Here is a 55,730-nt window from a genome sequence, read left to right as displayed (position 1 = left end):
GGAAGTAGAAATGCACATACGAGGCCGTCAGCCGGCCGCAACGGTACACCGCCTCGGCGCCGCGCCCGCCGTTGGGGCTTTGCCCGCGGGCGATGGGTTCGAGCGCGGTGCTGGTCAGCGAATGGTGATAGGTATGCCCGCGCAGGGTGCCCTCGGGCAGCTCTACCGCTTGCAGGGCCAGGGCCGCCAGGCGCTTCTGCATCACCGCCTCGCCCGGCAGCAGGCCGGCCAGTTCGGCCCGTTCGCCGGCCACATCGGTCAGTGCATCGAGCAGGTAGAGCATGCCGCCGCATTCGGCCAGCAAGGGCTTGCCGGCCTGGTGATGGGCCCGGATCGCCGCCAGCATCGGCGTGTTGGCGGCCAGCGCATGGTGGTGCAGCTCAGGGTAGCCGCCGGGCAGGTACAGGCTGTCGCAGTCTGGCAGCAGGCGGTCGTGGATCGGCGAGAAGAAGCTCAGCTGTGCGCCCATCTCGCGCAACAGGTCCAGGCTGGCGCCATAGGTGAATGCGAAGGCTTCGTCGCGCGCCACGCCGATCCGCACGCCGGCCAGCAGTGGCTCGATGCTGCGCGGCTGCGGCGCATCGAAGGCCACCGCCGGCGGCAGGGCCGACTCGCAGCTGTCGCCCAGGGCGTTGGCGGCGGCGTCCAGGCGCAGGTCCAGGTCGGTCAGTTCACTGGCCTGCACCAGGCCCAGGTGGCGGCTGGGCAGTTCGATGCCGGTTTCCCGCGACAGCCCGCCGTACCAGCGCAGGCCTTCGGTCAGGCTGCCTTCGAGCAGTTGCGCGTGACGCAGCGAGCCCACACGGTTGGCCAGCACGCCGGCAAACGGCAGGTCGGGCTGGTAGCGCGCCAGGCCCAGGGCCAGCGCGCCGAAGGTCTGGGCCATGGCCGTGCCGTCGATCACCGCCAGCACCGGCACGCCGAAATGCCGCGCCAGGTCGGCGCTGGACGGCGTACCGTCGAACAGCCCCATCACCCCTTCGATCAGGATCAGGTCGGCGTCGGCGGCGGCTTCCCACAGCAGGCGCCGGCTTTCCTCGGCGCCGACCATCCACAGGTCCAGCTGGTACACCGGGGCGCCACTGGCGCGCTCCAGAATCATCGGGTCGAGAAAGTCCGGGCCACACTTGAACACCCGGACCTTGCGCCCCTGGTTGCGGTGCAGGCGCGCCAGTGCGGCCGTCACCGTGGTCTTGCCCTGGCCAGATGCAGGTGCCGCGATCAGCACCGCCGGGCAATGACGGGTTTGCCTCATAGTTCCACGCCCTTCTGGGCACGGATGCCGGCCTGGAAGGCATGCTTGACCATGCCCATCTCGGTCACGGTGTCGGCCAGCTCGATCATCTCGGGCTTGGCGCCGCGGCCGGTGACGATCACATGCTGCATCGGTGGGCGTGCCTGCAGGTCGCCGAGCACCTGGTCGAGGTCGAGGTAGCCGTGCTTGAGGGCGATGTTGAGCTCATCGAGCACTACAAAACCGATGGCCGGGTCCTGCAGCAACTGGCGCGAAACCGCCCAGGCAGCCTCGGCGGCGGCGATGTCGCGCTGGCGGTCCTGGGTTTCCCAGGTAAAGCCCTCGCCCATCACGTGGTAGCGCACCTGTTCGGGGAAGCGGCGGAAGAACAGCTCCTCGCCGGTGCTGTTGCGGCCCTTGATGAACTGCACCACGCCACATTGCATGCCGTGGCCCAGGGCCCGCGCCAGCATGCCGAAGGCCGAGCTGCTCTTGCCCTTGCCGTTGCCGCTGAGTACCAGCAGCAGGCCGCATTCGTTGGGCGAGTTGGCAATGCGTTCGTCGATTACCGCTTTTTTGCGCAGCATGCGCGCCAGATGGCGTTCGTCGCGATCGGTGGTGTCGGTCATCGGAGGCTCCGTGGGCAACTGGCGCGCACAGGGACCGGGGGGATCGAGTCGGCGCGACAGCAGGTTGGCGATGGCACACGGAAAACGCGCAGGCCCTGCCACTGGCCGGGAGAACCGCGCATCACCCTCCGTGATGCCGTTGATCTGTGACAGGCCGGTCTCCGGGCTCATGGGCGGGTCTGATCGACCCGGATCGCGCGCCTTCCCGGGCTGTTGCACCCAGTGGCCCTGCGCGATCCCGACTCATTTACCGTTGCGGGGGCAGCGCCGGAATCGCACGTTGCACGTGCCCACCGGCTTCCCTGTTTCACCCTGCCGGCACCTTGGCCGCAGAGCACCTGAAACAAGTCGCGAAGGTTAGAGGGTTGGGCCATGAGCGTCAATCAAAGGCGCTGCGAAGCGGTCTGGATCAATGGCATTTATGTCATCTTGTGTCACACTCACTGCAGTGATATCACATAGCCATTATCCGCACCTCTCCGATCCACAATAACAATGGAGCACGGCATGCAAGGTCTGATCATCAACAACCCGCGTCTGGAGTTCCTGCGCCCCGCCCTGGAACGTTGGGCCGAGTGCCTGGAGCGCTACAACCAGACCCTGGGCGACAGCGACGCCCCCTACTGGCAAGGCGTGCAAAGCAACCTTGGCGTGCTGGGCGCGGCGGCCTGGCAGGCGGAGCTGGTGACCTTGCAGGGTGCGCAGACCAAGAAGCAGCGCGACGAAGGCGAGCGTGCGGCGCACTGCGACCTGGTGATCGCCAGCAAGGAAGAGACCGCCTACCTGCAAGCCACCCAGCGCTGGCCACGGGTCGGCAAGCTCGACCTCACCGATGCCCTGCAGGAGAGCGTCGCCCAGGCTCGCCTGGTGGGCTATGCCAGCCAGCTCAAGGTCGCCGCGCTGTTCGTCAGCCCGTACAAGGCCGGGCAACACGCCAGCCCCGAAGAGCTTCAGGACCTGGTCGACGACCTGCAGAAGCACAATGCATGCGCCATCGCCTGGGTGTTCCCCTATGGCTACCGCAAGCTGCACGACGACGTGGGCCGCTACCACCCCGGCATCGCGCTGCTGCTCAAGCAGGCCTGAGCCCCTGTCGAGGGAACCTCGCCGACGTGCCCGCCTCTACCTTACTGGACACGGCCAACTTCGCGAGGGACACCGATCATGGGCAACATGCGCATTGCTGTACTGCTGGCACTCACCACCGGGCTGGTGGCCTGCGGCGAGAACGCCCGCCTGGACGTCACCGATGGCACCGGCCCGTCGCCGCGCCTGCCCGAACCGAACAAGACCCTGATCCCCACGGTAAACATCGCGCCGGCCATCGGCTGGCCAGAGGGCGGCAAACCCAAGGCTGCGGCAGGCACCCAGGTGGTGGCCTTCGCCGACAAGCTCGACCACCCGCGCTGGCTGTACGTGCTGCCCAACGGCGACGTGCTGGTGGCCGAGACCAACGCGCCGCCTAAACCCGATGACGTCAAGGGCATCAAGGGCTGGGTGATGGGCAAGGTGATGGGCCGCGCCGGTGCCGGAGTGCCCAGCCCCAACCGCATCACCCTGCTGCGTGACAGCGACAAGGACGGCGTGGCCGACACCCGCACCACCTTCATCGAGGGGCTGAACTCGCCGTTCGGCATGGCCCTGGTGGGCAACGACTTCTATGTGGCCGACACCGATCGGCTGTTGCGCTTCACCTACGAGCCAGGCGCCACCCGCCTGCAGGGCAGCGGCACCAAGGTGGTCGACCTGCCGGGCGGCACGCTCAACCACCACTGGACCAAGAACGTGATCGCCAGCCCCGACGGCAAGAAGCTGTACGTGACCGTGGGCTCCAACAGCAACGTGGCCGAGAACGGCATGGAGCAGGAGAAAGGCCGCGCCGCGATCTGGGAGGTCGACCCGGCCACCGGCAGCCAGCGCCTGTTCGCCACCGGCCTGCGCAACCCCAACGGCCTGGCCTGGGAACCCCATAGCCAGCAGCTGTGGACGGCGGTGAACGAACGTGACGAGATCGGCAGCGACCTGGTGCCGGACTACATCACGTCGGTGAAGGACGGCGCCTTCTATGGCTGGCCCTACAGCTATTACGGGCAGCATGTGGATGAGCGCGTACAGCCGCAGGATGCAAAGCTGGTGGCCAGCGCGATAGCGCCGGACTATGCGGTGGGGCCGCACACCGCCTCGCTGGGGCTGGCGTTTACCGTGCCGAACGCCTTGCCGGCGCCGTTCGACCAGGGCGCGTTCATCGGCCAGCACGGCTCATGGAACCGCAAGCCGCACAGTGGCTACAAGGTGATCTTCGTGCCGTTCAGCACGGCGGGCAAACCGTCGGGCAAGCCCATTGATCTGCTGACCGGGTTTCTCGACGAGGACGGCAAGGCCATGGGGCGCCCGGTCGGCGTGGTGAACGATCAGCGTGGCGGGGTGCTGGTGGCCGACGACGTGGGCAATGTGATCTGGCGGGTGAGCAAGGCGCAGTAGCACTGCGCTGACGTGTTCGCCGGCAAGGTCGGCTCCTGCTGGAGCCGGCTTTGCAGGCCACGCTGTCAGGGATTGCGCGCCAGGTGTGCCGGCTGCAGCACGCGCTTGGCGTTGAGGTAGGTCTTCTGCCAGTAGCTGTTGGACAGGTAGTCCAGGCGCACCGTACCGCCCGTTGACGGTGCATGCACGAAACGCCCCTCGCCCACGTAGATACCGGCATGGCTCACCTGGGTGCCGCCATTGGTGGCGAAGAACACCAGGTCGCCCGACTGCAACGCACCCTTGTCGATGTCCGGGGCACGAATGCCGATCATCTCGCGGGTTGAGCGCGGCAGGGCGATACCCGCCGCGTCCCGGTACACGTAGCCAATCAGCCCGCTGCAATCGAACCCCGAGTCCGGGGTATTGCCGCCCCAGCGGTAAGGCGTGCCCACCAGGCCCAGGGCCCGGAACAGCACATCCTCGGCCACTGGCGAGAAATACACCTGGGGCGCCATCACCTTCGGTTCGACCACCTGAGGTTTCTGCGGGGCATGGCTGGAGCAGGCACCCAGCAGGGCCGCCAGGGAAAGTACAGCAACGCGCGCGAGTATCGACATAGTCAGAACATCCTGTCTGAAGCCGCCCGACCCCAAGTCGGAAATAGGTGAGAAACTAGATTAGACGTTTTCTGTAAACACGCACGGCGGCGAGCTTTTCAGCTACGCCGCCGTGCGGGACATCACGCGCAGACTCAGTTACGCGACAGGGTAGTCGGTGCCATGGCCAGCGCGCGCTTGGCTTCGATGAAGGTCTTGCTCCAGTAGCGGTCACCGAGATTGTCGATGCGCACGCCACCGCTGCGGCGGCTGCTGGAGTGAATGAACTGATCGTCGCCCAGGTAGATGCCGGCGTGGCTGACGCGGCCGCGGCCATTGGTGCTGAAGAACAGCAGGTCGCCTGGCTTGAGCTTGTTGCGCGCAACCAGCGGGGCTTTCACGTTGATCATTTCGCGGGTGGAGCGCGGCAGGTTCATGCCGGCCTCTTCGCGGAACAGGTAGCCGATGAAGCCGCTGCAGTCGAAGCCGGACTTCTCCGAGGTGCCGCCGAAACGGTAGCGGGTACCGATCAGGGACATGCCACGTTCGAGAATGTTGTCGGCCAGGGCTGGCAGTTCGTAGGGCTTGGTGCTGGAGGAGAACGCTTCCAGGTCCTGCTCGGTGGCCAGCTCTTCTTCGAACACCGACGCGGCGGTGGAAGGCTTGGCGGCAGCCTGGGCAGCAACTGGAGCGGGAGCCTGCTGGTGGGTGACAGGACCGGTGGTCGCGCAGCCGAACAGCAAGGTCACAAGTGCGAGGGGCACGAGGGGTGCGAAGCGATTTAGCATGGGCACGACCGTGGCTTGAATTTGATGAAGCCGAGACTATGCCTTCTATCGGATCGATTTGCAAATTCAATCGAAAAAAATGTGACTTTTATGTGCCGAGGCTCTGGGCCGGCCCTACCAGCCCAATGTCTCTTTCAAAAACGGGATGGTCAGCTTGCGCTGCGCCTGCAGTGAAGCCTGGTCGAGGCGTTCGAGCAGGTCGAACAGTGCGCTCATGCTGCGCGTGCCTCGGGTCAGGATGAAATGCCCCACTTCGTCGGTGAGGTGCAGGCCCCGGCGCGAAGCGCGCAATTGCAGGGCACGCAGTTTGTCTTCATCCGACAGGGCGCGCATCTGGAAGATCAGCGCCAGGGTCAGGCGCGACTTCAGGTCGGCCAGCTTGATCGGCAATTCCCGTGGGGAGCTGGACGCTGCCAGCAGCAAGCGGCGGCCGCTGTCGCGCAGGCGGTTGAACAGGTGGAACATGGCCTCTTCCCAGTCCGGCTTGCCGGCAATCACATGCAGGTCGTCCAGGCACACCAGTTCGTACTGTTCCAGGTTGTCGAGCAGTTCCACGCCGCGATCGAGCAGTTGCGCCAGAGGCAGGTACACCGCAGGCTCGCCCAGTTGCTCGAAGCGCAGGCACGCGGCCTGCAGCAGGTGGGTACGCCCTACGCCCTGCTTGCCCCACAGGTAGATCAGGCTTTCGGTCCAGCCGGCGTCGGCTTCGCAGAGTCGCTCGACGTAGCCCAATGCGGCGGCGTTGGCACCCGGATAGTAGTTGATGAAGGTGGCGTCATCACGCAGACGCACACCCAGGGGCAACTGGATCGGTTTCATGCTGGCTGGGCAGTCCCGAGGAACCGCAAGGGGCCTTTGGTGAAAAGTCCGCAAAGTCTATACCCGTGACGCCAACCGCACAATGCGTTAGCAAAATCAAAGGCTTGCGCGGCATATGGGGCAGGCATGGGTCAATCCTCCAGCAGTTCCTCTGCACTCAGGCGAAACAGCTCCACGGTGTTGATGCTCGCCCCTTCGAGCGAGCCTTCCTTATCCAGTACCTGGTTGGCCGCGTTCATCTCCGAACTGCGCCCGGCAACGCGCTGGAAGGTGCTGCGCGGTAGTGCGGCGCTCCAGCCATTCTCGAAGGTGTTGTAGGCCAGGGTCAGCGCCGCGGTGAAGTAGTGCTGATTGGCGACCGGGATCCGCACCGCATTGTCGTCCTGGTCATAGGCCGTGAAATGACTGGGCAGCGCCTTGAGCCCCAGACGCTTGAGCACCACCCAGGAAAACGCCGAGGGTACGAACATCGTGAGCTTCTCGGCCGCGTGCCGCGAGTAGCCCTGCTGCTGCAGGGCCGCTGCCACCTCATCCTCGTCGAGGTCATCGGCCAGCAGCGGCAATGCATCCATCACGCCTGCCAATGCACAGGCGTGGTCGGTTTCATGTTCCATCACTCAGGGTGTCCTTCAAAGGTCCGGGTCGATTTCACCAGCATACATGTCCGACTCTTTATAGAGGTCGTGCATGTGCCGCAGCAACACCATGATCACCGCCGCCACCGGCAGCGCCAGCAACACCCCGGTGAACCCGAACAGCTCGCCGCCGGCCAGGATCGCGAAGATCACCGCCACCGGATGCAGACCGATGCGGTCGCCCACCAGCAACGGCGTGAGCACCATGCCTTCAAGGGCCTGGCCCACCATGAACACCGCGACGATGCCCAGCATCGGGTACAGGTCGCCGCCGAACTGGAACATGCCGGCGATCAATGCCGCGCCGATGCCGATGATGAAACCCATGTACGGCACGATGGCCGCAAGCCCGGCCATGATACCGATCAGCAGGCCCAGTTCGAGGCCCACCAGCATCAACCCGGCGGCGTAGATCACCCCCAGCGCCAGCATCACCAGCAACTGCCCGCGCACGAACGCACCGAGCACCTCGTGGCATTCCAGGGCCAGCGACACCACCTGCTCTTCGCGCTGGCGCGGCAACAGGCGGCGCAGCTTGGCCATCATCAGGTCCCAGTCGCGCAGCAGGTAGAAGCCCACCACGGGGATCAGCACCATGTTGGCCAACCAGCCGATCAGCGCCAGCCCGGACGCGGTAGCCTGGCTGAGCACGATGCCGACGATGTCGGTGGTCTGGCCCATGTGCTCGCTGATCGCCGACTTGATCTTGTCGAACTTCCAGAAGCCATCGGCCAGCCCCAGGCGCGTCTGCACCCACGGCAGCGCCACGTGCTGCAACCAGTCGAGCATCTGTGGTGCCAGCTCGTACAGGCGCACCAACTGCTTGGCCAGCATCGGGATCAGCACCAGCAGCATCGCCATGAACACCAGGGTGAACAGGGCGAACACCACCACCACGCCCCAGGTGCGTGACAGCCCGGCGCGCTCCAGCCGGTCCACCAGCGGGTCGGCCAGGTACGCCAGGCCGATACCTATAAGGAAGGGCGAGAGGATCCCGTGCAAGAAGTACAGCAGCGTGCCGATTACCAGCCCCCCCAACACCCATACCCAACGGCGTGTATCCATCATTCAGTCACGCTCCCTGCCAACGAAACCGCAAACCGGTGAACGGTGCGGGCGCAGCCACCTGGGCCTCGCCTGGGGCTGCGGGTGCGACCGGCGCTGGGGCGGCGGCCTCTGCCGGCACCTCCTGCAGCCTGGCCAGGCCCAGTTGCGCACGCACCTGTTCGGGGGTGCCGCTGACGGTGTAGGTCAGGGTATCGCCGTCCACATAGGTCAGGCGCCCGCCCAGCGGCTCAAGGGTCTGCAAAAGCTGCGCATAGCGCTCCAGGGTCATGCCCTGCACCTGTATCTGGTTTTCGCCACCGGTGCCCGGCCGCGCGACAAAGCGCGGCGCCAGGCGCGTGCTGACGGCCAGCATCACCGCATCGGCCAGGGCGGCCTGATCGGCGCCTTCGACCTTGCCCTGCTCGCGCTGGTCGCCCAGCCACAGGCGCCAGGTGCCCTGCCATTTGCCCTCGCCCTCGGTGGCATGCACCGCCAGCAACGCATCGGCCGCGTAGCGCTCGGAGGCCTCGCGCAGGGGCGCGGGGTCGGTGCCTTCGAGGTTCTTGGCAGTGGCCACCAGTTGCTCGTTCAGGTCGCCCATGGGCAGGCGCAGCGGCAAGCCACGGTGTTGCGCGGCGCGGCGCAGCGGTTCGGCGCTGCTCTGGCCATCGCCCACCAGGCTCGAACCGCCCACGCTGTCGTTCAACCACCAGCCGAGGATGGCCGGCCGGTTGCTGCCCCACAGGGCCAGCCCGGCCTGGCGCAGCGCCCGGTCGGTGCTGCCGGGGTCGAAATCCACCAGCACGGTTTCCGGCGGGCCGGCCTCGAAACCGAACTGGCTGATGACTTGCTGCGGGTCCTTGCGTAGCCCTGCCAGGCCCGCACTCTGCGGCGCCTTGGGGTCGCCCGTGAGGCGCACCACCAGGGTGCTCAGGGCATTCTGGGTGGCCTGGGCGCGGGCTTCGGTGCCCTCGCCGCTGACCGGCTCGCGCACCTGATAAAGGCCAGTGAGGGTTTCGGCCTGAACGCTCAGGCCAAACAGGGCAAGGCAGCCAACGGCCAGGTATGAACGCAAACGCATGGAGGATTCCTGTCCAGGTAAATAGAAAGCGCGGTCAGTGAAAAGTGAAGCTCTGACCACCCCCGCGGGTAAAACATTCAGCCCTGCGGTCAAATTTCATTACCTATACCTTATACAGCCCATGGCGCGGCAACCAGCGGCCATACCGAATCAATGTTTTTATGTCGAATGAGGCCCTGCCCGTCGGCCTGAGGATGGCCGCTACCGGGTAACCCTGATAAAATCGCGCGCCTTCGCAGACCGGCGACGCTCAGGCAGCAGGAAAACCCTCGCAATGCCTGGCAGGTGCCGGTCGATTCCCCCGAATCCCTCCCCCTAAAGGCCTGGATCATGAGCAAGCAACCCTCCCTGAGCTACAAGGACGCCGGTGTAGACATCGACGCCGGTGAAGCATTGGTCGAACGCATCAAAGGCGTCGCCAAGCGCACGGCGCGCCCGGAAGTCATGGGCGGCCTGGGGGGCTTCGGCGCCCTCTGCGAAATTCCGGCCGGCTACAAGCAGCCGGTGCTGGTTTCGGGCACCGACGGCGTGGGCACCAAGCTGCGCCTGGCACTGAACCTGAACAAGCACGACACCATCGGCCAGGACCTGGTCGCCATGTGCGTCAACGACCTGGTGGTGTGCGGCGCCGAGCCGCTGTTCTTCCTCGACTACTACGCCACCGGCAAGCTCAACGTCGACACCGCGGCTGACGTGGTCACCGGCATCGGCGCCGGCTGCGAACTGGCAGGCTGCTCGCTGGTAGGCGGCGAAACCGCTGAAATGCCGGGCATGTACGAAGGCGAAGACTACGACCTGGCCGGCTTCTGCGTCGGCGTGGTGGAAAAGGCCGAGATCATCGACGGCTCCAAGGTGGCTGCCGGTGACGCCCTGATCGCCCTGCCATCGTCGGGCCCGCACTCCAACGGTTACTCGCTGATCCGCAAGATCATCGAAGTGGCCGGCGCCGACATCCAGAACGTCCAGCTCGACGGCAAGCCGCTGACCGAACTGCTGATGGCCCCGACCCGCATCTACGTCAAGCCGCTGCTCAAGCTGATCAAGGACACCGGCGCGGTCAAGGCCATGGCCCACATCACCGGTGGCGGCCTGCTCGACAACATCCCGCGCGTGCTGCCAAAAGGCGCCCAGGCCGTGGTCGACGTGGCCAGCTGGCAGCGCCCGGCGGTATTCGACTGGCTGCAGCAGCAGGGCAACGTCGACGAGACCGAAATGCACCGCGTACTCAACTGCGGCGTGGGCATGGTGATCTGCGTGGGTCAGGATCAGGTCGACAACGCCCTGAACGTGCTGCGCGAAGCCGGCGAGCAGCCTTGGGTGATCGGCCAGATCGCCACCGCTGCCGAAGGCGCCGCCCAGGTCGAGCTGAAGAACCTCAAGGCGCACTGATGCCGAGCACGTCTTGTGATGTAGTGGTGCTGCTGTCCGGCACCGGCAGCAACCTGCAGGCCCTGATCGACAGTACCCGCACCGGCGACAGCCCGGTGCGGATCCGCGCGGTGATCTCCAACCGCGCCGATGCCTACGGCCTGCAGCGCGCCCGCGATGCGGGCATCGACACCGCCGTGCTCGACCACAAGGCCTTCGACGGCCGCGAGGCCTTCGACGCGGCGCTGGTCGAGCTGATCGACGGCTTTGCCCCGCAGCTGGTGGTGCTGGCCGGCTTCATGCGTATCCTCAGTGCCGGTTTCGTGCGCCATTACCACGGCCGCCTGCTCAATATCCACCCTTCCCTGCTGCCCAAGTACAAGGGCCTGCATACCCACCAGCGGGCGCTGGAAGCCGGGGATGCCGAGCATGGCTGCAGTGTGCACTTCGTCACCGAGGAACTCGATGGCGGGCCACTGGTCGTACAGGCTGTGATACCGGTAGTCTCGGATGACACGCCGGCGCAACTGGCCCAGAGGGTTCACAGCCAGGAACACCTGATTTATCCGCTGGCGGTGCGCTGGTTCGCCGAAGGCCGTTTGCGCCTTGGCGAGCACGGTGCTCTACTGGATGGCCAGCCCTTGGCGGCCAGCGGCCACTTGATTCGACCCTAGGAGATTTTATGCGTCGTGCCCTGCTCTTCGCACTTGCCGTGCTTGCACTGCCGCTTCAGGCAGCCGATCTGAAGCCTTTTTCGGCCAGCTACACCGCCGACTGGAAGCAACTGCCCATGAGCGGCACCGCCGAGCGCAGCCTGGCCAAGAACGCCAACGGGACCTGGAGCCTCAACTTCAAGGCCTCGATGATGATTGCCAGCCTGACCGAACAAAGTACCCTGCGCCTGGACAAGGACACCCTGCTGCCGCAGACCTACCACTTCGAACGTGGCGGCCTGGGCAAGGCCAAGAAGGTCGACCTGGACTTCGACTGGTCGAGCAAGAAGATCACCGGCTCCGACCGTGGCGACGCGGTCAACCTGCCGCTCAACCGCGGCGTGCTGGACAAGTCGTCCTACCAGCTGGCCCTGCAGCATGACGTGGCAGCCGGCAAGAAGAGCATGACCTACCAGGTGGTGGATGGCGACGAGATCGACACCTACGACTTCCGCGTGCTGGGTACCGAAAAGGTCAGCACCAAGACCGGCCAGGTCGATGCGATCAAGGTCGAGCGCGTGCGCGACCCGAGCCAGAGCAAGCGCGTCACCGAGCTGTGGTTCGCCAAGGACTGGGACTACCTGCTGGTGCAACTGCGCCAGGTCGAGACCGACGGCAAGGAGTACGTGATCGTGCTGCAGGACGGCACGGTCGACGGCAAGTCGGTCAAGGGCAGCTGACAGGCCGCTAGCGTGCATTACCCGAAACCCCGCCTTGTGCGGGGTTTTGTTTTTGTGGCGTGGCCCTCCCTGCAGACACCAGCCTTGCTGGCGAAGGAGTAGCCTCGACCGTGCGGCATGAAAGATGTTTCATGCGCCAAGCATTTACTTAGGCTGCTAACAAATTCTATAAAAGAGGCCTGCGACACGGTGCCGCAGTTAACTGGATTTGGAGTTAGCAGATGACTGTCAAAGTAACTGAGCGCGATGAATCGAAACTGTCCCACGAAGGCCTGGCCGCAGGCGTGCGTATCTGGGATGTGCATCAGCAGGACCAGCTGGTCGGCATGTTCCACAACGAACAGGAAGCCCACAGCTACCGGATCGAACTGGAGTACCTCGAAGCCAAGCGCCAACCCCAGTAATTCCCCGTCTTCAGAAACAGCAAACCCCGCCGAGGCGGGGTTTGTCGTGTCTAGCCCAGCAGGCTTACCACATCAGGTCATCCGGGATGACGTAGGCGGCGTACGGGTCGTCCGCATCCGGCGCTTCGACCTGGGTGTTGAGCAGCACGATGCGCTGCGGGTCGCGCTCCTGGATCTTCAGCGCGGCCTCACGCGGGATCACCTCGTAGCCACCGCCATGCTGCACGATCGCCAGCGAGCCGCTGCTCAGCTTGCTGCGCATCAACGCGTTGACCGACAGGCGCTTGACCTTCTTGTCGTCGACGAAGTTGTAGTAGTCCTCGGTGGTCAGCTTGGGCAGGCGCGACACCTCGATCAACTGCTTGACCTGGGCGGCACGGGCCTTCTGCTCGGCCTTTTCCTGCTGCTGGCGGTTGAGCTCCTGGTCACGCTTGGCCTTCTCGGCCATGGCTTCCTTGGCCAGGCGCTGCTGGGTGTCGTCGACTTCGACCTGGCCTTTGTGCTCCAGGCGTTTCTGTTTCTTCTGTTCTTTGCTGACCTGCTTGACCTGCTTCTGGTTGACCAGGCCGGCTTTGAGCAGTTGGTCACGAAGGGAAAGGCTCATCGGTGTTCACTCACTTATGCAACAGCTCAGCCGCAGCTGGGCAGGTTCTTTTCCTGACGTTTGGCTTCGCCCCAGAGCGCGTCCAAGTCTTCGAGGGTGCAATCTTCAATCGGACGCCCCATGTCGCGCAATGCCTGTTCGATAAAACGGAAACGTCGTTCGAACTTGCGATTGGCGCCACGCAGGGCGTTTTCCGGGTCCAGCTTGAGGTGACGGGCCAGGTTGACGGTGGCGAACAGCAAATCGCCCACCTCGTCGGCCAGCGCCGCCGGGTCGTTGTCGGCCATGGCCTGGAGTACTTCGTCCAGCTCCTCGCGCACCTTGTCCAGCACCGGCAACGGGTCGTCCCAGTCGAATCCGACCTGGGCCGCACGCTTTTGCAGTTTGGCCGCACGCGACAGGGCCGGCAAGGCCGCCGGCACGTCGTCGAGCAGCGACAGTTGTTCGGGCTCGCCCTTTTCGGCGCGCTCCTGGGCCTTGATCTCTTCCCAGCGCTGCTTGACCTGTTCTTCATCGAGCCGTGGCAGGTCCAGCGGCGCATGGAGCTCGCCGGTGGGGAATACGTGCGGGTGGCGACGGATCAGCTTGCGGGTGATGCTGTCGATCACCCCGGCGAATTCGAAACGGCCCTCTTCACGGGCCAGCTGGGCGTAATACACCACCTGGAACAGCAGGTCGCCCAGTTCGCCCTGCAAGTGCTCGAAGTCGCTGCGCTCGATGGCGTCGGCCACCTCGTAGGCTTCTTCGAGGGTGTGCGGGATGATCGTGGCGTAGGTCTGCTTGAGGTCCCACGGGCAGCCGTACTGCGGGTCGCGCAGGCGGGCCATGAGGTGGAGCAGGTCGTCTAGGGTGTACATCGTGTGCTCTCTGTTCGGCAGGTCTGGCCTCATCGCGGGTCAAACCCGCTCCCACAAGGATCCTGCAGGAGCGGGCCTGCCCGCAATGGCGCCCTCAAGGCGTACGGTTGCGACGCGTCTCGATGATGTTGGGCAACTGCGAAATGCGCCCCAGCAAGCGCCCCAGGGCGTCCAGGCCCGGGATCTCGATGGTCAGCGACATCAGCGCAGTGTTGTCCTCCTTGTTCGAACGGGTGTTCACCGCCAGCACGTTGATGCGCTCGTTGAGCAGCACCTGCGACACGTCGCGCAGCAGGCCCGGGCGGTCATACGCACGCACGATGATGTCCACCGGGTAGGTCTGCACCGGCACCGGGCCCCAGCTGACCTGGATGATGCGCTCCGGCTCGCGACCGGCCAGTTGCAGCACCGAGGCGCAGTCCTGGCGGTGAATGGTCACCCCACGACCCACGGTGATGTAGCCGACGATGGCATCGCCCGGCAGCGGCTGGCAGCACCCGGCCATCTGCGTCAGCAGGTTGCCCACGCCCTGGATCTGGATATCCCCGCGCTTGCCCGGCTTGTAGCCGGTGGCCTTGCGCGGCACCAGCTCGATGTGGTCGATGCGGTCCGGCTCCACCAGTTGCTGCGCGGCGTTGACCAGGTGCGCCAGGCGCAGGTCGCCGGCGCCCAGCGAGGCGAACATGTCTTCGGCAGTCTTGAGGTTGGCCTTTTCGGCCAGGCGCTCGAAGTCCACCTGCGGCAGGCCCAGGCGGTTGAGTTCGCGCTCGAGCAGGGTCTTGCCGGCGGCGACGTTCTGGTCGCGGGCCTGCAGCTTGAACCAGTGCACGATCTTGGCCCGCGCCCGCGAGGTGGTGACGTAGCCCAGGTTCGAGTTCAGCCAGTCGCGGCTCGGGTTGCCGTGCTTGCTGGTGATGATCTCCACCTGCTCGCCGGTCTGCAGGCTGTAGTTGAGCGGCACGATGCGCCCGTTGATCTTGGCGCCCCGGCAGTTGTGGCCGATCTCGGTGTGCACGCGGTAGGCGAAGTCCAGCGGCGTGGCGCCCTTGGGCAGGTCGATGGCGTGGCCGTCGGGGGTGAACACGTACACCCGGTCCGGCTCGATATCCACGCGCAGCTGTTCGGCCAGGCCGCCGATGTCCCCCAGTTCCTCGTGCCATTCCAGCACCTGGCGCAGCCACGAGATCTTCTCCTCGTAGTGGTTGGAGCTGGGCTTGACGTCGGTGCCCTTGTAGCGCCAGTGCGCGCAAACGCCCAGTTCGGCCTCCTCGTGCATGGCATGGGTGCGGATCTGCACCTCCAGCACCTTGCCCTCGGGGCCGATCACCGCGGTGTGCAGCGAGCGGTAGCCGTTCTCCTTGGGGTTGGCGATGTAGTCGTCGAACTCCTTGGGGATGTGCCGCCACAGGGTATGCACGATGCCCAGCGCGGTGTAGCAGTCGCGCATCTCGGGCACCAGCACGCGCACGGCGCGCACGTCGTAGATCTGGCTGAACTCCAGGCCCTTGCGCTGCATCTTGCGCCAGATCGAATAGATATGTTTGGCCCGGCCGCTGATGTCGGCCTTGACGCCCGTGGCCAGCAGCTCGTTCTGCAGCTGGTTCATCACGTCGCTGATGAAGCGCTCGCGGTCGAGCCGGCGCTCGTGCAGCAGCTTGGCGATCTGTTTGTACTGGTCGGGTTCCAGGTAGCGGAACGAGAGGTCTTCGAGCTCCCACTTGATGTGGCCGATGCCCAGGCGGTGGGCCAGCGGCGCGTAGATGTCGAACACCTCGCGGGCCACGCGGTTGCGCTTCTCGTCGTCGGCGCCCTTCACCGCACGAATGGCGCAGGTTCGTTCGGCCAGCTTGATCAGCGCCACGCGCACGTCGTCGACCATCGCCACGAGCATCTTGCGCAGGTTCTCGACCTGCGCCTGCGAGCCCAGCACCAGCGAATGGCGCGGACTGAGGCTGGCACTGATGGCCGCCATGCGCAGCACGCCGTCGATCAGCTTGGACACCACCGGGCCGAAACGCTGGCCCACCTCGGCCAGGGTCACCTTGCCTTCACGCACCGCACGGTAGATGACCGCCGCCACGAGGGAGTCCTGGTCGAGCTTGAGGTCGGCGAGAATCTCGGCGATCTCCAGGCCCGCCTGGAAGCTCGAGGTACCGTCGGCCCAGGAATGCTTGGCCGGGTTACCTTTTTTCTCTATGTCCTGAGCGAACTCGCAGGCCGCCTTGAGGGCTTCCCGGTCCAGCGCCAGGTCGACGCTGACCACATGATCCAGCCATGCTTCGAGATTGATACTGCCGTCGGTGTTGACCGGCTGGTGCACTCTCACCTGTACCATCTTTGTTTACCTTTCCCTACAGCGCATGCTCATGCGCTTGAAAACACGGGTGTCGCCCCTGCCAGATCGAAGGGGCTACACCGGGCGGGCCAGCGTCGCTAACCCACCTCGAATAACGCCATGGCCTCGACATGCGCAGTCTGCGGAAACATGTCGAGGATCCCGGCACATTTTAACCGGTACCCCTGCTTGACCAGCTCGACGGTGTCGCGGGCCAGCGTCGCCGGGTTGCACGACACGTAGACCAGACGTCGGGCGCCAAGTGCGGCGATGTTGCGCACCACCTCGAAGGCACCGTCGCGCGGTGGGTCCAAGAGTACCGCACAAAAGCCTCCTGCCGCCCAGCCTGAAGTCGCCAGAGGCTGGGATAAATCGGCCTGAAAAAACTGCGTGTTATGCAGTTTGTTGCGTTGGGCATTGGCCGCGGCCCGATCGACCATGGCCTGCACCCCTTCCACCGCCACCACTTCGCGGGCCTGCCGGGCCAGCGGCAGGGCAAAGTTGCCAAGGCCGCAGAACAGGTCCAGCACACGCTCGTCGGCCTGTGGCGCAAGCCATGCCAGGGCCTGCTCGATCATCGCGGTGTTGACCTGGGCATTGACCTGCACGAAGTCACCTGGCCTGTAGGCCAATTCCAGGTTCCACGGCTCCAGGGTAAACCCTAGCGTGTCCGCTGGATTGGCCGGGGCCGGTTGCCCCTCACCTTGTAACCAGAGTTGTACACCCGCCTCGCTGCAGAACGCCTGCAAACGTGCCAGGTCGGCCTCGACCAGTGGCCCGGTATGGCGCAGCAGCAGTGCCAGGGCGGTGCCGCTGAACAGCTCCACGTGCCCCACCACCTGTGGCTTGCTCAGGCTCTGCAACAGCAGCGGCAGGTGACGCAGTATCGACTGCAAGGGTTGTACCAGCACCGGGCAGTCGTCGATGGCGACGATGTCCTGGCTGGCTTCGGCGCGAAAGCCCACGTCGAGCTTCCGGGCCTTGGCGTCCCAGCGCACCGCCACGCGGGCGCGCCGGCGGTAACCGAATTCGGGGCCGGACAACGGCGCGGCCCACTGCTCGGGCACCACGCCGGCCACCCGCTGCAACTGCTCGGCCAGCAGGCGCTGCTTGAGTTCGAGCTGAGCGGTATGGGGCAGGTGCTGCAGGTTGCAGCCGCCACAGCGATCGAAGTGCTTGCACGGCGCCGGGCGCCGCGCCTCGCTGGCGCTGAACACACGCTCCAGGCGTGCCTCGACCACCTTGCCGTGGGCATTGAGCACCCGTGCCTCGACCTCTTCACCGGCCAGGGCGCCGCTGACGAACCAGGTGCGCCCTTCGAAGAAGGCGATGCCGCGGCCGTCACCGGCCAGGCGCTCGATGCTCAGGCGCTGTTTCTTGCCCGTTGGCACCTGGGGCGCACGGGTACCACCGGTCGGCTGGAAGCGCAGACCGCCATTGCGTTTGGCCTTGGACATCAGTTGGCCGCGTCGAAGATGCCGGTCGACAGGTAACGGTCGCCACGGTCACAGATGATCGCCACCATTACCGCGTTTTCCAGCTCGCGCGACAGGCGCAGCATGGCCGCCACCGCACCACCGGAGGACACGCCACAGAAAATGCCCTCTTCGCGGGCCAGCCGGCGGGTAGTTTCTTCGGCTTCGCTCTGGGCCATGTCGACCACACGGTCGACGCGGCTGGCGTCGAAGATCTTCGGCAGGTACTCGTGGGGCCAGCGGCGGATCCCGGGGATCGCCGAGCCTTCCATCGGTTGCAGGCCGACGATCTGCACGTTGGGGTTCTGCTCCTTGAGGTAGCGCGAGCAGCCCATGATGGTGCCCGTGGTGCCCATGGAGCTGACGAAATGGGTGATGCTGCCGCCGGTCTGCTGCCAGATTTCCGGGCCGGTGCTGACGTAGTGGGCTTCGGGGTTGTCACCGTTGCCGAACTGGTCGAGCACCTGGCCACGGCCTTCGGCCTGCAGGCGCTCGGCGAGGTCGCGGGCGCCCTCCATGCCTTCTTCCTTGCTGACCAGGATCAGCTCGGCGCCGTAGGCGGTCATGGCGGCCTTGCGTTCGGCGCTGGAGTTGTCGGGCATGATCAGGATCATCTTGTAGCCCTTGATCGCCGCTGCCATCGCCAGTGCGATACCGGTGTTGCCGGAGGTCGCCTCGATCAGCGTGGCGCCTGGCTTGATCTGCCCGCGCAGTTCGGCACGGGTGATCATCGACAACGCCGGCCGGTCCTTGACCGAGCCTGCCGGATTGTTGCCTTCGAGCTTGAGCAGGAGGGTATTGCTGGTCTCGCCGGCCATGCGCTGCAGGCGAACCAGGGGCGTGTTGCCGACGCAATCGGCGATGGTAGGGTACTGCAAGGTCATGGCGTATTTCGCAATCCAGACTGCGGGGGCGCCTATCATACCGGCAAACGGCTTTGGCCCATATCACGCAATGGTTGAGGGTTATAGCCGAGGGATATAAGCAGCCCGCGCGCAGCAACTTGAAACGGTGGTGGTGCATTGGCCGGCAAGGCCGGCGCCTACAGCCGAAGCGGTGCTAGATCACCGCCGGCAGCTGCATGTTCACCCGCAAGCCCTTGGCATTGTTCTGCGCCCACAGCTGCCCGCTCTGACGCTGCAGGGCATTGCGCGCAATGCTCAGGCCCAGGCCGAAGCCGCCGTTCCCCGGCCGCGAGTCGTCCAGGCGGGTGAACGGCGCGAAGATGTGTTCCAGCTGCGCCTCGTCCACGCCTCCGCCTTCGTCCTCCAGCCACAGCAGCCACTGGCCCCCCTGGCGGCTTCCCGCCAGGCGTATCACCCCGCCCGGCGGCGAGTGGCGAATGGCATTGCGCAGAATGTTCTCCAACGCCTGGGCCAGGCTGTTGAGGTTGCCCTGCACCCAGCAGTCGGCCCCCAGCGTGCACACCAGTTGCTCCCGCGGCCAGCCACTTTCGAAGCAGGCATCCTCCGCCAGCATCTCCCACAACGCCTGCACCTGGATCGGTTCGCTGACCAACTGCGTGCGCTCGGCGTCCAGCCAGGCCAGTTGCAGGGCGTCTTCCACCAGGCGCTGCATGTTGTCCACTTCCCGGCCCAGGCGTTCGCGCAGCGCCTCCAGGTCGGTCTCGCCCTCGCTGGCCACCCGCAGGCGGCTCAGCGGCGTGCGCATTTCATGGGACAGGTCGCGCAGCAACTGCTGCTGCAGGGCCACCGTGCCCTGCAGGCGCTCGGCCATGTCGTCGAAGGCGCGCCCCAGCTCGCCGAACTCGTCCTTGCGGCTGGTGGTGTCGCTGGCCACCCGCGCGGTGAGCCGGTCGGCGCGCCAGGCATTGGCCTGCTCGCGCAACTGGCTCAGCGGGCGAATCAGCATGCGATACAGGCCCACGCAGAACACCAGGGTCAGCAAGCCGGGGATCAGGCCGTTGGTGACCATGCGCCAGAACAGCATGTTCAGGCGCCCCGGCATCAGCCGCTGCGGCAGTTCGATCACCAGGCTGCCCAGGCTGGAGTCGTCCGGGAACGGCACGAGCATCCACGGCGAGCGCGCCGAATGCCGGCTTACCGGCCAGTCGGTGCCGCGCAGAAACGTCAGGCGCTGGCTCTGGGCGTCGGTCAGCGGCACGCTGCCCAGCGATTGCAGATCGCTGCCGATCACGCCCACGAAACCGCGCTCGCGCTCGTGCATCTGCGTCAGCCACGCATCCACGCCGGCCTGCCCGCCACGGCGCACGGCGTTTTCGGCCTCGCGGGCGTAGTCTTCGAGGGTGGCGCGCGCCTTGGGCGACAGGTAGGCGTTGCGGATCTCCATGTGCCGGCCCCACTGCCAGCTCAGGGCAATCATCAGCAGGCAGAACACCACCAGCAGCAAGGCCAGCTTCCAGAACAGGGAATGACGGCTGAGCACCTACAGGTCCTCGCTGGCGCTGAGCACATAGCCCTTGCCCCACACCGTGCGCACCTGGCGCTCCAGGTAACCGATGGCCTTGAGCTTGCGGCGGATCTGGCTCACGTGCATGTCCAGGCTGCGGTCATGCCGGGCATAGCCGCGCTGCAATACGTGCTGATAAAGGAATGCCTTGCTCAACACCTCTTCATGGCTGCGGTGCAGGGTGTCGAGCAGGCGGTACTCGCTTAAGGTCAGGCCGGCCCGCTGCTGCCCGTGGAGCACATCGCAGGCCAGTTCATCGAACACCAGTTCGCCCGCGGGCGTGCCCTCCCCCGGCTGGTGCCGGCGCTCCAGCGCCACCCGCCGCAGGATAGCCTCGATGCGCACGCGCAGCTCGACCATGCTGAACGGTTTGGGCAGGTAGTCGTCGGCGCCGCGCTGGAAGCCGGTGATGCGATCGCCTTCGGCGCCCAGCGCCGACATCAGGATCACCGGTATCGAGCTCTTCTCGCGCAGCCGCGCCAGGGCATCCAGCCCGTTCAGGCCGGGCAGCAGGATATCCATCAGCACCACATCGAAGCTGCGCTGGCGAGCCATCTGCAGCCCTTCGCGGCCATCGCGGCACCAGGTCACCAGAAACCCGCTGCGCTCGAGCTGCTCGTGCAGGTGGGCACCCAGGACCGGATCGTCCTCGATGGCAAGTATGTTTGAGGCGTTAATGGCGACGGGATTCATTGGCGGGTGCTAGCAATTCTCAATCGCTCGATTATTGAGCATTCCCCCCATGCAAGCAACACGCGCCGACAAAAGCACCTGCGCCTCCTACAATCGACAAAAACAGATACAAATGAGTGCATTAGATACACAGTCGCGGTAGTTTTCAGAGTTGGGTCGTCGGAACATGCCGACGAAGGTCCTACAGCGCTAACCGAGCACAGGAGAGTGGGCGTGCTGAATCGATTGGGAATCAGAAGCCGCGTACTGCTGCTCGCCCTGCTCCCGGCCAGCATGATGGCACTGGTGCTGGGTGGTTACTTCACCTGGTTGCAGCAAAGCGAACTGCAGGCCCAGCTGCTGCAACGCGGTCGCATGATCGCCGAGCAACTGGCGCCCCTGGTGGCCCCGGTGCTGGCCCGCAACGATTCGGCGCAGCTCGAGCGCATCGCCGCCGAGGCGCTGGAGCAGGCCGACGTGCGCGCCGTGTCGTTTCTGCACCCCGACCGCAGCCACCTGGCCCACGCCGGCCCGAGCATGCTCAACCAGCAGCCCAGCGGTGGCGGCACCCAGTTGCTGCAACGCAGCGGCAACGATGCCACGCGCTACCTGTTGCCGGTGTTCGGCCGCCATCGCGAGCTGGCCGGCGAACGGGTTCCCGGTGAAGCCGACCGCCTGCTGGGCTGGGTCGAGATCGAGCTGTCCCACGATGGCACGCTGCTGCGCGGCTACCGCAGCCTGTTCGCCAGCCTGCTGCTGATTCTGGTGGGCCTGGGCGCGACCGCCCTGCTGGCGCTGCGCATGAGCCGCACCATCAACGGCCCCATCGGGCAGATCAAGTTCGCGGTCAACCAGCTCAAGGACGGCAACCTCGAACAGCGCCTGCCGAGCCTGGGCAGCCATGAGCTGGATGAACTGGCCAATGGCATCAACCGCATGGCCGAAACCCTGCACAACGCCCATGAAGAGCTGCAGCACAGCATCGACCAGGCCACCGAGGACGTGCGCCAGAACCTTGAGACCATCGAGATCCAGAACATCGAGCTGGACATGGCGCGCAAGGAAGCCCTGGAAGCCAGCCGCATCAAGTCCGAATTCCTGGCCAACATGAGCCACGAGATCCGCACGCCGCTCAACGGCATCCTGGGCTTTACCCACCTGCTGCAGAAAAGCGAACTGACCCCGCGCCAGCTCGACTACCTGGGTACCATCGAAAAATCCGCCGACAGCCTGCTGGGAATCATCAACGAGATCCTCGACTTCTCCAAGATCGAGGCCGGCAAGCTGGTGCTCGACAGCATCCCGTTCAACCTGCGCGACCTGATCCAGGACACCCTGACCATCCTCGCCCCGGCGGCCCACGCCAAGCAGCTCGAACTGGTCAGCCTGGTGTACCGCGACACCCCGCTGTCGCTGGTGGGCGACCCGCTGCGGCTCAAGCAGATCCTCACCAACCTGGTGAGCAACGCGATCAAGTTCACTCGCGAAGGCACCATCGTTGCCCGCGCCATGCTCGATGACGAAACCGAAGACAGCGTGCAGTTGCGCATCTGCGTGCAGGACACCGGCATCGGCCTGTCCAGCCAGGATGTGCGTGCCCTGTTCCAGGCCTTCAGTCAGGCCGACAACTCGCTGTCGCGCCAGCCCGGCGGCACCGGCCTGGGGCTGGTGATCTCCAAGCGCCTGATCGAACAGATGGGCGGCGAGATCGGCGTCGACAGTACCCCGGGCGAGGGTTCGCAGTTCTGGATCAGCCTCAACCTGCCCAAGGCCCGCGACGACGCCGAGGACCTGCCACCCCAGGCGCTGCAAGGCCGGCGCATGGCAATCGTGGACGACCACGAACTGGCCCGCCAGGCACTGGCGCACCAGATGCAGGACTGCGGCCTGGACGTGACCACCTTCACCACCAGCGAGCAGTTGCTCAAGGGCATCGAGGCCGCCTTCCTTGCCGGCCAGCCGTTCGAGCTGGCGATCATGGGGGTCAACCTGCAATCGCTGGCGCCCGAGCGCCTGGGCCAGTACATCCAGCGCCTGGAGCACTTTGCCTGTCAGGCCCTGGTGCTGTGCCCCACCACCGAACAGGCGCTGTACCACCCGCACCTGCCCAATGCCCACGGCCAGCTGCACGCCAAGCCTGCGTGTACGCGCAAGGTGCGCCGGGCCCTGCTCGAGCTGGTGCAGCCCAGGCGTACCAGCGGCGAATACAAGGTGCCCAGCGGCCAGCGCCAGCCCCGCGTGCTGTGCGTGGACGACAACCCGGCCAACCTGCTGCTGGTGCAGACCCTGCTCGAAGACCTCGGCGCCGATGTGCTGGCGGTGGACAGCGGCCATGCGGCGATCAGCGCAGTGCAGGACGAGCACTTCGACCTGGTGCTGATGGACGTGCAGATGCCGGTGATGGACGGGCGCGAATGCACCGAACAGATCCGCCAGTGGGAGGCCACGCGCAGCGCCCCGGCCTTGCCGATCGTGGCCTTGACCGCGCATGCCATGGCCAACGAGAAGCGCGCCCTGCTGCACAGCGGCATGGACGACTACCTGACCAAGCCGATCAGTGAGCGCCAGCTGGCCCAGGTGGTGCTGAAGTGGACCGGCCTGCAACTGGGCAGCCCGACCAACGAGCGCGGCGCCGAACTGCCGGTCGACGGCAACGACCTGAAGGTGCTGGACCCTGAGGAAGGCCTGCGCCTGGCGGCAGGCAAGCCGGACCTGGCCGCCGACATGCTGGCCATGCTGCTGGCTTCGCTGGATGCCGACCGCGACGCGATCCGCTGCGCCCGCGAGGCCGACGACCGCCACGCCACCATCGAGCGCGTGCACCGACTCAATGGCGCCACGCGCTATTGCGGCGTACCGCAGCTGCGCGCCGCCTGCCAGCGCAGCGAAACCCTCCTCAAGCAGGACGACCCCGAGGCCCAGCGTGCCCTCGACGAACTGGACCAGGCCATCAACCGCCTGACGACCGTGGCCCGCCAGAGCGCCTGATCTCTGGCAAGGCCCGGGCCTTGCCGGTTGGTTACACTGACGGCATCCGACCCTTGGGAACCATGCCATGCAAGCCTTGCTCTTCAGCAGCCAACACTATGACCAGGACAGCTTCAGCAGCGCGCCAGGGGCCACGCAACTGGCGCTGCACTTTCAAGGCGCGCGCCTGACCGAAGACACCGCGGCACTGGCCGAAGGCTACGAGGTGGTGTGCGCGTTCATCAACGACGACCTCTCGGCGCCGGTGCTGAGCCGCCTCAAGGCCGGCGGCACGCGCCTGATCGCGCTGCGCTCGGCCGGCTACAACCATGTCGACCTGGCCGCCGCCAAGCGCCTTGGGCTGACGGTGGTGCGGGTGCCGGCCTACTCGCCGCATGCGGTGGCCGAACACGCCGTGGCCCTGATTCTTGCCCTCAATCGCCGCCTGCATCGTGCCTACAACCGCACTCGCGAGGGCGATTTCAGCCTGCACGGGCTGACCGGTTTCGACCTGCACGGCAAGACCGTCGGCGTGGTCGGCACCGGCCAGATCGGCCTGGCGTTTGCGCGGATCATGGCAGGCTTCGGCTGCCAGTTGCTGGCGTACGACCCCTACCCCAACCCCGAGGTGGAGGCGCTGGGTGCACGTTACCTGGACCTGCCGGAGCTGCTGCGCGAATCGCGCATCATCAGCCTGCACTGCCCGCTCACGCCGCAGACCAGGCACCTGATCAACCCACAGAGCCTGGCCAGCCTGCAGCCGGGCGCCATGCTGATCAATACCGGGCGCGGCGCGCTGGTCGACACACCGGCGCTGATCGACGCGCTCAAGAGCGGCCAGCTCGGCTACCTGGGGCTGGACGTGTACGAGGAGGAGGCGCAGATCTTTTTCGAGGACCGCTCCGACCTGCCGTTGCAGGACGACGTGCTGGCGCGGCTGCTGACCTTCCCCAACGTGATCGTGACCGCGCACCAGGCCTTCCTGACCCGCGAGGCACTGGCGGCGATCGCCGCCACCACGCTGGAGAACATTGCCCGCTGGGCGGCAGGCAATCCGCAGAATCTGGTCGAGGGATGATGCTAGGATACGCGCCATATTTGGAGGACCCATGGTCGAACACGATTTCCGCTACACCCTGTTCAATCCGCAACACACCCTGATCGAATGCCGCTCGCTGGTACCCGGTCGCTATCAGGTCACCGGCAACGGTGGCTCGATCCAGAAAGGCGACGTACTGCTGGTGACCCTCAAGGGCAGCAAGACCCTGTCGATGCGCCTGACGGTCGAGACCGTGCGCCACCTGATCAACCCCACCGGCCAGTGGGTGGCGGTAGCGGCGGGCCCGGTGTTCGGCGAGCTGGCGATTCATGCATGGCAGGTCAACTGCGATGGCTGCCAGGCCACCCTGGACTTCGAATTCGCCGTGGATGCCAAGCTGGGCACCAAGGCGCAGAAGCCGGCGGCCGTGGCGCGCATCGCCGAATTGGGTTGGCGCACACAGGGCGACAAGCACCTGTGCCCGAAATGCCAGGAGGCTGCAAAGTGAAACCCGTGATGGTCTGTGCAGCGGTGGTCGCGACCCTGGCCGGTTGTGCAGCCGAGCCGATGAAGCTGCAACAGGAGCAGAGCTACGTGCTGGAGTGGATTGGCGAACGTCCGCTGATCGACTACAGCCACCTGACCCTGACGCTGGCCGAGGATGGCCGGGCGTATGGCAATGCCGGCTGCAACCACTGGTTTGCGCCGTATACGCTGGACGGCGAGAAACTCAGCTTTGGCCCGGTGGGCAGCACGCGCAAGCAGTGCGCGCCGGCGCTGATGGAGCAGGAAAAGCGCTTTCTGAAGGCGCTGGAGACCGTGCAGCGCTGGGACATCTCGCCGATCGAGCAGGTGCGCTTCTGGCCCGAACAGGGCAAGCCGCTGCGCTTCTGGCCTGAGGAAGGCTGACAGACCGCATCGCCTGCATCGCGGGCCAGGCCCGCCCCCACAACGCTGTGGGAGCGGGCTTGACCCGCGATGGGCGCACCGCCGATCAGGCGCCCTTGAGCACCTTGATCTTCTCGGCCAGCCCCTCGGCCGTCTGCTCGCCCATCAACTGCTCACGCACCTTGCCCTTGTCGTCGATGATGTAGGTCACCGGCAGCGCCTCGCTGCGCGGCAGGTCGTAGCGCTCGGCCGGGTCGTCGGCGAGCACGGTGAAGTCGATGCCCAGCGCCTGGCTGGCCTTTTTCAGCTCATCGCCGCGCAAGCCGTCGAAATTCACCCCCAGTACGGTGATCCCCTGCGCCTGCCAGTCCTTGGCGGCTGCGTTCAGTTCGGGGATCTCGGTGCGGCACGGCCCGCACCATTCGGCCCAGTAGTTGAGCACCACCCAGCGCCCTTCGATCTGCTCGGCTTTCACCGCATTGCCGTTCTGGTCGAGGCCGTAGTCCACACCGCATCCGCCGAGCAACAGGCTCGCGGTGATGGCCAGGGCTGCTGCCAATCGCCTTGTCATGGGTCAATCCTTCTTCAAGATTCAGGCAAAATGCCAATTCGCTGCGGTTAGAATAGCCGCCACCCCCTGCCGGATGCGACCCCGAACATGACCGAACTGACCCTGTATCACAACCCGCGCTGCTCCAAGTCCCGTGGCGCGCTGGAATTGCTCGAAGCCCGTGGCCTGACCCCGGAGGTGGTGCGCTACCTGGAAACCCCACCCGACGCCGCCACCCTCAAGGCCCTGCTCGGCAAGCTGGGCATCGGCGCACGCCAGCTGCTGCGCAGTGGCGAAGACGAATACAAGACCCTGGGCCTGGCCGACCCGGCCCTGAGCGACGACCAGTTGATCGACGCCATGGCCCGGCACCCCAAGCTGATCGAACGCCCGATCCTGGTGGCGGGCAACAAGGCCGTGATTGGCCGGCCGCCCGAGAAGGTGCTGGAGATTCTGCCGTGAGCGCGCCCTATATCCTGATCCTGTTCTACAGCCGCCACGGCTCCACCAGCGAAATGGCCCGGCAGATTGCCCGTGGCGTCGAACTGGGTGGGCTGGAGGCGCGCCTGCGCACGGTGCCAGCGATTTCCACCGAGTGTGAAGCGGTGGCCCCCGACATCCCCGAGAACGGCGCGCTGTATGCCACCCTCGACGACCTGCGCCATTGCTCGGGCCTGGCCCTGGGCAGCCCGACGCGCTTCGGCAACATGGCCGCGCCGCTCAAGTATTTCATCGACGGCACCAGCAGCCTGTGGCTGAGCGGCGGGCTGGTGGGCAAGCCGGCGGCGGCGTTCACCTCCACGGCCAGCCTGCATGGCGGCCAGGAGTCGACCCTGCTGTCGATGCTGCTGCCGCTGATGCACCACGGCATGCTGATCATGGGGCTGCCCTACAGCGAATCGGCGTTGCTCGACACCCGGGGCGGCGGCACGCCGTATGGCGCCAGCCACCATGCCGGGGCCGATGGCAAGCGCGACCTGGACGCCGACGAGATCGCCCTGTGCCGTGCCCTGGGCCAGCGCCTGGCGAGCACTGCCAAACTGCTGGAGAACGGCCGTGGCTAAGAAGCCCAAGGTGCTGCCGCCGCTGGAGTGGCTGGAGCCACGTGTGCGCGCTACCCGGGTGCTGAGCCTGGTGGCGTTTTTCAGCCTGATGGCGTTGCTGACGGTGAACAACCTGTGGTTCGCCAACCTGCACGGCGCGCGCGTGGGGGTGATCCTGGCCATCGAGCTGGTGCCGTTGCTGCTGGTGCTGCCGGGCATGCTGATGGGCAGTGCACGGGCCCATGCGTGGACGTGCTTCGTGGTGAACCTGTACTTCATCAAGGGCGTGCTGGCCGCGTTCGACCCGGCGCGGGCGCTGCTGGGGTGGCTGGAAGTGGGGATCAGCCTGGTGCTGTTCGTGAGTGCGCTGCTGTTTGTGCGCTGGCGCTTTCAGTATGAGCGGCGGGTGGCGGGGGAAGGCGTCTGATAGGCGGCGCGCCTATCGCGGGTCAAGCCCGCTCCCACAGGATTACCACGGTCCTTGTGGGAGCGGGCTTGACCCGCGATTGCGACACCGTCGATCTCAATGGTTGACGGTATACGCCAGCATCATCGACAACTGGCACATCGGCCGCCCGCTCTGGGCATGCCACTGGTTGAACGCCTGCTGCACGGTGGCCAGGTCGCGCTGGCTGGTCGGCTGCCGGTCGATCACATCCTGCGCCACCAGCGCCGCCACCACGTCATTGCTCGGCACGAAGGTGTCCTTGCCGACCATGCGCAGAAAACGCGGCGCCGACAGCCCGCCCATCTGGTTGCCCTGCTTGGCCAGGTACTTCCACAGGCCGACGATGTCGGTCACCGGCCAGTCGGCGATCAACGCACCGAAACTGCCCTTCTCCCTGGCCACGTCGAGCATGAACTGCGCATTGCGCGGCACGCTCTTGAGCTTGCCCAGGTGGCGGATGATGCGGGTGTCCTGCATCAGCCGCTCCAGGTGCTCGGCGCCCATCAGCACCACCTTCTCTGGGTCGAAGCCAAAGAACACCTGCTCGAACGCCGGCCACTTGGCGTCCACCAGGCTGTGCTTGAGCCCGGCGCGAAACACCCGCAGGGCCATGGTCGAGAGGTAGCGGTCGTCGCTGATCTGGCGCAGCTGCGCCGGGCTCAACGGCTCGGGCAGGTGCGCCTCGAGCGCCGCCGCCGAACCGAAGCGGTTCAGGCAGAATTCATGCAGCCACTGATAATCGCGCATGCCGGTCAGAGGTTCAGAACATCGACGAACCGTGGGGTGGCGGTCTCATCGATGCGCAGGTTGGTGAAGTCGAACAGGTTGCGGTCCGCCAGCTGCGACGGCACCACGTTCTGCAGGCCGCGGAAGATGCTCTCGGTGCGGCCCGGGGTCTTGCGCTCCCACTCCACCAGCATGTCCTTGACCACCTGGCGCTGCAGGTTTTCCTGCGAGCCGCACAGGTTGCACGGGATGATCGGGAATTGCTTCATGTCCGAGTAGGCCTGGATGTCCTTCTCGGCGCAGTAGGCCAGCGGACGGATCACCACGTTGCGACCGTCGTCGGCGCGCAGCTTGGGCGGCATGGCCTTGAGCGTGCCGTTGAAGAACATGTTGAGGAAGAAGGTCTCGACGATATCGTCGCGGTGATGCCCCAGGGCCATCTTGGTCGCACCGATCTCGTCGGCGAAGGTGTACAGCGTGCCGCGACGCAGGCGCGAGCACAGCGAGCAGGTGGTCTTGCCTTCCGGGATCAGTTCCTTGACCACCGAATAGGTGTCTTTCTCGACGATGTGGTACTCGATGCCCAGGGTCGCGAGGTAGGCCGGCAGGATGTGCTCGGGGAAGCCTGGCTGCTTCTGGTCCATGTTGACCGCGACGATGTCGAACTTGATCGGCGCCACTTTCTGCAGGTGCAGCAGAACATCGAGCATGGTGTAGCTGTCTTTGCCGCCCGACAGGCAGACCATGACCTTGTCGCCCTCTTCGATCATGTTGAAGTCGGCGACGGCTTCGCCGGCAAGGCGACGCAGGCGTTTTTGCAGTTTGTTCTGGTTGACCGAAAGGGTGCCCATGGCGATTGAATCCGCAAGGTGTGACAAAAGCGGCACATTTTACGCACAAACCTGACGCTCGCGTAGCCCATCCGATAAAGACTGCAAGGAAATGAAGCGCCGCGCTTACAGCGCAATTTGCTCTAAAAAAGCGGATTTGTGCAGCGAACCCCTTCCTATACTGCGTCATAAGGCCACAGCAAGCGTGACCTGATCCCGTCAGGCCCAGCCACTGGGCCGCGCAAGCGCTCCGCTGGGGGGCGATGGCAACAACGAGGGAGTGACTGGCATGATCCATCACGTTCTGGGGCTGTTCACCCATCCTGACCAGGAATGGAAAGAAATCCGTGGCGAAGACGAAACCATCAGCCACATGTACCTGACCCACACCTTGATACTGGCGGCGATACCCGCCGTTTCCGCGTTCATCGGCACCACCCAGGTGGGCTGGGTGATCGGCAACCGCGCACCGGTCATGCTCACCGTCGACAGCGCGATCTGGATGACCGTGATGTCCTACCTGGCCATGCTGGGCGGCGTCGCGGTGATGGGCGCCTTCATCCACTGGATGGCGCGCACCTACGACGCCACCCCGAGCATGGCCCAATGCATCGCGTTCGCCACCTACACCGCCACCCCGCTGTTCATCGGCGGCCTGGCGGCGCTGTACCCGCACCTGTGGCTGGGAATGATCGTCGGCACGGCAGCCATCTGCTACACGGTGTACCTGCTGTACGTGGGCCTGCCGACCTTCATGAACATCCCGTCCGACGAGGGCTTTCTGTTCTCGAGTTCGGTGCTGGCGGTGGGGCTGGTGGTGCTGGTTGCCATCATGGCCTTCACCGTGATCGTCTGGGGACTGGGCGTGGGGCCCGTCTACACCAGCTAGACAATACGCCAACCTAGGGGCTGTACCCATCAGGCCGCCGCAAGGCGGCTTGATGCTGTGCGGACCAGCGGTCTCGGCAGCGCCGCCCGGGTTGCGGCATAATTGCCGGCCAGGAGTGTCCAACCGATATGCCAGAGCTGCTCAATTCCCGCGTCGAAAGCTGTTACCAGCAAGCCGAAAGTTTTTTCAAGCGCCCCTTCCTGCGTCCCGAGGTGAGCTTCAAGCTGCGCGGGCAGAAGGCCGGTGTCGCGCACCTGCACGAAAACCTGCTGCGCTTCAACCTGCAGCTGTACCGCGAGAACAGTGAAGACTTCCTGCGCCAGACCGTGCCCCACGAAGTCGCGCACCTGGTGGCGCATCAACTGTTCGGCGACCGCATCCAGCCCCATGGCGAGGAGTGGCAGCTGATCATGCGCGGGGTGTACGAGCTGCCACCCAACCGCTGCCACAACTATGCAGTCAAGCGCCGCAGCGTGACCCGCTACATCTACAAGTGCCCATGTGCGGGCAGTGACTTTCCGTTCTCGGCGCAGCGCCACGGGCTGGTGCGTCAGGGGCGGCGGTATCTGTGCCGGCGGTGTCGGCAGACGCTGGTGTTCACCGGCGAGACGCGGGTGGAGTAGACGCTTCGCCGGCAAGCCAGCGCCCTGCAGGAGCCGGCCTTGCGGCGAAGACGCCTGCACAGGCACAAAAAAAAGCCCATCCGAAGATGGGCTTTTTGCGTTTGGCTAACCTCAGCCCTGGCGTACCGCACCTTCGGCGACACCCAGGTCGTCGGTAGGACGGGTGTCGACCAGCGGCGAACCACCCGAAGCCAGCTCGGCTTGCAGCTTGTCTTCGTCCAGCTCGTTGACCCACTTGGCCACCACCACGGTTGCCACCGCGTTGCCGATCAGGTTGGTCAGGGCGCGGGCTTCGGACATGAAGCGGTCGATACCCAGGATCAGCGCCAGGCCGGCAACCGGCAGGTGGCCGACCGCCGACAGGGTCGCGGCCAGCACGATGAAGCCGCTGCCGGTAACGCCTGCAGCACCCTTGGAGGCCACCAGCAGCACCAGCAGCAGGGTGATCTGGTGGGTGATGTCCATGGTGGTGTCGGTGGCCTGGGCGATGAACACCGCAGCCATGGTCAGGTAGATCGAGGTGCCGTCCAGGTTGAACGAGTAGCCGGTCGGGATCACCAGGCCAACCACCGATTTCTTCGCGCCCAGACGCTCCATCTTGGCCAGCATGCGTGGCAGGGCCGACTCGGACGACGAGGTGCCGAGCACGATCATCAGCTCTTCACGGATGTAGCGGATCAGCTTGAGTACGCTGAAGCCGTGGGCACGGGCGATACCGCCCAGAATCACCAGGATGAACAGCAGGCAGGTGATGTAGAAGCAGGCCATCAGGTAGCCCAGCTGCACCAGCGAACCCACGCCGTACTGGCCGATGGTGAAGGCCATGGCACCGAAGGCACCGATCGGGGCCAGCTTCATGATCATGTTGATGATGTTGAACATGACGTGGGCGAAGCGGTCGATCAGGTCCAGCAGCGGCTTGCCGTAGGCACCCAGGCGGTGCAGGGCGAAACCGAAGATCACCGAGAACATCAGCACCTGCAGGATGTCGCCGTTGGCGAAGGCACCGACCACGGTGTTGGGGATGATGTTGAGCAGGAAGCCGACGGTGGTCTGCTGCGCACCGGCGGCGGCATAGGCAGCCACGCTGCTGGCGTTGAGGGTGGTCACGTCGATGTGCATGCCGGCACCCGGCTTGACCACGTTGACCACGACCAGGCCGATGATCAGCGCGATGGTCGAGACGATTTCGAAGTAGAGCAGCGCGTAGCCGCCGGTCTTGCCGACCGATTTCATGCTCTGCATGCCGGCGATGCCGCTGACCACGGTGCAGAAGATGATGGGGGCGATGACCATCTTGATCAGTTTGACGAAACCGTCACCCAGCGGCTTGAGCGCCACACCGGTGTCGGGATAGAAGTGACCCAGCAAGATACCGATGGTGATGGCGATGATCACCTGGATATACAGCGATTTGTACAGCGGCTGACGCGTCGTCATGGCTATTTTCCTCAATGTGCCGGCCCATCCTTCCCAGGAGGCGATCGGCACCTAAAGCGCGAACCCTCCTGCATTGGAGGGATTTGTTGTGTCGAGCTGCGTGGCAATGCTCTGCGGAGTCAATAGCAAGGCTGATGCCAGGATGTGCCAAGGCGGTGCAAACACCCTGTTTCAGGGCATTTCGTGCACCGCAAGGCAGCAAGGCAGGACGCGCCAGTTGGCGGATTTCCGCCCGGCACTCAAAGAATAGACCCGATGATGGCGGTAATCCGCCCACTGGGCGGAATGTGGCAGGCGCTCAGTCGAGCGGAAAGCGGATACGGAAGGCAGCGCCGCCCAGGGGCGAATCGTCGAGAGTGAGGGTGGCGTCGTAGCTCTCGATGATGTCCTTGACCACCGCCAGGCCGATGCCCTGCCCCGGGTACTGGCGATCGAGGCGCTCGCCCCGCTGCAGGATACGCTCGCGCTGGTGCACCGGTACGCCGGGGCCGTCGTCCTCGACACACAGCTCCAGCGCCGTGTCGCTGACCCGCAGGCTGATGCGGATCTGCCCCAGGCACAGACGGTAGGCGTTTTCCAGCAGGTTGCCGAGCAGTTCGAGCAATGCGCCCTGCTCCATGGGTACCAGTGCCTGGTCGGGCACTGCATAGGTGATGTGCACCTGCTTGTCGCGGTAGACCTTGGCCAGGGTGCTGCACAGGCTGTCGAGCAGCGGGTGCAAGGCCACCTGGTGGCGCACCAGGCCGCTCTTGCGCAGGCTGGCGCGCTGCAACTGGTAGTCGATCTGCTGGCTCATGCGCTCGATCTGGCTCTGCAGCACCCGCGCCTGCTCGCGCTCGCCTTCGCGCTGGGCCATGCTTTCGCTGACCCCTTGCAGCACCGCCAGCGGGGTCTTGAGGCTGTGCGCCAGGTCATCCAGCGAGTCGCGGTAGCGCCCGCGCTGCTCGCGCTCGCTGCGCAGCAGGCGGTTGAGCGAGCCGGTCAGGCGCAACAGCTCGCGTGGGTGTTCGGCACTGAGGCCCTCGCGGGCGCCGGACTCCACGTCGTCCAGCTCCACGCTCATGCGCCGCAGCGAGCGCAGGCCCCAGGTCAGCCCGGCCCAGAGCAGCAGCATCAGGGCCAGCAGCGCCGCGCCAAAGCCCAGGTAGAGCTTCTCTTGCAGGCCGTTGAGGGTTTGCTGGTACTCGCGCACCGGTTGCAGGGCAACGATGCTGAAGGCCGCGCTCTTGCCGCCCAGCAGCTTGACCTCCACGTCATAGACGAAGAACTCCTCGCCGTGGTCCTGGCGGATGCGCGCGAACTCGTTGCCGCGCCCGTCGTAGCGGGGTGTGTAGTTGATGTTCTCGTCGTTGGTGGCACGCGAACGCCACACCAGGTTGCCCTGGCGGTCGTAGATGTAGCCGAGCAGGCGGCTGTCGGGCAGGTTGAATTTCTCGTCCGGCAGCAGATCGGGCATCTGCAGCTTGCCGCCGTCTATGCGCGCCGCCGAGATCAGCGTGGTCACGTCCGAGGCCAGGCGCTGCTCGATGGACTCCTGCAGGGCCAGGCTGAAGGCCTTCTGCAGGGCCGGCAACAGGGCCAGCATGAACAGCAGCGCCAGCACCGCTGCGGCCAGCATCAGGCGCAGGCGCAGCGAACGAATCACAGGCAGCGCTCGGTGAACAGGTAGCCCAGGCCACGTACCGTGTCGATGGGCTTGAAGCCGTTGTCGCCCTCGAGCTTGCGGCGCAGGCGGCCGATCAGCACTTCTATCACGTTGGGGTCACGCTCGCCGTCGTCGGGGTACAGCTGCTCCATCAGACGGTCCTTGGCCACCACCTGCTGGTGATGGCGCATCAGGTATTCGAGGATGCGGTATTCGTAGGCGGTCAATGCCAGGGGCTGGTCATCGAGCAGCGCCTGCTTGCGGTTGAGGTCCAGGCGCAGGGGGCCGGCGATGATGGTCGACTGGGTGAAGCCGCTGGAGCGGCGCAGCAGCGCATTCAGGCGCGCCTCCAGCTCTTCGAACTGGAACGGCTTGACCACGTAGTCGTCGGCACCGGCGGCCAGGCCTTCGACCTTGTCCTGCCAGTTGCCACGGGCGGTGAGAATCAGGATAGGAAATGTCTTGCCCTGGCTGCGCAGTTGGCGGATCAGGTCCAGCCCGCTCATGCCCGGCAGGCCCAGGTCGACGATGGCCAGGTCGTGATTGAACTGTTCGGCCTGGTACAGCGCCTCCTCGGCATTGGCCACCGCTTCGACCACATGCCCGCTTTCGCTCAGACGGCTGAACAGGTGATGCCGCAACAGGGCTTCATCCTCGACCACCAGCAGTTTCATACGCTCCTCCATAACCAGGCCCGGCCTGTTTGGCCGGGCATCTCGCTACATAACGGCAGAATAACAGCGAACCGGCCAGAGTGAAGGCCGGTTCGGGTATTGCGCGGGGGTTCAGAACAGGTAGTTGGCCGACAGGTAGGTTTGCGCGCTGCTTTTCAGGCGCAGGGCACCGAGCTTGTCGCCGTCGTGCTCGGACAGTTCGGTGGTGGCGTTGCTGCGCAGGTAGCGGTAGCCCAGCTCGACCGAAGCATTGCTGCTGACCTGTTGCAGTACGCCGGCCTGCAGGCCGTAGGCGTAGCCGGTGTCGGTGTCGCGGCTGTAGCCGGAGGATTCCTGGCTGAGCTTGGTCACGCCCAGGCTCGCACCGCCGAATGCCTTGGTGCTGCTACCCAGCGGATAGAACACGTCGTAGCTGCCCAGCAGGTTTTCCTGGCGCATTTTCAGGCCGCTGTGGTTGTTGGAGACGTTGTCATAGGTGAGGTAGTAGCGGCCCTGGTCGTTCTGCTGACCAATGCGCGCACCCCAGGTGCCGTCCTTGCTGATGATGCCGTCGGTGTTGAGGTGGTCGGTGTTGCTGCTGAGCAGGCCGGACTTCTTGATCTTGTCGCTGGTCTGGCCGTAGGTGAGGCCGGCGAAGGTGGTGTCGGCAGCCTGTACCAGGGAGCTGGCACCCAGCATGGTGATGGCGATCAGTACGGTATTGAGTCTTTTCATGAGTGTGTACTCCAGAGTGATGCGCGGTGTTTGTGTGGGAGCTAGAGTAAGCAGGGCGCCCTGAACCGCCGCTGAATGCTGGCTGAACCCCGGCTGAACGAGCGGGCATCAACGGAAAAAAGGAGACTGACCATACCTGCTCGCACTTGCCCTGATCGGCGCCACTGGCCTGGCCCAGGCTGCGGTGCAAACCCGCCAGATCGACTACCAGGACGCCGACGGCAAGCGCCTGGTGGGCTACTACGCCTATGACGACGCCGTGAAGGGCGAACGTCCCGGGGTGGTGGTGGTGCACGAATGGTGGGGGCTGAACGACTATGCCAAGCGCCGCGCCCGCGACCTGGCCGGGCTGGGCTACAGCGCGCTGGCCATCGACATGTATGGCGACGGCAAGAACACCGAGCACCCGGCCGATGCGCAGGCGTTCATGGCGGCGGCCCTGAAAGACCCGAAGACGGCGGCAATACGCTTCGATGCCGGGGTCGAGTTGCTGAAGATCCAGCCGCAGACCAACCCCGACAAGATCGCCGCCATCGGCTACTGCTTCGGCGGCAAGGTGGTGCTGGACGCTGCGCGGCGCAGTGAGCCGCTGGCGGGGGTGGCGAGCTTTCACGGAGCGCTGGTGACGGCCACGCCGGCAACCAGCGGCAGTGTGAAGGCGCCGTTGCTGGTGGAGCATGGCGCCAGCGACAGCATGGTCACGCCCGAGCAGGTGGCTGCGTTCAGGAAGGAGATGGAGGCAGCGGGCGCCGACCTGAAGTTCGTGAGCATCCCGGGTGCCAAGCATGGCTTCACCAACCCGGATGCCGACCGCCTGAGCCACGGCGAGCACGGCGGGCCGGATATCGGCTATGACAAGGCCGCCGATGAAAGCTCGTGGGCAGACCTGCAGGTGTTCTTGAAGAAGGTGTTTCACTGAAGCCCGCTTCGCCAGCAACGCTGGCTCCTGCGGCAGGCCGCGTGAACCTGTAGGTGCCAGCGTTGCTGGCGAAGGCTCGTGGGCCACGGCACAATAGCGCCCATGAATCGACTCCCGCACTGCTGCGCCCCGCTCCAGCACCACTGGCCCCTGCCCCACCCGGTCCCCGGTGCGGTGCTGGTCAGCTGCGCCTTCGACCCGGCCAACCTCGCCGCCGATGACTTCCGGCGCGCCGCCATCGAACCCACCCCCAGCCTGCAACGCTCGGTGGCCAAGCGCCAGGCCGAGTACCTGGCCGGCCGCGTGTGCGCCCGCGCCGCCCTGCAGCGCCTGGACGGGCGCGACTACCTGCCCGCCACCGGCGACGACCGCGCCCCCCTATGGCCGGCCGGCATCAGCGGCTCGATCACCCACGGCAAGGGCTGGGCGGCCGCCGTGGTGGCCCGCAGCAGCGACTGCCAGGGCCTGGGCCTGGACCAGGAAAACCTGCTGCAGGCCGAACGCGCCGAACGCCTGATGGGCGAAATCCTCACTGCCGATGAGCTGCAGCGCATGGACCGCAGCCAGCTGAGCCTGACCACCACGCTGACCTTCTCCCTCAAGGAAAGCCTGTTCAAGGCGCTGTACCCCATCGTGCACAAGCGCTTCTATTTCGAGCACGCCGAACTGCTGGAATGGTCCGCCGATGGCCACGCCCGCCTGCGCCTGCTCACCGACCTGTCGCCGCTGTGGTGCCACGGCCGGGAAATCCAGGGGCAGTTCAGCCTGCAGGGCGATCAGTTGCTGAGCCTGGTCAGCGTGTGAGCCGCAGGCTTACAGCGGGCACTGCGCGCAGCGCCCTACCCACTCGACCTTGTAGCTCAGGCAACAGGTGCGCCTGACCCGCCGCCCGTCAGGGGTGTAGCGCACCGCGCCGTACAGCGGGTTGCCGGGCGTACCGAGCAACCGCTGGACCTCGGGCCGCTCACCTGCAATCTGCTCCAGGCAGTCACCGGCATTGCCCCACAACACCGCCGCCGGCACGCTGCCCAGCACGGCCAGTTGCTCGACGATGGCTGGCAGGTGCCGTTCCAGTACCGCCGCCACACCGCCCACCGCCGCGGACGTCGACAGGTCGGTTGGCAGGCCGCGCCCATCCAGCATCACCGCCAGCGCCTGAACCTGCAACGGGGCGCGCCCGACCAGGGCCGCACGCCACAGCACGGCGAAGTAGTACTTGGACCATTGCGACACCAGCACCGGCCGTTGCGCCGGCATCAGCTCGGGGCCGTACAGCCCCAGCAGCAGGGCATCGAAGGCGTCGGGGCGCAACAGCTCAGCGAGCCTCAAGGCCGTCCTCCTGCGCCTGCTCCGCGTCATGCGCGCGTGGCCAGCTCAGGCTGAAGCAGGCACCACCCAGGCGCTCGCTCTTGCCGATCAGGGCGCGCCCGGCATGCCAGTAGATGATCCGCCGCACGATCGACAAGCCCAGCCCGTGCCCGCCAGAGGCGCGGGTACGGCTGTCGTCCAGGCGGGTAAAGGGCGTGAAGATGCGCGACCAGGCGCTTTGCGGCACCCCCGGCCCATCGTCCTCGACGTCGATGCGACAGCGCTGGGCGCCCAGTTGATAGCTCAGGCTGACCTGCGACTCGGCGTGGCGCATCGCATTGCTCACCAGGTTCTGCAGGGCGCGGTGCAGGTAGCGCGGCTCGGCCTCGACCCACGCCCCCTGCTCGCCGCCCTGGCACGGCCCGCGCAGCACCCGCACCTCGCGGCGCAGCGGCGCCAGTTCGGCAATCACCTGGTCGAGCAAGGCATCCAGGTCGATACGCTGGAAGTTCAAGGCCGGCGCCCCTTGCTCAAGGCGTGCGTAGGTGAGCATCTCGTCGACCAGTCGGTCGAGGTCCTGAATGTCGTTGTCCATGCCCAGCAGGTATTTCTCGCGGGCGTGCTCGCTGCTGGCGTTCTCGACCATCTCCAGGCCAAAGCGCAGGCGCGCCACCGGGGTGCGCAGCTCATGGGACACCGCCCGCACCAGTTCGCGCTGCATGTTCAGCGATTGCTGCAGGTGCCCGGCCATATGGTTGAACGCCGCGGCCAGGCGCCCCACCGAGTCGGCGTCGTCCGCTGCCACGCGCACGTCCAGGCTACCCTGGGCAATCTGCGTGGCCGCCGCCTCCAGGCCCGACAGACGCCGCTCCAACTGGCGCACCAGCAGGTACACGATCAGGCCGATCAGGCACAGCCCCAGCGCCGCGATCACCAGCAGCATCTGCGGTGGATACGGGTTCATCTGATACAGCGGCCCGATCTCCAGCACCCAGGGCGTGGCCACCATGCCGGCGAACACGCGGATCGAGTTGCCGTCCTTGCCCAGCGCCATCACGGTGTCGCCTTCGTCGACGCGACGGCGCTGGTCGCCGTCCATGTCGGTCTGGTCGAGGCTGAGCAGGCGCAGGTCGAAGCCGAACCCCTTGCTCTGCTTGAGTTCGGCCAGGCGCTGCGGCTGCTCGCCCACCGGGTAACGCACCAGTTCGTCGGCCAGCAGGTAGATGGTGGCGCGGGCCAGTTGCTCGCTGATCTGCTGCACCTCGCCGGTCAGCAACAGGTTCTGCCCGCGCACCTGGCGCAGCACCCGCGCCGCATGGGGGCCGGTGCGCTGCACCAGCACATGCCCGCGTTGCAGGCGGGTGCGCTGGCTGCCGTCGAGGGCGGCCTGATCGATCGAGGCGAGGGCCAGCGGAATGCCCAGCAGGCGCCCCCATATCGCCAGCGCCCGGGTACGCTCCACATCGCTCATGGGGGCCAGGTTGTCGGCCATCAGGGTAAAGGTGCCGTGGGCCAGGCGCTCGCGGTACTGCTCGGCACGCACCTCGTTGAGCAGGTGCAGGCTGAGCGCGCCCAGCAACGCCACCAGCACCAGGGCGGCCAGCATGCCGCCGTAGATGCGCAGGAATATCGAGTTCATTCAACCAGGCCCAGCGCCTGGGCAGCCTCGCCCACGAACAGGTAGCCTTTGCTGCGCACCGTCTTGATCATGCGCGGGTGGTCGGGGTCGTCGCCTATCTTGGGGCGGATGCGCGAGATGCGCACATCGATGGAGCGGTCCTGGCCGTCATAGCCCACCCCGCGCAGGGAGGTAAAGATCTCTTCGCGGGACAGGATGCGCCCCGCGTTGCTCACCAGCAGCCACAGCAGGTCGAACTCGGCAGCGGTCAGCTCGATGCCGTTGTCGCCAAGCCAGGCTTCGCGCAGGGTGTTGTCCACCCGCAGCGGGCCGAACTGCAGGCTCTGGCGCTCGCCCGTGGTGGCCGGCACCTCGGTGCGACGCAGCAAGGCGTTGATCCGCGCCAGCAACAGGCGCGGGCGCACCGGCTTGCACACGTAATCGTCGGCGCCCAGGTCCAGGCCCTGCACCTGGTCCAGGTCCTCGCTGCGCGCGGTGAGCATCAGGATGACCCCGTTGTACTGCGTGCGCACCTTGCGGCAGATGCTCAGGCCGTCCTCGCCGGGCAGCATCAGGTCGAGGATCACCAGGTCTGGCTGCTCGGCCACGATGCGCGCCGCCGCCTTCGCCCCATCGCCCTCCACCGCCACGTCGAAGCCATTGGCTTGCAGGTAGTCACGGGTCAGCTCGGCTAGACGCTCGTCATCCTCGACGATCAACACCTGACTGTTGGGCTGCTGCACGGATCACCTCGGCTGGGCTTTTTATTGTTGGAGTGAAGCCCTTCAATAAAGGGCAACATTGGCCCGCGATACTACCACTGCCGGGCGCCGGAAAAAGCCGCGCCAAAGTCGCTGGACAAGTGCGTTTTTTGTGATAGGGTTCGCGCCCTCAAAAATGCCCCTGCGACGCTTTGCCCGGGCAAAAAAAGAGTGACGAGCGGCGGAATGGCGGTGGGACGCGGCCTACAAGGCTTTGCCCATAATCACGCACAATCTACCCACACGTTATCCACAGGCCACTGCCTTGCAATACCCCCGATACCGCATTATCTTGTATCCCCAGCGCGACAAAACACTACATGTTGGGTTTTGAACAAAAATCCAAGCACAAGTGGAGCAGAGAACTCAAGCCTTCAAAGGCGCTTTTTTTGCTTGAACTTTGATTGAAATTCGCAGCCAAACCGCTCCTGCGGAAGGCGACCGGTGCAAGCCCGCGACGGGCCTTGTTTCGGGTACGGGTGTTGCAAGTGCAACCCCGTCAGCAACAGTTTTTGGGCCGTGGCCCAGAACCTTTGACTTCGGCCAGGGAGCGGCAAGCGATTGCCCCTTTTTTTCCTGATCTGTCCCGAAGTCGGTAGACCCTGCCCGGCCAGGCGCGCATGCGCCGGTGGGCAAGTTGGCGAGCTTTCGGACGGAACGGTAGGTGCCCAAAAGGCATCTGAACAAACATAGAGAACGTGGAGACACCCATGCAAACCGACACAACTCGCGAGAACCCGCAGGCGCTGGCGCCGCAGGCCGCTGATTCGAACCAGGATCTGGCTGCCACCGCCCCCGGCCAACTGCGCGTGATCAAGCGTAACGGCACTGTCGTCGCCTACACCGACGACAAGATCACCGTGGCCATCACCAAAGCGTTCCTCGCAGTTGAAGGCGGCACCGCTGCCGCCTCGTCGCGCATCCACGACACCGTCGCCCGCCTGACCGAGCAGGTCACCGCCACCTTCAAGCGTCGCATGCCTTCGGGCGGCACCATCCATATCGAAGAGATCCAGGACCAGGTCGAACTGGCCCTGATGCGCGCCGGCGAGCAGAAAGTCGCCCGTGACTACGTGATCTACCGTGACCAGCGTGCCAAGGAGCGTGCCACCCGCACTCCGGCCGACGCCTCAGTACAGCCGCACCCGAGCATCCGCATCAGCCTGGCCGACGGCAGCTTCGCGCCGCTGGACATGAACCGCCTGAACACCATCATCACCGAGGCCTGCGAAGGCCTGGCCGAAGTCGATGGCGAGCTGATCCAGCGCGAAACCTTGAAGAACCTGTACGACGGCGTGGCCATCAAGGACGTCAACACCGCCCTGGTGATGACCGCCCGTACCCTGGTAGAGCGCGAGCCGAACTACTCGTTCGTCACCGCCCGCCTGCTGATGGACACCCTGCGTGCCGAAGGCCTGAGCTTCCTCGAAGTGGCCGACAGCGCCACCCACCACGAAATGGCCGAGCTGTACGCCAAGGCGCTGCCTGCCTACGTGGCCAAGGGCGTGCAGTTCGAACTGCTCAACCCTGCCCTGGCCGACTTCGACCTGGAGCGTCTGGGCAAGGCGATCAACCACGAGCGCGACCAGCAGTTCACCTACCTGGGCCTGCAGACCCTCTACGACCGCTACTTCATCCACAAGGATGGCGTGCGCTTCGAGCTGCCACAGGTGTTCTTCATGCGCGTGGCCATGGGCCTGGCGCTGGAAGAGAAAGACAAGGAAGCCCGTGCGATCGAGTTCTACAACCTGTTGTCGTCGTTCGACTACATGGCCTCGACCCCGACCCTGTTCAACGCCGGCACCCTGCGTCCGCAGCTGTCGAGCTGCTACCTGACCACCGTGCCGGACGACCTGTCGGGCATCTACCACGCGATCCACGACAACGCCATGCTGTCGAAATTCGCCGGTGGCCTGGGCAACGACTGGACCCCTGTGCGTGCACTGGGCTCCTACATCAAGGGCACCAACGGCAAGTCCCAGGGCGTCGTGCCCTTCCTCAAGGTGGTCAACGACACCGCTGTTGCGGTCAACCAGGGCGGCAAGCGCAAGGGCGCGGTCTGTGCCTACCTGGAAACCTGGCACCTGGATATCGAAGAATTCATCGAGCTGCGCAAGAACACCGGTGATGACCGTCGTCGTACCCACGACATGAACACCGCCAACTGGATCCCCGACCTGTTCATGAAGCGTGTCTTCGATGACGGCAAGTGGACCCTGTTCTCGCCAAGCGAAGTACCAGACCTGCACGACCTGACCGGCAAGGCCTTCGAAGAGCGCTACGAGTACTACGAAGCCCTGACCGAGTACAACAAGATCAAGGTGTTCAAGACCGTCCAGGCCAAAGACCTGTGGCGCAAGATGCTGTCGATGCTGTTCGAGACCGGCCACCCGTGGCTGACCTTCAAGGACCCGTGCAACCTGCGTTCGCCGCAGCAGCACGTGGGCGTGGTCCACAGCTCGAACCTGTGCACCGAGATCACCCTGAACACCAACAAGGACGAGATCGCGGTCTGCAACCTGGGCTCGATCAACCTGCCGAACCACATCGTCGACGGCAAGCTGGACACCGCCAAGCTGCAACGCACCGTGAACACTGCCGTGCGCATGCTCGACAACGTGATCGACATCAACTACTACTCCGTGCCGCAGGCGCGCAACTCGAACCTCAAGCACCGCCCTGTGGGCCTGGGCATCATGGGCTTCCAGGACGCGCTGTACCTGCAGCACATCCCGTACGGTTCGGACGCTGCGGTCGAGTTCGCCGACAAGTCGATGGAAGCGGTCAGCTACTACGCGATCCAGGCCTCCTGCGACCTGGCCGATGAGCGTGGCGCCTACGAGACGTTCCAGGGCTCGCTGTGGTCCAAGGGCATCCTGCCGCTGGACTCGCAACAGATCCTGATCGAGCAACGTGGCCAGCAGTACATCGATGTCGACCTGAACGAGAGCCTGGACTGGGCACCGGTACGTGCCCGTGTGCAGAAAGGCATTCGCAACTCGAACATCATGGCCATCGCACCGACCGCGACCATCGCCAACATCACCGGCGTTTCGCAGTCGATCGAGCCGACCTACCAGAACCTGTACGTGAAATCGAACCTGTCGGGCGAGTTCACCGTGATCAACCCGTACCTGGTCCACGACCTGAAGGCCCGCGGCCTGTGGGACTCGGTCATGATCAACGACCTGAAGTACTACGATGGTTCGGTGCAGCAGATCGAGCGTATTCCGCAGGAGCTCAAGGACCTGTACGCCACCGCGTTCGAAGTCGAGACCAAATGGATCGTCGATGCAGCCAGCCGTCGCCAGAAGTGGATCGACCAGGCCCAGTCGCTGAACCTGTACATTGCCGGCGCTTCGGGCAAGAAGCTGGACGTGACCTACCGCATGGCCTGGTACCGTGGCCTGAAAACCACCTACTACCTCCGTGCCCTGGCCGCCACCAGCACCGAGAAGTCGACCATCAGCACCGGCAAGCTCAACGCCGTGTCCAGCGGTGGTGACAGCGCCCCGGTCCAGGCGGCAGCGCCAGCCGGCCCTGCCCCGGTGCCAAAAGCCTGCGCGATCGACGAGCCAGACTGCGAAGCCTGCCAGTAAGGCCTGAAGGCGCCGCTTGCAAGCGGCGCCTTGCGCCTACCCTGTAGGCGCTGGCCTTGCCAGCGAAGAGGTCGGCACAACCACCGGCCTCTATCGCCGAACACCCAGGTGCGGGTCACCCCGCCCTCCCCGAGGGGCTGCGCCCCCGGAAGCATTCCAAGATTTTGCGTGCACACCTTAACCGCGAGCAGCGCAACCCTAGATCCAACCGGCCATACTCTTTCATGGCCCTCAAGCAGGAGACCCATCATGCTGAGCTGGGACGAATTCGAAAACGAAGACGGCGAAGTCGCCGCCAAAGGTCAAACCGCCTCTCAGGTGGCTGAAGCGGGCATCGACAAGCTCGACAGCGCTGGCGGTGTGGCCGCACAGGAAGCCCGTGCAGTGACCGCCGCCGACTCCGACGCGGTCAAGCGCGCCAAGGCGGCCCTGGACGATCTCGACATCGCCGAAGGCCTGGCCGAGCTGGAAGGCTCAGCTGCCCGTGTAGCGGTCGACGAGAAGCGCATGATCAACTGCCGCGCCGACCTCAACCAGCTGGTACCGTTCAAGTACGACTGGGCCTGGCAGAAGTACCTGGATGGCTGTGCCAACCACTGGATGCCGCAAGAGGTCAACATGACCGCGGACATCGCCCTGTGGAAGACCCCCGAGGGCCTGACCGACGACGAGCGTCGCATCGTCATGCGCAACCTGGGCTTCTTCTCCACCGCCGACTCGCTGGTTGCCAACAACCTGGCACTGGCCGTGTACCGCTTGATCACCAACCCCGAGTGCCGCCAGTACATCCTGCGCCAGGCGTTCGAAGAGGCGATCCACACCCACGCGTACCAGTACTGCATCGAATCGCTGGGCATGGATGAAGGCGAGATCTTCAACATGTACCACGAGATCCCTTCGGTCGCGAAAAAGGCCGCCTGGGGCCTGCGCTACACCCGTGCCATCTCGGACCCGGAGTTCGACACCGGCACCGTCGAGACCGACAAGGAGCTGCTGCGCAACCTGATCGCCTACTACTGCGTACTCGAAGGCATCTTCTTCTACTGCGGCTTCACCCAGATCCTGTCGATGGGTCGTCGCAACAAGATGACCGGCGTTGCCGAGCAGTTCCAGTACATCCTGCGTGACGAGTCGATGCACCTGAACTTCGGTATCGACGTGATCAACCAGATCAAGATCGAAAACCCGCACCTGTGGGATGCCGAGATGAAGGAAGAGGCCTCGCAGATGATCCTGCAGGGTACCCAGCTGGAAATCGAATACGCACGCGACACCATGCCACGCGGCGTGCTGGGCATGAACGCGGCGATGATGGAGGACTACCTCAAGTTCATCGCCAACCGTCGCCTGTCGCAGATCGGCCTGAAGGAAGAGTACCCAGGTACCACCAACCCGTTCCCATGGATGAGCGAAATCATGGACTTGAAGAAAGAGAAGAACTTCTTCGAGACGCGGGTTATCGAGTATCAGACTGGCGGCGCGTTGAGCTGGGATTGATTCCCGCGCGTGGATGCTGCAAAAAGAGGCTGCCGCAAGGCAGCCTTTTTTGTGCCTGGCTTTTTTCAGAGGTGGTGAGCGGATATCGGAAACTGATCTAAAGACTGCCAGACCATTCTTTCAGTAATTCCGGAATTGCCCCTCAAGTCTCATCATTGACTGCCTTTTCGCATACCCGTAAGTTTGTTTTCACGTCTAAGAAGCGTATGCAGCGGCGAACCGTTCCCGATAGAAGCGGCTCTACCCATGATGCTGGAACCCGACGATGCCCCATCACAAGGCTACGCTTTTTCTACGCCACAACCGCCCTCTCCACGCCCTCTGGCTCGAATCCCAAGCCTGGTTCAGCGCACGCGAACTTGGCCGACTGATCGGCCGTTATCTCGACGAGCAGATCATTCGCAGGCTCGATGCGGATCAGCATCGCACCGTCATGCTTTTGCGATACGGCGAGTACCGGAACACCGTGATGATCAGTGAGTCGGGCGCGTACACCGTATTGGCACACCACTACATTCCAGAGAATCGCAGCCTGCGACGTTGGCTGACCTATGAGGTGATTGCTGTGATGCGTGACGCACAAGGTCCAACACAGCACGATGCTCCGCAGACCAGCCTGATGACCTGGACCGGGCGGTCGTTGTGCTTGCTGCATTGGCAGAGCGAACCGTGGATACGGTTGCGGGATATGCCGGAGGTGCTTGGTAAGTCATCGATTCATACACCCTCGACTAATGCCAAACTTGCACAACCTTGGAGACAAGCCGCTGCTCGGCTGTTCAGAGGGTGATCCGCGCGCTGGCGTTGTAGCGAGCGAAGCGGATTATGCCTATACAACCAATGAGTGCAGCGTCAGACCGATGCATGTCAGACCTCACTCCGAAAAACCGGACCTGGGCCAGGATTTGTCTACATCAAACTTGGCGCGTGCAACTCCATTGGCGTTTTTGATGGAGTTCAGTGGACATGCTGCATATCCGCCGCCTAGTTAAATGCGCAGTTGCCGAGTAGTTAATATCGCTGCGCCTACCAGCGTCTGGCGCCGTGGCTCCATGTTCCAGGCTGCTTTGCAGCCCTTCGCCGGCAAGGCCGGCTCCTACAGGGTCACGCTGGAACCCGGTAGGAGCCAGCCTTGCTGGCGAAGAGGCCAGCAGACCTTGCGCACTACTACAGTTGATCCGGCAAAAACTGCGGCACCCTGGCCTTCAACAGTTCAACCAACTCCGGCGCCATGAACCCATAGTCGTCCGGGATGCCCAGGCAAACGATGCGCTTGTCGCCCAGCACCGAGCGGAATCGCGCCGACAGTTTCTTGCGGTGCGCCTGTTCCATCACGATCACCAGGTCTGCCCACGCCAGCAACTCGTTGCCCACCGGCACGTCCGCATCATTGCCCACACCGGCAGAGGCCGTCTCCACCCCCGGCCAGTCGGCAAATACCTGTTCAGCCGTAGGGCTGCGCAAGCGGTTCTGAGTACACACGAACAGTACATGCAGTGTCATTGATTACCTGGAATTACAACAAGATTAGGGTTGGCAGACAGCCCATCGCGGGGCAAGCCCGCTCCCACAGGAGGGCGCAAACACTTTGTGGGAGCGGGCTTGCCCCGCGATGGCGTCGGCAAATCAGAGGGTCGCGCGATGGCTACCCGCGCTGCGAATCGAAAAACCGATACAACGCCCGCAAACCGATCACGACGGCCTCGACCGAAGCCGCATGCTCCTGCGGCTGCAACGCCTCGACTTTTTCGATGTTCTCGTCCAGCCCATGCAGCGCAATCGCCTCCAGGTGCCGTACCTGCACCGGCGGCAGCGCCGGCCAGCGCGCTACCTGCACACCCCGCAAATAGCCGAAGCACCACTCCTCGACCACCAGCTGCGGATCAGGCTCGGACTCGTCTTCGAGAAACAACGGCTCGAAGGCATCACACGCCTCACTGAGCTCGCCCGCCACGTTGTTCATGTAGCGCATCAACAATGCCGAAAACGCCTCGGCCTCGGCCGGCTTCTTGAACCGCGGCGCTCTGCCGCCGGTCACTTCGGGCAGCCATTCGTTGGGCGTCAACAACACGGGCGAACTGGCCAGCGCCACCAGAAAGCCATCCAGCTCCGAGAGCGTGAGGATGGCTTCATCGTTACCGTACTTGAGCAGAAAACCATCAAGACGGGTCATTTCCTTATCGTTCAAAGGCTGTACAAAAGCTGTCATGGCATAGCCTCAAGGCGGGATCCTGCCGTAACACTACATCACCCCGCCCTTCAGCGCTTACCCGGCGCCCGTCAGCCACGCCACAGATGGCAGGATCATCAGCGTGCAGGCAGCCATCGACAGCACGTTGCCAATGTACCCATGCAGATGGCTGGGCAGGCGCTGGCTGATTGCGACCGCCAATGGCGGTGCCATCACCGCGCCCAGGCCGGCGCTGAGCACCACCACCTCCCACGTGCCACCCAATGTCAGCACCGCCGCCGGCACCACGGACACGATCGGGATGTAGGTCGGGTACCACCCCCGCTGCATCCATTGCCTGCGCCACAACAGCACGCCGATCAGCGACGCCAGCGCCTGCCCGCCCACCATCTCCAGCACCAGCTGGGAGCCGTAGGCCGGCCCGGCCGGCGACAGCAGGTAGGCCGCCAGCACGCCGAGCAACAAGCCCAGGCTGGCCAGCTCATTGCCGAAGAACGGCGCCTCGCTGAAGTCGGCCAGCACCCGTCGCAGCGTCCAGCCAACGCCGTGGTGCGGTGTCGCTCTCTCGACGACCGGTGCCGGTGGCGGCGCATCGACAGGCGGCGTCGAGCGCACCAGGCCTGCAAACCGCCGGCACAGCATGAACGCCAGCACGCTCGCCACGGCCATGCCGCCAACATTGCCGATCACCACCGGCAAGCCCAGTGGGTAGCACAGGTAGTTGACCAGCAGCAGGCTCGCTGGCGTCACCAGCAGTGCACCCAGCAACGCGCCATTGATCGCGACCTTCCAGCCGCCGCCGAACAGCAGCACCATCGCCGCCGGCAGCGAGACGAACGCGACGAAGGTGGGTTGCCAGGTGCTGGCGCTGAGCGTCCAGCCCCACAGCACATGGCTGAACACCAGCCCCAGCAGCGAACTGGTCACCAGCCAGGGCCACAACCCGGTGCCATAGCAGATCGCAAAGCCTTGCCATGCCCGGCCCGTGCGGTGCGCCCAATGGGCCAGCGCGGCGCCCAGCAGCAACCCGATCGCCGGCAGCTCATGCTTGTAGAACGCTACCTCGCTGATATCGCCGACGATCCAGCGCAACCGCGCCAGCGGCTCGTGCAGGTTGGCGACCATGTGCGCGTAGTCGGGCCATACCCCGACCCAGGATGCCGCACGCCCGCTGATGACCTCGATGAACACCCCGGTGCCCAGCGACACGCACACGCACATCAGCAGCAAAGGCAGAAAGCCCGCCTCCACCTTGTCGATTGACTTGTCCATGGCGACTCCTCAGCGCGGCAGCGCTGGATGCTGGTCATAACCCAGCATCGCGCCATAGCAATCGGTGCGACGGTCCCGTGGCAGGTCATTCAGGCTGTTCCAGACCGGCGCGCTGCGTGCAGTGCTGAGGTCGACATCGGCATACAGGATGCACTCGTCCTCGGCGCCCCCCACCTTGCCCAACGGCCAGCCATTGGTGCCCGCGATCAGCGAACACCCCAGAAAACGCCCGCCACGCTCGCTGCCGATGCGGTTGGCGGCGGCAATGTAGACATTGTTGACGTGGGCCGCGGTGATGGTGAGGTACGAGGCCATGCACCTGCCGCTGGCATCGAACAGCGGGGGCGGTGTCCACACCCAGTTGTTCAGGCTGCAGATGATGTCTGCACCCTGCAACGCAAGCAGGCGTGGCACCTCGGGAAACCATACGTCCCAGCAGATCATCAGGCCGATCCGGCCGATCGGGGTTTCAAACACCGGAAAGCCCAGATCACCGGGGCTGAACCAGAGCTTTTCCTGGTTCCACAGGTGTGCCTTGCGGTAATGCCCCAGCAGGCCGTCGGGGCCGAACAGCACCGCGCTGTCATACAGCTTGAGGCCATCGCGCTCGGCAAATCCTGCCACCAGGTACACCTGATGCTCCCGGGCGAAGGCGCGCCAGGTCTTGATGCTGGGACCTTCATCGAGGGTTTCGGCATGCGCATAGGCTTCTGCTCGGGTCTCGAAGGTGTAGCCGGTGTTGGCAAGCTCGGGCAGCACGATCAGGTTGGCGCCGTCATGCACCGCCTCTTCGGCGAGCTGCAGACCTTTGCACAAGTTGTTGTCGCACTGGTCCAGCCCGACCTGAGGGTCGAACTGGATTACGGCAATACGCACGGGGCTGACCGGGACAGAGGGTGCAGGCATGGAAGTGTCCTTTTTGTTGTTCGAGTTGTCGTTTGGAGGCTTTCCAGTGGACAAAACAACCCTCAAGAGGGACAAGTCGGCCCCTTCCGACAATGCTGCAAGGCCGCTCTGCGCCTGTAGGAAAGGCCTACCGGGACGCCTGGGGCTGAATGCGATAGTGCGGATAGACCGCCATGCTGAAACCGCCGTTGAACAGCGCCCCGGTGTCGTTGCACAGGTTGATCACGGCATCGATCGCGGTACGCAGGCAGGGCTCGGTCCAGCCTGCATCCACCGAGGCATAGCGGTCGTTGTAGCGACAGGCATAAACACCGTGGATAAAGCTGTCAGTAACCAGAACTTGCGTGATGGCCTGATTACGTTGCAAAAAATTTTCTGCAACGGCTTATACGCCTTGCAACGGGTTCCCCTGGCGCCGTCCTTTACGCATCGCTGCCGGCTGCAGCGGTGCTACATAGTTGAACGCCCTCACTCCGGCAGTTCGAGCGCCACCCCGCCTGCATGCTGCCTCACTATCCGATACGGCAGCACCGCCCACCCCACCCCACGGCAATGGCGCTGCACGCTGTCGAACACCGGGTCGAACTGGATGCCTTCGGGGGTAAAGCGCCATGTGGGCATCTGCCACACCTGCGCCTGTGCGTAATCGCAGCCGTCCTCGCCCACCTCGCCCAACATGTGCTGCGGATAAAGCTGCTTGAGCTGGCCCAGCAACCACGGCGCAAAGGTGCGCGAGCGGTAGTCCACATAGGCACCGAAACTCACGGTGGCGAACTGCTCGGGGTTGGGGCCAGGCTGGTACTCGTAGTGAAACGGCTTGCCTTCGCCCACCCACAGCACATCGTCCAGGGTCAGCTCCTTGCCCGACTCCACCGCCAGGTTGAACGGCGCATCGGTGGGCAGCATCGGCGTGCCGTCGCAGCTGTAGTCCTGCACGATGCTGACACTGAGCAGCGCATTGCTCATGAACCGTGGCGTCACCGTCTGCCGGTAGTACCCGCCAGGGCGCCCCAGCAGCATGCACTGGTGGTAGGCCACCACATCACTGGACAGGCGCGCGCGCAGCAACTGGTTGAGGCGTGTGAGCTGCTGCGCAGGGTAACCGTCCTCGATCACGAACAGGCTTATTCCCGAGGACGGCTCGCTCAGCCAGCGCAGCGGGTAGCCTTGAAAGTGTTCAAGCTCGCCCGGCTTCAACGGCAGTTGCATCAGCCTCAGGTATTCATAGGGTGAGTCGGTGTACTGGCGGGCCAGGAACGGATCGGCACCCGACGGTACCTGCGGCAGTCGTGCCGGCAGCAGCGTGATCGGCAGGCGTTTGCCCTGGGGGCTTTGCCACTCACCTTGCAGGCCGCCCTGGGCAGCCGGCCACAGCGCGAGTGTTGGCAGCGAGTCGATGCCTGCCTCCGGGGCCGGCTCATGCCCCTCCACCAGTTGAATCCGCGTGCCCTGGATGCTGCCGGTGAGCTGCAGGTCGTGGTGATGCTTCACGTAGAAGTAACGCCCGCTGACATCCTCGGGCACGGCGCGGTCGAGCTCCAGCACGATCGACTGGGTACCCAGGGTACCGGTGAACACGTCGCTGTCCAAGCCCGCCTGGGCGGGCATGGCTGCGGTCAAGGCCTGCGCGGCCAGCAGTGCGACGCAACATCCATGTTTCATGGGAAAAACGTCCGCTATTCAAGAGGGGTGAATTATGCCGACAAAGCCTGCGGCACAAGGCAACTAATTGAACGGCGGCGGATCTTTACTCAGAGCCCCCCACGGAAACCTCCCCCATGAACGAGCAGAAAAGCGGCAAGACCCCGGGCCTGTCAGCGGACGAAGAGCAGGAGGTCAGCCACAACCAGCCGCCACGTGCCGCTGTGCTCCACGAGATCATCCGCGCCCAGGGCGACAAGGAACTGCAGCGCACCATCGCGGCGCTGTGGTGGTCGGCACTGGCGGCCGGCTTGAGCATGGGCCTGTCGCTGATGGCGATGGGGCTGTTCTATTCCCGCCTGCCCGAGGGCGACAGCAGCCAGGTGATCGCCAGCCTGGGCTATTCGGCGGGCTTTCTGGCGGTGATTCTCGCGCGCCAGCAACTGTTTACCGAAAATACCCTGACCGCCGTGCTGCCGGTGATGACCAAACCCACGTTCAACAATGTGGGGCGCCTGTTGCGCCTGTGGGGCGTGGTGCTGTTCGGCAACCTGGTGGGCACCGTGCTGGTGTCATACGTGATGCTGCACCTGCCGATCTTCGACACCAAGACCGATCTCGCCTTTCTCGAAGTGGGGCGCAAGGTCATGGAAAACGAGGTGGGCCAGATGTTTGCCAAGGGCATCATCTCGGGCTGGATGATCGCGACCATGGTGTGGATGATCCCGTCGATGGAGAACGCCAAGATCTGGATCATCCTGCTGATCACCTATCTCATGGCGCTGGGTGACTTCACCCATATCGTGGTTGGCTCGGTCGAGGTGTCGTACCTGGTGTGGGCCGGGGAAGTGAGCTGGCAGCAGTTCTGGCTGCACTTTGCCGCGCCGACCCTGGCGGGCAACATCGTGGGCGGCAGCTTCATCTTCGCGCTGATCAGCCATGCGCAGATTCGCAGCGACGCCGGCCTGCCCGATGAAACCCTGAGCAAGGGCCGCGAGCGCCCCTTGCCCGGCCGGCGCGACCCTAGCGACGCACCTTAACGCTGCCCGGAGGCCAACACGGCCGCCTGGGCCTGCTGTTGCTCCAGTGGAAGCCACCACGCGGTACCCCGCTGCGGTTGCACCAGGCTGACCCGCTCCCCCATCTGCGGGGTGCTCAGCGGTACCCGTGCGTTGGCCGCCAGGGCCATGATGCGGTCGAAGGGTTCATGCCAGGCGTGGGTGGACAGGTCGAAGGTGCCGTTGTGGATCGGCAGCAACCAGCGCCCGCGCAGGTCCAGGTGCGCCTGCAGGCTCTGCTCGGGCTGCATATGCACATTGGGCCAGTTGACGTTGTAGGCGCCGGTTTCCATCAGGGTCACGTCGAATGGCCCATAGCGTTCGCCGATCTGCCTGAAGCCCTCGAAATAGCCTGTATCGCCGCTGAAGAACAGGCGCAGGTCCTCATCGAGCACCACCCATGACGCCCACAGGGTGCGGTTGCTGTCGAACAGCCCGCGCCCGGAGAAGTGCTGCGCCGGGGTGGCGACGAACTGGATGCCCGCAACCTCCGTGGCCTGCCACCAGTCGAGCTGGCGCACCTTGGCCGCAGGCACGCCCCACCCGACCAGGGTGTCGCCCACCCCAAGCGGGGCAAGGAACACCTCGGTGCGCTCGGCCAGGGCCAGCACCGCCCGTTCATCCAGATGGTCGTAATGGTCGTGGGACAGTATCACCGCCGTGATCGGCGGCAGTTGCTCCAGCGCCAGCGGCGGCTGGTGAAAGCGCTGCGGGCCGGCCCACTGCACCGGCGAGGCGCGCTCGGCGAACACCGGGTCGGTGATGAAGAAACGATCGCGCAGCTTGAGCAGCACCGTGGAATGGCCCAGGCGCCACAGGCTGCGGTCCGACGCGGCCAGCACCTGGGCCTGGCTCAGGGGGTGCACCGGTATCGGCAGGGTTGGCCGGGTGTCGGCCGGCTTGCTCAGAAACAGGAACTTGAAACCGATGCGCAGTTTTTTCAGCACCCCGTCGCGGGGCAACTGGGCCTGGTTGCGGTACCGCCCGTCCTGCTGCAGCGAAGGCTGCGCGGGGGTTTCGGTGGCTTGTGCTGCAAGGGAAGCCATGAATGCAAATACTCCGACTAACCGTTTCAGGTGCATGCCCATTGCCCGTACCAACTGTGAAATGGCCTGCAAGGCCATTCTTGAACAGCCCGGCTTTGTTCAACAATATTCACGCAAATTATGCGATGAACGGCGTCAGGCAGATCGGCAAATCATGACTCAAATCAGCAACGGCAAGGGACTATCATTTGTCAGAAGAATTTACCTGCCGCGTATCATCGGCTCGGGTATCGGCCTGTTCAGCGTGCTCTCCGGCGTGCTGCCCCTGCAGCTGCCGTACTGGGTCGTAGCGCTGCTGGTATTCAACGGCCTGGGCTGGCCGCACCTGGCCTACCAGCTCGGCCTGCGCTCGCAAGCCCCCTATCGCGCCGAACAGCGCAACCTGATGGTCGACTCGCTGATGGGCGGCTTCTGGGCCGGCACCGTGCAGTTCAACCCGCTGATCAGCGTCACCATCCTGGCCATGATGGGCATGAACAACGTCGCCGCCGGTGGTCAGCGCCTGTTTGTGCAAGGGCTGCTGGCCATGGGGCTGGGCATGGTGGCGGCGGTGGCGCTGTTCGGGCCGAGCCTGCAACTGGACGTCAGCACCGTGCAGGTGTACGCCTGCCTGCCGATGCTGACCCTCTATCCGCTGGCGCTGGGCTGGGTGTGCTACCGCCTGGCGATCAAGCTGGCCGAGCACAAGCGCAGCCTCAGTGCGCTGAGCCGCACCGACAGCCTCACCGGCCTGTTCAACCACGGCTCATGGAAAGACCTGCTGCAACTGCGCTTTCAGCTGTGCCAGCAGGCCCCGGCCCAGGCCGTGATCGCGATCATCGACATCGACCACTTCAAGACCATCAACGATGTGTATGGCCATGTGGTGGGTGACTGCGTGCTGCGCCAGCTGAGCGTCGAGCTCAAGCGCAACCTGCGCGAGGACGACGTGCCGGGGCGCTACGGCGGGGATGAATTCGGCGTGATCCTGCCCGGGTGCAGCCTGGAGCATGCCAGCCAGGTCATGGAGCGCCTGCGCCAGCGGGTCAACGAGTACCGCAACGAGCAGCTCCCGCAATTGCGCATCAGCCTGAGCATCGGCCTGGCCAGCTTCCAGCCAGGCTTCGCAGACTCCATGGTGTGGCTGAACGAGGCGGACAAGGCGCTGTATGCGGCCAAGCAGAGTGGCCGCAACAAGGTCAATGTGGCCCGCGGCGAGGTGGTGCCGCTGCGCCTGGCCTACCCGGACTGAAATGCAGGCACCACGTTCCGGCGCCTTCGCCGGCATGGCCGGCTCCTGCAGCTAGGGCTTGCGGCCCTGTGTCACGCCCGCAAGCGGCGCTGGGCCGCGATCTCCGGCAGGTCGTTGCGACGCAGGTACACCCGCAACGGCTCGGTGATGTTCAACCGCTCGTCGACATTCTGCGCCAGCAGCACCTCGATCAGTTCGCGGCGCAAGGTCATCACCTCGCCGCCACTCGCCTGCCACACGAATTCATGGCTGGGGATGATGCTGTCGTCGGCTACGTCCATGCCGAACGAGTCTTCGCTGAAGCGCACGATATGCCGGCCCAGCTTGTGGTTGAAGCCTACGAAGCCCTTGAGCTGGTCGGCCGCGGCGCAGATATCCTGGGAAGTGATGTGCATGTCAAACCTCACTGAAGCATCGTCGAAGATGCGGGGTGAATGGAATTGGCACGCGGGGCGGGTCGTCTGCGGCCCTCTCTGACGGAGAAGCTCGACAGGCAGAGGTTACTAAAAACCCGCCTGCGCCTGACACCCTTTTTTTCGCTAAACTGCCAGACATCCTCACCTTGCCGCCAGCCACGTGGACGTTCCATGAGTACTGCCATCACCGCCGACCTTGCCACGATTGCGCGGATCAACGCCGTGCCGGCCATCCTCCAGGTGATCTGCGAAACCACCGGCATGCGCTTTGCGGCCGTGGCCCGTGTCACCGAGAACAACTGGACCGCCTGCGCCGTGCTCGACAACCTGGGCTTTGGCCTGGGAGTGGGCGGCGAGCTGGACGTGGCCACCACGCTATGCCACGAGATTCGCGGCAGCCACCAGACCATCGTGATCGACAAGGCCAGCGAGGACGCCCGCTACTGCCACCACCCCACCCCGCGCCTGTACCGCTTCGAAAGCTATATCTCGGTGCCGGTGTTCCGTACCAACGGCAGCTTTTTCGGCACCATCTGCGCGCTCGATCCGGCCCCGGCCGCCCTCACCGGCAGCGCCATCCAGCCGATGATGGAGTCCTTCGCGCGGCTGTTGACGATCCAGATCGAGAGCGAGGAAGCCGCCCAGCAGACCGAGGCGGCGCTGAAGAAGGAGCTGGCCATCGCCGAGCTGCGCGAACAGTTCATCGCGGTGCTCGGCCACGACCTGCGCAACCCGCTGTTCGCCATCACCGCCGGCGCCGAGCTGCTGGTCAAGCGCCTGGGTGATGCACGCTCGCGAACCATCGCCGAGCACATCCTCGCCTCCGGACGCCGTGCCAGCGAACTGGTGCGCGATGTGCTGGATTTCGCCCGCGGGCGCCTGGGCAACGGCATCATGGTGAACATCCAGCCCTGCCCCGACCTGGACACCGCCCTGCGTCAGGTGGCCTCCGAGCTGCAAC

Annotated in this window: 56 protein-coding genes and 1 riboswitch (2 of these 57 cut by a window edge); of the genes, 23 read left to right on the top strand and 33 right to left on the bottom strand. The window is 64.9% G+C overall.

Annotated elements, in window-relative coordinates:
* Together DN387_RS02545 and cobO are read right to left on the bottom strand one after the other, a co-directional pair.
* Positions 1–1,255: the 5' portion of a cobyrinate a,c-diamide synthase gene (locus DN387_RS02545; RefSeq protein WP_043862540.1), read on the bottom strand. 41 nt of this gene lie to the left of the window's left edge; 1,255 of the gene's 1,296 nt are visible here — the first part of the coding sequence; it begins with the start codon at positions 1,253–1,255; the stop codon falls past the left edge of the window.
* Complete coding sequence (cobO, locus tag DN387_RS02540; protein ID WP_054914693.1) at positions 1,252–1,863, bottom strand: cob(I)yrinic acid a,c-diamide adenosyltransferase; 612 nt, start codon at positions 1,861–1,863, stop codon at positions 1,252–1,254. Before cobO ends, DN387_RS02545 begins: the two co-directional genes overlap by 4 nt.
* A 134-nt stretch (positions 1,864–1,997) precedes the next feature.
* Positions 1,998–2,220: riboswitch (cobalamin riboswitch) on the bottom strand.
* A gap of 150 nt (positions 2,221–2,370) precedes the next feature.
* Between cobO and DN387_RS02535 the strand changes: the two genes are divergently transcribed.
* Positions 2,371–2,949, top strand: coding sequence for a hypothetical protein (locus DN387_RS02535; RefSeq protein WP_043862542.1), 579 nt, complete (start codon positions 2,371–2,373; stop codon positions 2,947–2,949).
* A 78-nt stretch (positions 2,950–3,027) separates the two neighbouring features.
* The gene (locus DN387_RS02530) at positions 3,028–4,344 is read left to right on the top strand and encodes a sorbosone dehydrogenase family protein (protein WP_054914694.1); all 1,317 of its coding nucleotides are present in this window, start codon (positions 3,028–3,030) and stop codon (positions 4,342–4,344) included.
* A gap of 65 nt (positions 4,345–4,409) precedes the next feature.
* On the opposite strand, the gene DN387_RS02525 is transcribed toward DN387_RS02530, so the two are convergent.
* The 6 genes from DN387_RS02525 to DN387_RS02500 all read right to left on the bottom strand — a co-directional run bounded on the left by DN387_RS02525 (position 4,410) and on the right by DN387_RS02500 (position 9,292).
* On the bottom strand, positions 4,410–4,943 hold the full coding sequence (locus DN387_RS02525) for a C40 family peptidase (RefSeq protein ID WP_054914695.1): 534 nt from the start codon (positions 4,941–4,943) through the stop codon (positions 4,410–4,412).
* A gap of 134 nt (positions 4,944–5,077) precedes the next feature.
* Positions 5,078–5,710 carry a C40 family peptidase gene (locus tag DN387_RS02520; RefSeq protein ID WP_043862545.1) on the bottom strand — a complete coding sequence of 211 codons (633 nt, stop codon included), beginning with the start codon at positions 5,708–5,710 and terminating at the stop codon, positions 5,078–5,080.
* Positions 5,711–5,824: 114 nt separating this feature from the next.
* On the bottom strand, positions 5,825–6,529 hold the full coding sequence (hda, locus tag DN387_RS02515; protein WP_043862546.1) for a DnaA regulatory inactivator Hda: 705 nt from the start codon (positions 6,527–6,529) through the stop codon (positions 5,825–5,827).
* A gap of 131 nt (positions 6,530–6,660) precedes the next feature.
* Positions 6,661–7,143: a hypothetical protein gene (locus tag DN387_RS02510; protein WP_043862547.1), complete on the bottom strand. Its 483-nt coding sequence runs from the start codon at positions 7,141–7,143 to the stop codon at positions 6,661–6,663.
* Positions 7,144–7,158: 15 nt separating this feature from the next.
* Positions 7,159–8,232, bottom strand: a complete 1,074-nt coding sequence (locus tag DN387_RS02505; RefSeq protein WP_054914696.1) for an AI-2E family transporter — start codon at positions 8,230–8,232, stop codon at positions 7,159–7,161.
* A 4-nt stretch (positions 8,233–8,236) separates the two neighbouring features.
* Complete coding sequence (locus tag DN387_RS02500; protein ID WP_054914697.1) at positions 8,237–9,292, bottom strand: DUF2066 domain-containing protein; 1,056 nt, start codon at positions 9,290–9,292, stop codon at positions 8,237–8,239.
* A gap of 330 nt (positions 9,293–9,622) precedes the next feature.
* On the opposite strand from DN387_RS02500, the gene purM reads away from it, so the two are divergent.
* The 4 genes from purM (at position 9,623) to DN387_RS02480 (ending at position 12,457) form a co-directional block, all read left to right on the top strand.
* Positions 9,623–10,681: a phosphoribosylformylglycinamidine cyclo-ligase gene (purM, locus tag DN387_RS02495; protein WP_043862550.1), complete on the top strand. Its 1,059-nt coding sequence runs from the start codon at positions 9,623–9,625 to the stop codon at positions 10,679–10,681.
* Positions 10,681–11,334, top strand: a complete 654-nt coding sequence (gene purN / locus DN387_RS02490) for a phosphoribosylglycinamide formyltransferase (RefSeq protein ID WP_054914698.1) — start codon at positions 10,681–10,683, stop codon at positions 11,332–11,334. Before purM ends, purN begins: the two co-directional genes overlap by 1 nt.
* An 8-nt stretch (positions 11,335–11,342) precedes the next feature.
* Positions 11,343–12,053, top strand: coding sequence for a DUF3108 domain-containing protein (locus DN387_RS02485; RefSeq protein WP_043862552.1), 711 nt, complete (start codon positions 11,343–11,345; stop codon positions 12,051–12,053).
* Between the two features lie 221 nt (positions 12,054–12,274).
* Positions 12,275–12,457, top strand: a complete 183-nt coding sequence (locus DN387_RS02480; protein WP_043862553.1) for a hypothetical protein — start codon at positions 12,275–12,277, stop codon at positions 12,455–12,457.
* Between the two features lie 64 nt (positions 12,458–12,521).
* On the opposite strand, the gene DN387_RS02475 is transcribed toward DN387_RS02480, so the two are convergent.
* The 7 genes from DN387_RS02475 to DN387_RS02445 form a co-directional block, all read right to left on the bottom strand.
* Positions 12,522–13,061, bottom strand: coding sequence for a DUF2058 domain-containing protein (locus tag DN387_RS02475; RefSeq protein WP_043862554.1), 540 nt, complete (start codon positions 13,059–13,061; stop codon positions 12,522–12,524).
* Between the two features lie 26 nt (positions 13,062–13,087).
* Positions 13,088–13,918, bottom strand: coding sequence for a nucleoside triphosphate pyrophosphohydrolase (gene mazG / locus DN387_RS02470; protein WP_054914699.1), 831 nt, complete (start codon positions 13,916–13,918; stop codon positions 13,088–13,090).
* 94 nt (positions 13,919–14,012) lie between these two features.
* Positions 14,013–16,253: a GTP diphosphokinase gene (gene relA, locus DN387_RS02465; RefSeq protein ID WP_054914700.1), complete on the bottom strand. Its 2,241-nt coding sequence runs from the start codon at positions 16,251–16,253 to the stop codon at positions 14,013–14,015.
* 98 nt (positions 16,254–16,351) lie between these two features.
* On the bottom strand, positions 16,352–17,710 hold the full coding sequence (gene rlmD, locus DN387_RS02460) for a 23S rRNA (uracil(1939)-C(5))-methyltransferase RlmD (RefSeq protein WP_054914701.1): 1,359 nt from the start codon (positions 17,708–17,710) through the stop codon (positions 16,352–16,354).
* The gene (gene cysM / locus DN387_RS02455) at positions 17,710–18,612 is read right to left on the bottom strand and encodes a cysteine synthase CysM (RefSeq protein WP_162484876.1); all 903 of its coding nucleotides are present in this window, start codon (positions 18,610–18,612) and stop codon (positions 17,710–17,712) included. Before cysM ends, rlmD begins: the two co-directional genes overlap by 1 nt.
* A 175-nt stretch (positions 18,613–18,787) precedes the next feature.
* Positions 18,788–20,134 carry a sensor histidine kinase gene (locus DN387_RS02450; protein ID WP_043862559.1) on the bottom strand — a complete coding sequence of 449 codons (1,347 nt, stop codon included), beginning with the start codon at positions 20,132–20,134 and terminating at the stop codon, positions 18,788–18,790.
* Positions 20,135–20,851, bottom strand: a complete 717-nt coding sequence (locus tag DN387_RS02445; protein ID WP_043862560.1) for a response regulator transcription factor — start codon at positions 20,849–20,851, stop codon at positions 20,135–20,137.
* A 213-nt stretch (positions 20,852–21,064) separates the two neighbouring features.
* On the opposite strand from DN387_RS02445, the gene DN387_RS02440 reads away from it, so the two are divergent.
* From DN387_RS02440 to DN387_RS02425, 4 genes are all read left to right on the top strand, one after another.
* Positions 21,065–23,818, top strand: coding sequence for a response regulator (locus tag DN387_RS02440; protein WP_043862561.1), 2,754 nt, complete (start codon positions 21,065–21,067; stop codon positions 23,816–23,818).
* A gap of 67 nt (positions 23,819–23,885) precedes the next feature.
* Entirely contained in the window at positions 23,886–24,875 is a 990-nt protein-coding gene (locus DN387_RS02435) for a 2-hydroxyacid dehydrogenase (protein WP_043862562.1), read from the top strand.
* Positions 24,876–24,906: 31 nt separating this feature from the next.
* Positions 24,907–25,344, top strand: a complete 438-nt coding sequence (locus DN387_RS02430) for a hypothetical protein (RefSeq protein ID WP_043862563.1) — start codon at positions 24,907–24,909, stop codon at positions 25,342–25,344.
* Positions 25,345–25,352: 8 nt separating this feature from the next.
* Positions 25,353–25,745 carry an META domain-containing protein gene (locus DN387_RS02425; RefSeq protein WP_078479811.1) on the top strand — a complete coding sequence of 131 codons (393 nt, stop codon included), beginning with the start codon at positions 25,353–25,355 and terminating at the stop codon, positions 25,743–25,745.
* A gap of 85 nt (positions 25,746–25,830) precedes the next feature.
* Here DN387_RS02425 and DN387_RS02420 read toward each other — a convergent pair whose 3' ends face one another.
* Positions 25,831–26,295, bottom strand: a complete 465-nt coding sequence (locus DN387_RS02420; RefSeq protein WP_043862565.1) for a TlpA disulfide reductase family protein — start codon at positions 26,293–26,295, stop codon at positions 25,831–25,833.
* A gap of 87 nt (positions 26,296–26,382) precedes the next feature.
* Here DN387_RS02420 and arsC point away from each other — a divergent pair, with 87 nt between their 5' ends.
* From arsC to DN387_RS02405, 3 genes are read left to right on the top strand one after another with little or no spacing between them, the layout of a single operon-like run.
* Complete coding sequence (gene arsC / locus DN387_RS02415; RefSeq protein ID WP_054914702.1) at positions 26,383–26,736, top strand: arsenate reductase (glutaredoxin); 354 nt, start codon at positions 26,383–26,385, stop codon at positions 26,734–26,736.
* Positions 26,733–27,338, top strand: a complete 606-nt coding sequence (gene wrbA / locus DN387_RS02410; RefSeq protein WP_043862567.1) for an NAD(P)H:quinone oxidoreductase — start codon at positions 26,733–26,735, stop codon at positions 27,336–27,338. The genes arsC and wrbA overlap by 4 nt, the downstream gene beginning before the upstream one ends.
* The gene (locus DN387_RS02405; protein WP_043862568.1) at positions 27,331–27,744 is read left to right on the top strand and encodes a DUF2069 domain-containing protein; all 414 of its coding nucleotides are present in this window, start codon (positions 27,331–27,333) and stop codon (positions 27,742–27,744) included. The genes wrbA and DN387_RS02405 overlap by 8 nt, the downstream gene beginning before the upstream one ends.
* 96 nt (positions 27,745–27,840) lie before the next feature.
* Here the strand turns inward: DN387_RS02405 and DN387_RS02400 are convergent, their stop codons facing one another.
* Both DN387_RS02400 and ttcA read right to left on the bottom strand, forming a co-directional pair.
* The gene (locus DN387_RS02400) at positions 27,841–28,512 is read right to left on the bottom strand and encodes a DNA-3-methyladenine glycosylase I (RefSeq protein ID WP_054914703.1); all 672 of its coding nucleotides are present in this window, start codon (positions 28,510–28,512) and stop codon (positions 27,841–27,843) included.
* A gap of 5 nt (positions 28,513–28,517) precedes the next feature.
* Positions 28,518–29,342: a tRNA 2-thiocytidine(32) synthetase TtcA gene (ttcA, locus tag DN387_RS02395; RefSeq protein WP_054914704.1), complete on the bottom strand. Its 825-nt coding sequence runs from the start codon at positions 29,340–29,342 to the stop codon at positions 28,518–28,520.
* Between the two features lie 268 nt (positions 29,343–29,610).
* On the opposite strand from ttcA, the gene DN387_RS02390 reads away from it, so the two are divergent.
* On the top strand, positions 29,611–30,210 hold the full coding sequence (locus DN387_RS02390) for a Yip1 family protein (protein WP_043862571.1): 600 nt from the start codon (positions 29,611–29,613) through the stop codon (positions 30,208–30,210).
* Positions 30,211–30,338: 128 nt separating this feature from the next.
* On the top strand, positions 30,339–30,833 hold the full coding sequence (locus tag DN387_RS02385) for a SprT family zinc-dependent metalloprotease (RefSeq protein ID WP_043862572.1): 495 nt from the start codon (positions 30,339–30,341) through the stop codon (positions 30,831–30,833).
* A 111-nt stretch (positions 30,834–30,944) separates the two neighbouring features.
* On the opposite strand, the gene DN387_RS02380 is transcribed toward DN387_RS02385, so the two are convergent.
* The 4 genes from DN387_RS02380 to DN387_RS02365 form a co-directional block, all read right to left on the bottom strand.
* Positions 30,945–32,273 (bottom strand): dicarboxylate/amino acid:cation symporter, encoded by a 1,329-nt coding sequence (locus DN387_RS02380; RefSeq protein WP_054914705.1) that lies wholly within the window; start codon positions 32,271–32,273, stop codon positions 30,945–30,947.
* Between the two features lie 298 nt (positions 32,274–32,571).
* Positions 32,572–33,918, bottom strand: coding sequence for an ATP-binding protein (locus DN387_RS02375; protein WP_043862574.1), 1,347 nt, complete (start codon positions 33,916–33,918; stop codon positions 32,572–32,574).
* Entirely contained in the window at positions 33,915–34,592 is a 678-nt protein-coding gene (locus DN387_RS02370) for a response regulator (protein ID WP_043862575.1), read from the bottom strand. The genes DN387_RS02375 and DN387_RS02370 overlap by 4 nt, the downstream gene beginning before the upstream one ends.
* Before the next feature lie 111 nt (positions 34,593–34,703).
* Positions 34,704–35,306, bottom strand: coding sequence for a hypothetical protein (locus tag DN387_RS02365; protein ID WP_054914706.1), 603 nt, complete (start codon positions 35,304–35,306; stop codon positions 34,704–34,706).
* A gap of 136 nt (positions 35,307–35,442) precedes the next feature.
* On the opposite strand from DN387_RS02365, the gene DN387_RS02360 reads away from it, so the two are divergent.
* Positions 35,443–36,225, top strand: a complete 783-nt coding sequence (locus DN387_RS02360; protein ID WP_054914707.1) for a dienelactone hydrolase family protein — start codon at positions 35,443–35,445, stop codon at positions 36,223–36,225.
* A 102-nt stretch (positions 36,226–36,327) separates the two neighbouring features.
* Positions 36,328–37,029, top strand: coding sequence for a 4'-phosphopantetheinyl transferase (locus DN387_RS02355; protein ID WP_054914708.1), 702 nt, complete (start codon positions 36,328–36,330; stop codon positions 37,027–37,029).
* A 9-nt stretch (positions 37,030–37,038) separates the two neighbouring features.
* Here DN387_RS02355 and DN387_RS02350 read toward each other — a convergent pair whose 3' ends face one another.
* The 3 genes from DN387_RS02350 to DN387_RS02340 are packed head-to-tail and all read right to left on the bottom strand — an operon-like array spanning position 37,039 to position 39,894.
* The gene (locus tag DN387_RS02350; protein ID WP_054914709.1) at positions 37,039–37,554 is read right to left on the bottom strand and encodes a (2Fe-2S)-binding protein; all 516 of its coding nucleotides are present in this window, start codon (positions 37,552–37,554) and stop codon (positions 37,039–37,041) included.
* On the bottom strand, positions 37,541–39,172 hold the full coding sequence (locus tag DN387_RS02345; RefSeq protein ID WP_054914710.1) for an ATP-binding protein: 1,632 nt from the start codon (positions 39,170–39,172) through the stop codon (positions 37,541–37,543). The genes DN387_RS02350 and DN387_RS02345 overlap by 14 nt, the downstream gene beginning before the upstream one ends.
* A complete protein-coding gene (locus tag DN387_RS02340) occupies positions 39,169–39,894 on the bottom strand; it encodes a response regulator transcription factor (RefSeq protein WP_054914711.1) in 726 nt (241 codons plus the stop codon). The genes DN387_RS02345 and DN387_RS02340 overlap by 4 nt, the downstream gene beginning before the upstream one ends.
* A 728-nt stretch (positions 39,895–40,622) precedes the next feature.
* On the opposite strand from DN387_RS02340, the gene DN387_RS02335 reads away from it, so the two are divergent.
* The 3 genes from DN387_RS02335 (at position 40,623) to DN387_RS02325 (ending at position 45,798) form a co-directional block, all read left to right on the top strand.
* Positions 40,623–43,511 (top strand): ribonucleoside-diphosphate reductase subunit alpha, encoded by a 2,889-nt coding sequence (locus DN387_RS02335; protein ID WP_043862582.1) that lies wholly within the window; start codon positions 40,623–40,625, stop codon positions 43,509–43,511.
* Between the two features lie 249 nt (positions 43,512–43,760).
* On the top strand, positions 43,761–45,008 hold the full coding sequence (locus DN387_RS02330; protein ID WP_043862583.1) for a ribonucleotide-diphosphate reductase subunit beta: 1,248 nt from the start codon (positions 43,761–43,763) through the stop codon (positions 45,006–45,008).
* 265 nt (positions 45,009–45,273) lie between these two features.
* Positions 45,274–45,798, top strand: a complete 525-nt coding sequence (locus DN387_RS02325; protein WP_054914712.1) for a Bro-N domain-containing protein — start codon at positions 45,274–45,276, stop codon at positions 45,796–45,798.
* Between the two features lie 377 nt (positions 45,799–46,175).
* On the opposite strand, the gene DN387_RS02320 is transcribed toward DN387_RS02325, so the two are convergent.
* From DN387_RS02320 to DN387_RS02295, 6 genes are all read right to left on the bottom strand, one after another.
* On the bottom strand, positions 46,176–46,505 hold the full coding sequence (locus DN387_RS02320; protein WP_229590066.1) for a low molecular weight protein tyrosine phosphatase family protein: 330 nt from the start codon (positions 46,503–46,505) through the stop codon (positions 46,176–46,178).
* Positions 46,506–46,653: 148 nt separating this feature from the next.
* On the bottom strand, positions 46,654–47,217 hold the full coding sequence (locus DN387_RS02315; RefSeq protein ID WP_054914713.1) for a UPF0149 family protein: 564 nt from the start codon (positions 47,215–47,217) through the stop codon (positions 46,654–46,656).
* Between the two features lie 57 nt (positions 47,218–47,274).
* The gene (locus DN387_RS02310) at positions 47,275–48,420 is read right to left on the bottom strand and encodes a hypothetical protein (RefSeq protein WP_054914922.1); all 1,146 of its coding nucleotides are present in this window, start codon (positions 48,418–48,420) and stop codon (positions 47,275–47,277) included.
* A 60-nt stretch (positions 48,421–48,480) separates the two neighbouring features.
* Positions 48,481–49,377: a nitrilase family protein gene (locus DN387_RS02305; protein ID WP_054914714.1), complete on the bottom strand. Its 897-nt coding sequence runs from the start codon at positions 49,375–49,377 to the stop codon at positions 48,481–48,483.
* 127 nt (positions 49,378–49,504) lie between these two features.
* On the bottom strand, positions 49,505–49,744 hold the full coding sequence (locus tag DN387_RS02300; protein ID WP_054914715.1) for a hypothetical protein: 240 nt from the start codon (positions 49,742–49,744) through the stop codon (positions 49,505–49,507).
* A gap of 101 nt (positions 49,745–49,845) precedes the next feature.
* Positions 49,846–51,039, bottom strand: a complete 1,194-nt coding sequence (locus DN387_RS02295; RefSeq protein ID WP_156326205.1) for a hypothetical protein — start codon at positions 51,037–51,039, stop codon at positions 49,846–49,848.
* 116 nt (positions 51,040–51,155) lie between these two features.
* On the opposite strand from DN387_RS02295, the gene DN387_RS02290 reads away from it, so the two are divergent.
* Positions 51,156–52,058 carry a formate/nitrite transporter family protein gene (locus tag DN387_RS02290; protein ID WP_043862589.1) on the top strand — a complete coding sequence of 301 codons (903 nt, stop codon included), beginning with the start codon at positions 51,156–51,158 and terminating at the stop codon, positions 52,056–52,058.
* Here the strand turns inward: DN387_RS02290 and DN387_RS02285 are convergent.
* Positions 52,055–53,122 carry an MBL fold metallo-hydrolase gene (locus DN387_RS02285; RefSeq protein WP_156326206.1) on the bottom strand — a complete coding sequence of 356 codons (1,068 nt, stop codon included), beginning with the start codon at positions 53,120–53,122 and terminating at the stop codon, positions 52,055–52,057. The genes DN387_RS02290 and DN387_RS02285 overlap by 4 nt on opposite strands.
* A 154-nt stretch (positions 53,123–53,276) precedes the next feature.
* On the opposite strand from DN387_RS02285, the gene DN387_RS02280 reads away from it, so the two are divergent.
* Positions 53,277–54,353 (top strand): diguanylate cyclase, encoded by a 1,077-nt coding sequence (locus tag DN387_RS02280; RefSeq protein WP_043862591.1) that lies wholly within the window; start codon positions 53,277–53,279, stop codon positions 54,351–54,353.
* Positions 54,354–54,424: 71 nt separating this feature from the next.
* On the opposite strand, the gene DN387_RS02275 is transcribed toward DN387_RS02280, so the two are convergent.
* The gene (locus DN387_RS02275) at positions 54,425–54,748 is read right to left on the bottom strand and encodes a DUF2025 family protein (RefSeq protein WP_043862592.1); all 324 of its coding nucleotides are present in this window, start codon (positions 54,746–54,748) and stop codon (positions 54,425–54,427) included.
* A 192-nt stretch (positions 54,749–54,940) separates the two neighbouring features.
* Between DN387_RS02275 and DN387_RS02270 the strand changes: the two genes are divergently transcribed.
* Positions 54,941–55,730: the 5' portion of an ATP-binding protein gene (locus tag DN387_RS02270; RefSeq protein ID WP_054914717.1), read on the top strand. 425 nt of this gene lie beyond the right edge of the window; 790 of the gene's 1,215 nt are visible here — the first part of the coding sequence; its start codon is at positions 54,941–54,943; the stop codon falls past the right edge of the window.

Source organism: Pseudomonas sp. FBF18 (assembly GCF_024261405.1).
GTDB classification, from domain to species: Bacteria; Pseudomonadota; Gammaproteobacteria; order Pseudomonadales; family Pseudomonadaceae; genus Aquipseudomonas; species Aquipseudomonas palmensis.
Note: the sequence above shows the minus strand (reverse complement) of the source record. Positions and strands in the feature narration are given on the sequence as shown.

Excerpts from the sequence above, each read along its gene's own strand:
- cobO (WP_054914693.1), bottom strand. The coding sequence starts at position 1,863 with ATGACCGACACCACCGATCGCGACGAACGCCATCTGGCGCGCATGCTG.
- DN387_RS02535 (WP_043862542.1), top strand. The coding sequence starts at position 2,371 with ATGCAAGGTCTGATCATCAACAACCCGCGTCTGGAGTTCCTGCGCCCC.
- DN387_RS02530 (WP_054914694.1), top strand. The coding sequence starts at position 3,028 with ATGGGCAACATGCGCATTGCTGTACTGCTGGCACTCACCACCGGGCTG.
- DN387_RS02525 (WP_054914695.1), bottom strand. The coding sequence starts at position 4,943 with ATGTCGATACTCGCGCGCGTTGCTGTACTTTCCCTGGCGGCCCTGCTG.
- DN387_RS02520 (WP_043862545.1), bottom strand. The coding sequence starts at position 5,710 with ATGCTAAATCGCTTCGCACCCCTCGTGCCCCTCGCACTTGTGACCTTG.
- hda (WP_043862546.1), bottom strand. The coding sequence starts at position 6,529 with ATGAAACCGATCCAGTTGCCCCTGGGTGTGCGTCTGCGTGATGACGCC.
- DN387_RS02510 (WP_043862547.1), bottom strand. The coding sequence starts at position 7,143 with ATGGAACATGAAACCGACCACGCCTGTGCATTGGCAGGCGTGATGGAT.
- DN387_RS02505 (WP_054914696.1), bottom strand. The coding sequence starts at position 8,232 with ATGATGGATACACGCCGTTGGGTATGGGTGTTGGGGGGGCTGGTAATC.
- DN387_RS02500 (WP_054914697.1), bottom strand. The coding sequence starts at position 9,292 with ATGCGTTTGCGTTCATACCTGGCCGTTGGCTGCCTTGCCCTGTTTGGC.
- purM (WP_043862550.1), top strand. The coding sequence starts at position 9,623 with ATGAGCAAGCAACCCTCCCTGAGCTACAAGGACGCCGGTGTAGACATC.
- purN (WP_054914698.1), top strand. The coding sequence starts at position 10,681 with ATGCCGAGCACGTCTTGTGATGTAGTGGTGCTGCTGTCCGGCACCGGC.
- DN387_RS02485 (WP_043862552.1), top strand. The coding sequence starts at position 11,343 with ATGCGTCGTGCCCTGCTCTTCGCACTTGCCGTGCTTGCACTGCCGCTT.
- DN387_RS02480 (WP_043862553.1), top strand. The coding sequence starts at position 12,275 with ATGACTGTCAAAGTAACTGAGCGCGATGAATCGAAACTGTCCCACGAA.
- DN387_RS02475 (WP_043862554.1), bottom strand. The coding sequence starts at position 13,061 with ATGAGCCTTTCCCTTCGTGACCAACTGCTCAAAGCCGGCCTGGTCAAC.
- mazG (WP_054914699.1), bottom strand. The coding sequence starts at position 13,918 with ATGTACACCCTAGACGACCTGCTCCACCTCATGGCCCGCCTGCGCGAC.
- relA (WP_054914700.1), bottom strand. The coding sequence starts at position 16,253 with ATGGTACAGGTGAGAGTGCACCAGCCGGTCAACACCGACGGCAGTATC.
- rlmD (WP_054914701.1), bottom strand. The coding sequence starts at position 17,710 with ATGTCCAAGGCCAAACGCAATGGCGGTCTGCGCTTCCAGCCGACCGGT.
- cysM (WP_162484876.1), bottom strand. The coding sequence starts at position 18,612 with ATGACCTTGCAGTACCCTACCATCGCCGATTGCGTCGGCAACACGCCC.
- DN387_RS02445 (WP_043862560.1), bottom strand. The coding sequence starts at position 20,851 with ATGAATCCCGTCGCCATTAACGCCTCAAACATACTTGCCATCGAGGAC.
- DN387_RS02435 (WP_043862562.1), top strand. The coding sequence starts at position 23,886 with ATGCAAGCCTTGCTCTTCAGCAGCCAACACTATGACCAGGACAGCTTC.
- DN387_RS02430 (WP_043862563.1), top strand. The coding sequence starts at position 24,907 with ATGGTCGAACACGATTTCCGCTACACCCTGTTCAATCCGCAACACACC.
- DN387_RS02425 (WP_078479811.1), top strand. The coding sequence starts at position 25,353 with ATGGTCTGTGCAGCGGTGGTCGCGACCCTGGCCGGTTGTGCAGCCGAG.
- DN387_RS02420 (WP_043862565.1), bottom strand. The coding sequence starts at position 26,295 with ATGACAAGGCGATTGGCAGCAGCCCTGGCCATCACCGCGAGCCTGTTG.
- arsC (WP_054914702.1), top strand. The coding sequence starts at position 26,383 with ATGACCGAACTGACCCTGTATCACAACCCGCGCTGCTCCAAGTCCCGT.
- DN387_RS02400 (WP_054914703.1), bottom strand. The coding sequence starts at position 28,512 with ATGCGCGATTATCAGTGGCTGCATGAATTCTGCCTGAACCGCTTCGGT.
- ttcA (WP_054914704.1), bottom strand. The coding sequence starts at position 29,342 with ATGGGCACCCTTTCGGTCAACCAGAACAAACTGCAAAAACGCCTGCGT.
- DN387_RS02390 (WP_043862571.1), top strand. The coding sequence starts at position 29,611 with ATGATCCATCACGTTCTGGGGCTGTTCACCCATCCTGACCAGGAATGG.
- DN387_RS02385 (WP_043862572.1), top strand. The coding sequence starts at position 30,339 with ATGCCAGAGCTGCTCAATTCCCGCGTCGAAAGCTGTTACCAGCAAGCC.
- DN387_RS02380 (WP_054914705.1), bottom strand. The coding sequence starts at position 32,273 with ATGACGACGCGTCAGCCGCTGTACAAATCGCTGTATATCCAGGTGATC.
- DN387_RS02370 (WP_043862575.1), bottom strand. The coding sequence starts at position 34,592 with ATGAAACTGCTGGTGGTCGAGGATGAAGCCCTGTTGCGGCATCACCTG.
- DN387_RS02365 (WP_054914706.1), bottom strand. The coding sequence starts at position 35,306 with ATGAAAAGACTCAATACCGTACTGATCGCCATCACCATGCTGGGTGCC.
- DN387_RS02355 (WP_054914708.1), top strand. The coding sequence starts at position 36,328 with ATGAATCGACTCCCGCACTGCTGCGCCCCGCTCCAGCACCACTGGCCC.
- DN387_RS02345 (WP_054914710.1), bottom strand. The coding sequence starts at position 39,172 with ATGAACTCGATATTCCTGCGCATCTACGGCGGCATGCTGGCCGCCCTG.
- DN387_RS02335 (WP_043862582.1), top strand. The coding sequence starts at position 40,623 with ATGCAAACCGACACAACTCGCGAGAACCCGCAGGCGCTGGCGCCGCAG.
- DN387_RS02330 (WP_043862583.1), top strand. The coding sequence starts at position 43,761 with ATGCTGAGCTGGGACGAATTCGAAAACGAAGACGGCGAAGTCGCCGCC.
- DN387_RS02325 (WP_054914712.1), top strand. The coding sequence starts at position 45,274 with ATGCCCCATCACAAGGCTACGCTTTTTCTACGCCACAACCGCCCTCTC.
- DN387_RS02315 (WP_054914713.1), bottom strand. The coding sequence starts at position 47,217 with ATGACAGCTTTTGTACAGCCTTTGAACGATAAGGAAATGACCCGTCTT.
- DN387_RS02310 (WP_054914922.1), bottom strand. The coding sequence starts at position 48,420 with ATGTGCGTGTGCGTGTCGCTGGGCACCGGGGTGTTCATCGAGGTCATC.
- DN387_RS02305 (WP_054914714.1), bottom strand. The coding sequence starts at position 49,377 with ATGCCTGCACCCTCTGTCCCGGTCAGCCCCGTGCGTATTGCCGTAATC.
- DN387_RS02295 (WP_156326205.1), bottom strand. The coding sequence starts at position 51,039 with ATGAAACATGGATGTTGCGTCGCACTGCTGGCCGCGCAGGCCTTGACC.
- DN387_RS02290 (WP_043862589.1), top strand. The coding sequence starts at position 51,156 with ATGAACGAGCAGAAAAGCGGCAAGACCCCGGGCCTGTCAGCGGACGAA.
- DN387_RS02285 (WP_156326206.1), bottom strand. The coding sequence starts at position 53,122 with ATGGCTTCCCTTGCAGCACAAGCCACCGAAACCCCCGCGCAGCCTTCG.
- DN387_RS02280 (WP_043862591.1), top strand. The coding sequence starts at position 53,277 with ATGACTCAAATCAGCAACGGCAAGGGACTATCATTTGTCAGAAGAATT.
- DN387_RS02275 (WP_043862592.1), bottom strand. The coding sequence starts at position 54,748 with ATGCACATCACTTCCCAGGATATCTGCGCCGCGGCCGACCAGCTCAAG.